Genomic DNA, 57,671 nt, shown 5'->3' on the forward strand with positions numbered 1-57,671 from the left:
TGACCGATCGTTCCGATGTTCACATGCGGCTTCGTTCTTTCAAATTTTTTCTTTGCCATGATAACTCCTCAGCTGAATTTGTTCAAGTATCATTGAGCCCACGACCGGACTTGAACCGGTGACCTCTTCCTTACCAAGGAAGCGCGACTACCGACTGTGCTACGTGGGCAAAAAAAAGCCTGTCACCAGAAAAGACAGTGACAGGCTTCAAAAATTCCCGTATTGTACAATTTCTGGTCCAAGCGGATATGCCTGAAAACATATCCTCCCAAGTCCTCTTTCAATGATCTGGAGCGGGTGATGAGAATCGAACTCACGTAATCAGCTTGGAAGGCTGATGTTCTACCACTGAACTACACCCGCAAAGTGGGCCAGGATGGATTTGAACCACCGTAGGCTTCCGCCGGCAGATTTACAGTCTGCTGCCATTGACCGCTCGGCCACTGACCCCTTTCGTTGTCTGAGCCACCAGCCGGAATCGAACCAGCGACCAACGGTTTACAAAACCGCCGCTCTACCAGCTGAGCTATGGTGGCACAAGGCAATTTTCAAAAAGCTTGGAAATATAAGAAGAAACCTCTGGATCATGCAAATAAAAATTGTGTTTTCCCTAAACCCTGTGTCTCCATTTTTTCATGGATATCCAGACGAAAGGTCGACTCCTGGTAAAAGCCCGGATTTCTGACATATCTTTTACTGAATCACGGGCCCGGGAACAGATCACATGGATAAGATTCAACGTATTATTCATTTGATAAACTGTATAGATATTAGTAGTATAAGAAGATACGCTTTTAAACGGTTATCGTGTGAAACAGCGGGTTATGGGCCGGTTAAAAGGGAATGACATCATCCCTTGCATGAGATTCACATAAGCCATTCTGAACAGTAATATTGGAAACAGCGATGACAAAGAAACGAATTTTGATTGTTGAAGATGAGCGGATCATAGCTGAAGATCTTCGGGTCACCCTTGAGAGTTTTGGATATGAAGTGATCGATATTATATCCAGCGGAGAAAATGCCATCAAAAAAGCGGGAGAAACCCTGCCGGATTTAATCCTCATGGATATGGTTCTTGAGGGAGAAATGCGGGGATCTGAAGCCGCAGAAAACATTCACCGGAAATATGACACCCCTATTATTTTTCTGACAGCTTATGCCGATGAAAACACACTGAATATGGCCAAGGCTTCTGAGCCCTACGGTTATTTAATCAAGCCCTTTGAAGAACGTGAACTTCAGGCAACAATTGAGATGTTTTTCTACAAAATTGACCTGGAGCAAAAGCTGGAAAGCAGTGAACTCCGTTTGCGTTCACTTTTTGAAAAAGCACATGATGGAATCATCATTGTCGATGAGCACAAACACATTCTGGAAATCAATGAAGTGGCTATTCACATCAGTGGATATAGCCGGGATGAACTTCTGAAAAAAGAATATCAGGACATACTGCCGGATTTGGATCTGCACACCATTCAGGATGAGAAGACAAAAAGCCATGTCGTTGAAACTTTTATCCTGAGCCAAAACAAAGATCAGATCCCTGTGGAAATATCCCACTCAAACTACACGCTCCAGAATGAACGATTCATCATGCTGGTTTTTCGGGACATATCCGAACGGATACGGAACCGTGAAATCCTGGAAAGGCGGGATCAAATCCTGGAAGCGGTGGGTGTTGTTGCTGAACGGCTTTTATCCAGTGATCAGATTGACAAGGCCATGAACGAGAGTCTGAAACATATTGGAGAGGCAACCTCAGCCGATCGCTGTTATATTTTTAAAAACGTACTGAATCCTCAAAATGAACTCTGCATGACCCTGAAGTATGAGTGGACCCATGAGACCATTGCTCCTCAGTTAAACAATGATCTTTTACAGAATATGCCCTATGAAGTAAATGCCGATAACATATATGCAGTCCTTTCTCAAAATAAAATATATCACAAAAATGCCAGGGATTTTAACGAAGCAGAAAAAATCATTCTGGGTGGGCAGGATATCCAATCCCTGGTGCTGGTACCTATTTCAGTCGACAATGCCTGGTGGGGCTTTATCGGTCTGGATGATTGCCATGAGGAAAAAGAGTGGGCGCCGGCGGAAATCGAAGCCCTGAAAGTCGTGGCAGGCACCATCGGGGCCGCCATTCAGAATTATAATGCCCGAATCAATATTCAGAAATCCGAGGATAAATACAGACTTCTGGTAGACAGTATCAATGATGGAATTGTCATCAGTCAAAACGGGGAGTTTATCTTTTATAACAAACGTTTTGCAGAAATCCTGGGGTATGAACCTGAAGAACTTCAAAATATCAACTACCGGAAAATATATTCCAGGCGGGGACTGAAAATATTGATGGAACGTTTAGAAAAGCGCCAGCTGGGTGAAAAAGTCCCTGGACGATACGAAACCTATTTTCTGAAAAAAGACGGAAAAGAGATCGATGTTGAAGTCAATGTTTCCATAATTGAATATGAAGGGAATCCGGCATCCTTTGCCATTATCCGGGATATTACGGAACAGAAAGAAGCCATCAACGAAATTCTGAAACTATCCCGGGCTCTGGAACAGAGTTCATCCTCCATCATCATTACAGATATTAAAAGCGGCATAGAATATGTAAATCCCCGCTTTACGGAAGTCACCGGATATTCTAAAGAAGACGTTCTGGGAAAAAAGATGTCTCACCTGAAATCCGGAGTCAATCCCGAGGATACTTATCAGGAATTGTGGGAAACCATCATCCAGGGTGAGAACTGGTACGGAGAATTGCAGAACAAGCGAAAAGATGGAACATTATTCTGGGAAAAGGTCTCGATATCCCCTATCCGGGACAATCATGGTCAGATCACCCATTACGTGGCCATCCGGGATGATATTACCGATCAAAAGCAGCAGGAAGAGGAACTCCGGGAGAGTGAGGAAAAACTCCGGGCCATCACTGATTCGGCCAGTGACGGTATTGTGATGGTTGATCACAAAGCCAGGATTGTCTTCTGGAATCCTTCTGCTGAGAAAATATTTGGATACACAGCCGAAGAGATTCTGGGAAAGAATTTCTTTCATGCCATTGTTCCTCAGAAATATAAAGAAAAATTTGATACAGAATCGTTTGATGGAAAATTTCCGGATGAAATGTTAGGCAGCGGATTTGAAATCAACATCACCCGAAAAGATCATAAGGAAATATCCATTGAAGCCTCATTTTCGTCAGTCCGTCTGCAGGGACACTGGAACACCATTGCCATCATCCGGGATATTTCCGAACGGAAGCAGGCTGAGCAGGAAATCAACATGCTGGCACATGCCATCAAAAGCATCAGTGAGGCTGTATCCGTTACTGATCTGAACGACCGGATCATTTTCGTGAACAATGCATTTATCAAAACCTACGGGTATACACGGGATGAACTTATCGGGAAGCATATCAGTCTGATCCGGACAGACGAAATGATGAATGACAGTGTTTTATTGGAATCCATCCGCAATGGGACCCTGGACGGCGGCTGGCAGGGAGAAGTGTTAAACCGGCGAAAAGATGGCACTGTTTTTCCTGTGATGTTATCCACCTCCCTTCTCCATGATGAAAACGGTGTACCACGGGCGTCCATTGGGGTGGCGCGGGATATTTCTGAACGGAAACAATCCGAAAAAGAGCTATATCAAAGCCGGGAGCGGTTGAATATCATCCTCCACAGCATTGGTAACGGAGTGGTTGTGATCGATTCTAAAGACCGGGTGATCATCTACAATGAAAAAGCGCGGGAACTTCTGAATCTCTCGGATCCTTTGGAGCCCATCCCTCATGTACGGGATATGCTGATTCATTGTGAACAACACGGAAAGGTTTTACTGGATTCATTGGATACCGGTGCTTTTTCCAATCTGGAGATTATCGTTACCGAACCGGATCACCGGATTCTTTATGTCACCGGGACAACCTTTGAGGATGTGGACGGTGAATCTGCAGGTAAGGTGTTTATTTTACGGGATGTCACCAAAGAGCGTGAAATCGACCGGATGAAAACGGATTTTGTCTCCAGTGTATCCCATGAACTCCGGACCCCTCTTACATCCATTATGGGTTTTTCCAATACAATTCTCCGAAAAGAAAAGATGCCTGAGGATATGAAAAAAGAGTTTATTGAGATCATTTACAATGAAAGCAAGCGCCTTGCCCGCCTGATTGAAGACGTCCTCAGCATATCCAAAATCGAGTCCGGCAAAATTACCTTTGAAATGAAGCCTTTGAATCTGGATGAAGTGATCCAGGATGCCGTGACAATTTACAGGACCCAGGCAGAAGACAAGCAAATAGATTTGACGTATGAAAAAGATGAAACGCTGCCTGAGATACTTGGTGACCGGGATGCCATGAGTCAGGTGATTGTGAATCTTATCAGCAATGCCCTGAAATTTACACCCACCAAGGGAAATATTGATGTCCGGTTGAAACATAAGGACGGTCAGATTGTATTAGATGTAGAGGACAATGGCATGGGAATCCCCAAGAATGAGCAGGATAAAATTTTCCAGAAATTTTACCGGATACATCGGCCGGGGACACAGATACAGGGAACAGGTCTGGGTTTATCCATTGTGATGGAGATTATCGAGAAACACAAGGGAAAAATTGAAATCTTTAGCGAAGAAAACATGGGAAGTCTGTTTAGAATATCCCTGCCGGTTTTTGGAAACTAAAAATTAAAGCATAACAACAAAACAATGAGGATCATATGAAAATTCTTGTGGTAGATGATGAAGAAAACATCCGTAAACTGGTAAATTACAATCTTATCCTGGACGGATATGATGTAATCATGGCTGTTGACGGGAAAGAAGGGTTGGAAAAAGCTATTCAGGAAAAGCCGGATCTGATTCTGCTTGATATCATGATGCCGGAAATGGACGGATTGGAAGTATGTTCGCGATTAAAAAAGAATCCGGAAACACGGGATATACCCATATTCATGTTATCGGCGAAGGGACAGATGCAGGATTTGGAAGATGCCTTTGATGTGGGGGCGGATAATTACATCACCAAACCCTTTGATGTAGATAAGTTGAGTGAAATCATTCAGTTCAAGCTGAATAAAATGAAAGATAAAAAGTAGGTCTGTCCTTTTTTACAAATAACAAATAACCTAAGATGCTGGCTTAATATATTGTGTATGAAATATTATCAATTTCCACTATCGATTTCTGAACCCCCGGGGATAAAATACACCCGTTGAGAACTTTTGTCAAGGTTATAATATTGATATAATATATGTCTATTATTAATTGCTATTGGGAAGTAATATTATCGGATTTATTTCTTGTAAAAGCAACATCCGTCCATTAATACATTAATTTATTGGAATATTTTTGGATATTTCCCCCCACCCCGGGGGCTAAGATACGCACCTCCAGAAAAAGTGTCAAGTTTATATTTAATTTATTATATGCTATATACTAAAAACTGTTTTTTTATGAATCCTGAATTCAACACATAGGTTTTAAATTAAGATTGTCATACGGGAAGCACAGCGTATCAGTTAGCCCCACAACAATGTTTATATTTTTTACCGCTTCCGCAGGGACACGGTTCATTCCGGCCTATTTTACGTTCGGTTCGACGAATTGGCTGGGTTTTTCCTGCCTTTGAGGGATCGGCTTTCGGGTGCCCGGCTGCCTTTTGGTATCCCAGGTTGTCTGTTTCTTCATGCTTCATCACCATATTGGCCGGGCGGGGTTGTTCAGGACGGGGTTCCTGTTCCATGCGAACCTCGGTGCGGAAAATAAGACGCAAGGATTCTCTGTCTATGCGGCTTAGCATTTCTTCGAACATTTTAAAAGCTTCTGTTTTATATGCAATCAGGGGATCTTTCTGTCCATAAGCCTGTAAACCAATGCCTTCTTTCAGCTGATCCAGTTCAAAAAGATGCTCTTTCCATACATTATCCACCGTCATCAGATATGCCCAGCGTTCCAGTTTACCCATAATATCCGGGGGAATAATCTCTTGTTTCCGTTCATAGGTTGCCAGGGCTTTTGAATGAATCTGCCGGATCACATCTTCCCGTTCAATTTTTTCCTTCCCCTCCCGGGTCAGTTCATCCGGATGAATATCGGACATGAGAACGTTGATGGTTTCCTGACGGAGTCCTTCCCAGTCCCAATCATGGATATCTTCCTCTCCGGTAAATTTATCCACTGTTTCCCGGATATATTTTTCCAGCATGGCGAGAATCTCTTCCCGGAGATTTCCGCCATGAAGGGCATAATTTCTCCGGTCGTAGATGACCTCCCGTTGCATATTCATCACATCATCATATTCCAGAAGATGTTTACGGATAGCAAAGTTCCGTTCTTCCACTTTCTTTTGAGCTCTTTCAATAGAACGTGAAATCATGGGATGGGAAATCACTTCTCCTTCTTCCACGCCCAGGCGGTCCATGATGGCACTGACCCGGTCTGAACCAAAGAGTCTCATCAGATCATCTTCCAGGGAGAGATAAAAGACCGATTCGCCTGGATCACCCTGACGTCCTGAACGTCCCTTCAGCTGCAGGTCGATACGTCTGGATTCGTGTCGCTCCGTCCCAATAATTTTTAAACCGCCCAGATTTCGGGTCTCTTCGTTGATTTTTATATCCGTCCCCCGGCCGGCCATGTTGGTTGCAATGGTAACAGACCCGAAGTGTCCGGCTCTGGCAACAATTTCCGCTTCCCGTTGATGCTGCTTGGCATTGAGAACATTATGGGGGATTCCCGCCCGCTGAAGCATCTTGCTGAGCATTTCGGAGACTTCCACGCTGATAGTTCCCACCAAAACCGGTTGGCCTTTTTTATGGGACTGAATAATCTCTTCAATGATTGCCCGGTATTTTTCCCGTTTTGTCCGGTAAATAACATCATTCCGGTCTTTCCGAATCACAGGACGGTTGGTGGGAATGCTGACCACTTCGAGTTTATAGATTTCACCAAATTCAGCAGCTTCTGTTTCTGCCGTACCGGTCATTCCGGCGAGCTTATCATACATTCTGAAGTAATTTTGGAGAGTGATCGTTGCCAGGGTCTGATTTTCCCCTTCAATCCGGACCTTTTCCTTGGCTTCGATGGCCTGATGGAGTCCATCACTGTAACGTCGACCCGGGAGAATACGGCCGGTAAACTCATCGACAATGAGGACCTTTCCATCCTTCACCACATAATCCACATCCCGGCTGTACAGGGAATAGGCCCGAAGCAATTGGTGAAGGTTGTGAATGGTTTCACTCCGCCGGCTATGAAGACGCTGGATCCTGTCTTTTTCTTCCTGCTTTTCCGTATCACTCAGATCATCCCGCTGATCAATCTTTGCAAATTCATCTCCGATATCAGGAATGATAAACTGCTCCGGATCATTCGGTGCCAGGAGCTGTCTGCCCTTTTCTGTGATATCGATGACATGACTTTTTTCATCGATGCTATAATAAAGGTCCTCGTCTACTTCATGCAGTTTCTTTTCCTGCATATAATAGGATTCCGTATCATGCATGAGTTTTTTCATGCCCGGTTCTTCCAAAAGCTTCAGAAGACCCGGATGTTTGGGCAGACCATGATGACACTGAAGGAGCAGTGTCCCCCGTTTCATGTCATCCATGGTATCTCCGGCCCGCCGAAGATCACCCAGTAAACCGTTCACATACCTTTCCTGGGCCCGGACAAGGCGTTCGATACTGCCCCGAAGGTTTTTGTAGGACTCATGAGTATTGGACTGAACAGGTCCGGAAATGATGAGAGGTGTTCTGGCTTCGTCGATGAGTACACTATCCACCTCATCCACGATGGCGTAATAGTGTCCCCGCTGAACCACGTTTTCCATGCTGACAGCCATGTTATCCCGGAGATAATCAAAACCAAACTCATTGTTGGTTCCGTATACAATATCTTTGGCATATTCCTCTTTTCTCACATCCGGCGACATGGTATTCAGAATTTTTCCCACGGAAAGACCTAAAAACTGGTAGATGATCCCCATCCATTCCGCATCTCTTTCCGCAAGATAATCATTTACGGTGACCACGTGGACCCCGCGCCCGGTCAGGGCATTCAGAAAGACCGGCATGGTGGCCACCAAAGTTTTTCCTTCCCCGGTTTTCATCTCAGATATGGCACCCTGATGAAGGACAATAGCTCCAAGTAACTGAACATCAAAGGGGACCATGTCCCATACCATGGTTTGCCCTACTACCCGGAACTCTTTTCCCAGAAGTCTTTTACAGGCTTGTTTAACCATGGCAAAGGCTTCTACCATGAGATCATTCAGGGCTGTTTGTTCCGCTTCATAAATGAAATTATCGGTCCGCTCACCGTCAAATCCCTGGGATTCGGCTTTTTCACGGGCTTCCTGCCGCTTTGATTCAATATAATCAATCATCTCCCGGGTCCGGTTCCGGAGATCATCATCACTGGCACTATCCAGTTCCTCAAATGTTGCATTGATCTGACTGATATACGGGGTTATCCGTTTGATATACCGTTCAGAACTTGTACCAAATATCTTCTTTATAAGATCAAAAATCATGGTTACTCCTAGGTCTCAGTCACTTCGGGAAAAATACGCCCTTCTTCAATCAAATCGTGGTAAATCCGGTCCATCAGGCCGTTGATAAAAACATGGCTGTCATCGGTTGAGTATTTTTTTGCCAGTTCGATCGCTTCTGAAATGGTCACCCGGGGAGGAATATCCTCGCTGAAGATCAGTTCTGCAATCGCCTGTCGCAAAATAATTTTATCAATCAGTGCAATGCGGTTGAAATCCCAGTTGCGGGATCTGTTCCGTATCCGCTCATCGATGGATTCTCTGTTGGCAGATGTGTGTCTTACCAGATCCCGTAAAAGAGTTTCGTCACATTCAGGATTCTCGTTTAACAACAAAACATCTGTAATCACCTGATCTACAGGTTCTCCACTCATCTCCATGGCATAGAGTACCTGTAAAGACATCTCCCGTGCCTGTCGGCGAAGTTTCATCATAAATGATATATCCTCTGATTCAGAAAACATGAAGGGAACTGGGCTGGTTTTGAAATATCCGGTTTCACGATCCAATATTACGAACAAAGGGACTTGATTTCAACAGAGGAATAACAGGTTTTTTTTGTGTTATTCAACGTGAAAACATGTATTTTTTTCATGAAAATCACTTAAGCAAAAACAAAGGAGCATTCGACATGAAAAAAGTCGTTTTACTGGTTCTAATCGGGAAACGCAAAGAAGCTGCCGTAAATCTTCAAAAGGTTTTAACCGCCTGGGGTTGCATTATCAAAACCCGGCTGGGAATCCACGATGGCGTATTGGATAATTGCAGCGAAAAGGGTTTATTAATGCTTGAGCTCTGCGGTTCAGATGATCAGAATCATGAACTCGCACGCAAAGTAGAGGTCATACAAGGGGTCCATTCCAAACTGGTGGAACTGGAACTGGATCACGAATAACCATTCATAGGGCGACACATGGGTGGTCACCGTCTGGTCACAACTCCAACTTAACAGGGAGCGACACATGGGTCACCGTCTGTTCACAACTCCAACTTAACAGGGAGCGACACATGGGTCGCTGTCTGGTCACAACTCCAACTTAATAGGGAGCGACACATGGGTCGCTCCCTACTTTCATTTGGGATATCCAACGGTCTGTGTCAGGATTATTCCTTTATGGTCTTTCAGTTTCATGGCTTTTCGGAGCTCGTTTTCATCAAACCAGCCCCTGACCACAGTGGCGAGTTCTGCGGAGGCACAATACAAATAGACATTTTGTGATATAAAACCGGTGTTCATGCCTGAAGTATACCGGTATTTCTCCGGATCCACATTCCCGGCTTTTTTATAATTGGCAACAAAAATCAAATTCACCGGCGCATCGGCTACAAAATTCTGTTTACCTGTCTTCGCCCGGATATCCTCATCCAGGATTTTTTTCAGTGCATTCTTTTCCGGAAGATAGAGAAAAAGTCCATCGGATTTCGCAACATAAATTTCCATTTCCGTTTTCCCCTGGGAGGATGGGGCTGTCCGTTTTCCATTTTCCCGGTTTACACCAAACGCCGCCCAAAGCAAATTGGACAAAATTTGATCTGTAAGGGCCTTATCCTGAAAAGACCGGCCAGAATGGCGCTGATTCAAGGCTTCCATCAAAGGCATTCCCCCTGTTTTTTCCGGTTGCGGCAGGGGAATGATGTTCTCTTCACCGGCAAACAGCCCTGTACTCAGCATTAACATGATAAGTGAAACCACACCACATTTCATGGGTTATCCTCCTTTGAATATTTCTGATTTATCAAATAGTCTTCACGCAAACTGTTTAATCAATGTTTGTTTGTATCATATTGTTGAAAATCTGGAAAGGATCTTATTTTTAAACTAAGAGATTATTTCAGAAAAACCAACCGTTTGACCTCTGAACGGTTACCACTGGAAAGGCGCAAAAGATAAAGCCCTGAGCTCCAGCCGTTTGCTGTAAGCAAATATGTATTCTGTCCGGCAAATCCATAAAGGGTTTGTTTATACACTTCCCTACCGGTGAGATCATACACGACAAGATGTGTTTTTCCCTCCCGGGGTTGATTCCATGAGATAGTCGTTTGGGGATTAAAAGGGTTGGGATAGAGTCCTGTAATCCCAAATTCTCCGGGAACATGGTGTGCTTCCATACCTGTAAACGTATAATCATAGCGGTGTGTTCGCCCGGGTCCACCACCACGAAGGCCTCCCATAGTCAGATAGACAGCATCGGCAGAGGCCGATTTCACATCCCACACCATGAGATGTTTATCCCCGGCAATACATATTTCTGCATCCCCGTCCCCGTCCAGATCGCTGAGAACCGGACCGCCATTCATATTTTCATGTGTAAAAATGGGATAACCGGGAAGCATTTCCCCTTTGATATTCCAGACCGCCACTGCACCATTCGCAGAAACGGCAACGATTTCATCTGTCCCGTTGTTATCCATGTCACCGGCGGCAATCCGGGAGGGTATCTGCTCAAAAACGACAGGCCATCCCGGGAGAATATCCCCCTGCAAATCCACAACAGAAACCTTACGAACATCATAGGGATAAGCCAGTGCCGGACCTGAAGGTGTTCTGACGACAGTTGGTTCGGCAATGACCCTGGACAAGCCATTGATGGTTGCCCGGACAGAGCCGTCTTGTTGAAACAGCATCAGCTTTCCATCCGACAAGCCGGCAGCAATGATCAATTCTCCCTGATAACGTATCAACACAGGGGTTGTGGCCTGCTGATCGGAAAAATGGACCGGCCATCCGGAGAGAGGGGTTCCTTTTTCATTTGTCAGGTAAAGATCTCCATCCCCTGTGGCATAGGCCAGAACCGGTGATTCGTGGAGAGAATCTGATACAGAAACAGCATTTTGAATGATGCCACCGGCATTCAGGGGGAATCCCTGAACCAGTTCTCCGTTTTTCTTCAATGCCAGGATTTGTTCCCCTTTGGTTCCCACAACCACCTCCAGGTCTTCACCGCCGTCCAATTGGCCGATAGATGGTGCCGCCACAATGGAATTTCCTGCAGCATAGGAAAAAAAGGTTTCACCCCATCCGTTAAAAAGGATGATTTTTCCGGTTGTAGTCACCGCTGCCAGTTCCAGGGTATCATCCTGATCCAGATCCCCTGCGGCAATTTCCACAGGAATCAATCCACCGGCAGATATGGGAAAACCTGGTAAGGTATCCCCTATGGAGGTCCAGGCCATGATGTTCCCGGCAAAGGTCCCGGCCATAATTTCTTTTTGCCCGTCATGATTGATATCCCACACCAAAACCGATGAAACAATCATTTCAGACAAAGGGACCGGAAAGCCTTTTTGAAAAAGAGAAACCTGTACAGGTATGGGCAGCCTGTCTTCAAAGCTATCCCCATTGAGGTTTTCCGAATAAATCCAACATTCCAAAACCGATTCGCCGGTCGATGCTTCGGGTACGATGTGAAATTGCAATTTTTCAGAATGAGTACCGGACTCACCAGAGCTCAGATCGGGAAATGTGGCGACTGAATCGGTTATGATAATCCCTGGCGTCGGGGAATGTAAAACAGCTCTGATGTTTTGCCCATCCTGCCAACCCGGCTCATTTAACAGAGTAAGCTGTAAGCGGACTTCTTCTCCGGGGTTAAGGATGCCATCACCGTCATCATTGAGAATAGATAGCTCCTGATCCTGAATTGCAAGCTGAGGTTTCAGCGCCTGGGCAATGGCCTTGTACGGATTCACCCGCCCCCTTCCCAGTCTTCCGGCATATTCGGGATCGTCATTGATGGTATAAATATCATCGGAATTATTAAGGATTTGATCGGTATACCACTGGACCGTTTGACCCGGCATATAACTCTTGAGGAGTGCCACCGATCCGGCCACAATGGGTGTGGCCATGGAAGTTCCCCACCAGGACTGATACCCCTGAAGGTCACCGGTCCCGGATGTGCTGAAAACAGTGGATAAAATGGATTCCCCCGGTGCCGCAATATCCACATCTTCGTGATAATTGGCCCACTTTCCCCATCTGTCATTGGGTCCCAAAGCCGTGACGGAAATGACTTCGGGATAGGAGGCAGGATAAAATTTGCCGTAAAGCTCGTTTCCCTCTTCTGTCCCGTTTCCGGCAGCGGCAACGAGGATTGAGCCGGCATTCTTTGCTGTTTGAATGACTGATCTGGCTGAACTGCTATAGGTATCACTGCCCCAGCTGAGACTGATAATATCGACACCTGATTTATAGGCATATTGGATTCCGGCATATCCATATGTTAGCTGTCCTTCTTCATTATCATCTTTCATCGCTTTAACCGGGACAATCGATATATTAAATGCCGTTCCGGCGATACCCGTGCCATTATCGGTGGAAGCCCCGGCAATACCGGCACAGTGGGTCCCGTGCATCCGGGCGCTTACAGGGGCCGGCCCGTCCAGCACGGCCATGGGATCATTGTCGCCGTTTGAATAGGTTGAACCGGAAGGATCCCAGCCGATGAGGTCATCTGTATATCCGTTGCCATCATCATCCACCCCGTTCAAATCACCGGGATCCAACTGCCAGCGCCCCTCAAGATACACGATGGTTTTTCCGTTACCGTTGGCGTCTTCTCCCATATTTTGCCAGATGTTATCAATCAGGTCCGGATGGGTCCACTCTACCCCCGTATCCACAATGGCCACCCTTACTTCACGGTTTCCGGGGGTGGCTCCTCCCTCAACATCCCAGAGTCCCCAGGCTTCCTGGGCTTCAATCTGCCGGATCCACCACTGCTGGGAATACAGGGGATCATTGGGGATATAACTGCTCTGTTCCTTTTGGAATTGACCGGCATTCCGGATTTTGATCTCCGGTTCTTTTTCTGTATAGAGGATTTTCGGATCCCGGGCCAGATCCCCCATGATATTTTCAACCATTGATTTGGTTTCAGAAAATCCTGTGATTTGGTATATCCGGTTCAGATAGATATCCCCGGCATGTTCATAGGGCTCAGAAGCCGGAAGCCAGGGGCGGATCACAAGTTCCGGATTCCGGGCAATCAATGAATCCATGACGGGAATACCTGTATGTCCGTCTTTTATCTGTTTTTCGGTCAAAGGAGGTGTGTCCGGTGTCAGGCAAAAAAGATAGGGATTCAACACATCCACACCGGCCTTAAGGACATTCCAGGACAGAGTTAGGATGATCAATATTTTGACGGCTTTACTTTTCATTCAACCTCCGCATTAAAATAATGAATATTTTTTCCTAAAAAAGACACAAATTTACATGGAAGGATAATGTTACAAGGGACACATACCCCTGCTAACGTGAAGCAAATCACTTATATAAATCATTTTCTTGAATAAGAACTATTTTGCCTTTATATTCGTGAGAAATGTTAATTAAAATAGAAAACGAGAGTAAATCAGGAGGTCGATTTTATGAAGAAAGGACTTATTCTCATGCTGGTGGCGGTCTTTGCACTGTCCATGTTAAGTGGATGTGGCGGCAGTAAAGGCACATCAACCACCTCACCGTACAACGAGCTGATGAAGATGGCCAAAGCCGTTCGCGAAGCGGGAGGCATTGCTGATGTCGGTCAGGGACAGAGTTCCCGTGAAGACATTGCCCGTCAGAAAGCACAAAACAACGGACGTCAACAACTTGCTCTGGCGCTGGAATCCAAAATCCAGGTTCTGCAAAAAAGCTTCCTGGAAGAAATTGGTTCCAATATGGAAACAGAAGTTAACGAAGCGTTTTCAAGTGTTTCCAAAACCATGGCAAGCACAACACTTCGGGGTGTTTTTCCGGAAGAAGAAAGAATGGTCAGTAAAGATGGACTTATCACCATTTATGTCCTGATGGCCATGGATCCTGCAACCTTCAACCAGTCTTTTCTGGATGAATTGCAATCCAAACCCAAAGTGTATGAACGGTTTCGTGCATCTCAGGCTTATGATGAACTGAAAGGTGAAATGGAAGCCTACGAGGCACAAGAATAGAAACGATTAAAAGTGACAGGGGTGTGGTTGCCACACCCCTTTTTTTCATCTGCAATTCATGAAAAATTCCATCTTCATCATTATTTTTTCTCTTTTCTTAATCCCGGCAGGTATGCAGGGACAGGTTATGTATCCTGAATGGTTTGTTTATCCTGGGAAGTATCCTGAGGTCATTACCGGTTTTGCCCGTCAGGGAAGTTCCACCCTGGCTGATGCTGAAACTACCTTGTGTGCCTATCAAACCTGTATCGCTTTTGGAACGTTGTACCGGTATCAGGATCTGGACCAGGTGGACAGTGATTATTACTATAACTTCTCTCCCGATGCCCTAAAAAAAATTAAGGGCAGGTTAAATCCCGTTAAAGGAACATTGACGGCTATCAATCTGATCACCAAAGATTACATTGAAGCTTTTTCATTAAAAGAAAATGTAAAGATTTCATCTGAATATATTGATTATAAAAGACTACCCCGGCCATCATGGGTTGATAAATATCCAATGTATTCGGATTCGCGGCATTATTATGGGATTGGGGAATACACCTGTCGCTACAATAAAATTGACGCCTGGAAAAAATCGGAAGAAAATGCCATTTTCAATATCATGACAACATTAGCCGTGGATTTTCATACTGTCATGATTGAAGCGAAATCCGAAAGTTATGATACCATGGAAAAGGTCCAGGCGATGAAAGTCAAATACCTTCTCAGAAACATCCAGGTGATGGAACGGTGGATGGATACTGAAAAGAATCTGGTATACGTTCTGGTCCGCATTCCAAGACAAGATGTCATTTCTCCCATGTTAAACAAATAGATTAAATGTAAGGATGGTTGCTCATGAGATTTTTAGGAGCACTTGCATTCATCCTGTCAGCGGTCCTGTGTCTGTCGGCTGACATGGATATCATTGTGGCGTATGATGCTTTTGCCGGCGATGCCACAACGGTCATACAGTACATGAAGGACGGAAAGACGGAATATATCCGTGGTCACCTGAAAAGCCCGTCAAAGGATAATAATATCCGCATTGCCGAACGGTTCTCGGGAGATGGCCAACAGTTCAGCATTGAAAACACATCGGGGATCCAGGCACACATCTGGGTAGCCAATCACTTTGCCGATGAAGATTTATTTGATGAATCTATGTTGAGCGTCCTTCAGGAAGCAGAAGTAACCGTTGTTATTAACGATCACAAGAACAGGGTCTCACACCGGGTTGAAGTCCCGGAAGAGCCCGGTATGATTTTTCTTGCCGGGACAGTCAGCGACGGCGCTTTTCACCCCTCTCCAAAAATGTATCCCAAACTTAAATGTTTTTATTTAAATGTGGTGGATGCTGAAACAGGCAATCCACTACCTGATGTGCAGGCTGAGATCCGCTTCAGGGGGAACCCGATTTCAACCGGGAGCACGGATTCACAGGGTGAATTGGCCATGCAGCTCAGTGATTATGGCGATTACACCGTAAAAATTTTCAAAGAAGGTTACATTCCTGTTGAACACAGCTTTTTTCTGGATCTGAACGAAATTCCCACGTTGCTTCGGGTTCCCTTATCCGAGGAACTCAAGGAATACCGGATTGTCCTTACATGGGGTGCTTTTCCTACGGATTTGGACGCGCACCTGGCAGGTCCAATGCCCGGCAGCGGCACCTTTCACATCTGGTGGCAAAACAAAGTTTTAGTGGGGGGACGCAATTTCCTGGACCGGGATGACACCAATGGATATGGACCTGAAACCATCACGATCTATGTCCCGGCAGATGGCTTGTACCAGTATGCGATTCACAATTTTACCCAGCGTCATGCCTCTGCTTCTACGGGACTTCCGGGAAGTCAGACCCGGGTGGATGTCTATGCCAATGGTAAACTGGAACAGTCTTTCCGGCCGGATCCATCCCAGAAAGGAACGGTTTGGCATGTATTCAATATTACTGAAGATAAAAAGATTATCCCGGTGAACCGTTACTCACATCAATCAGACAGCAAAAACATCTTTAAATAATTGATTATTTTCTGGCTTGAATCAACAGTAAAGATCCAAGAATCATAAAGATCACATTGGGTAGCCATACAGACCAAAAGGGAGAAACCAACCCTGTATATCCAACAGTCTGCCCGAGTTTCAGAACCGTGACATAAATAAAAATCACCATCAGGCTTATACCGATTCCAGGTCCCAGACCCCGGCTTCGGGTTTGATATGAAACCAGGGGAATCCCGAATAAGATCAGAATAAAGGGTGTGAAATTCATGGAGGCTTTAAAATTTAAATTGACAAGCCATTTGGTATCATTAAGTCCCAGGGCCTGAATTTTTCCGATAAAATCGCGAAGTTGGTCCCAGGTCATATTTTCAGGATCCAGATTTTTTTGAGATACTTCCTGGGGAGTAAGTCCAATTCCGGCAACAAGTGTATCCAGGTAAGTGTAGTCCCGAATATATCCATCTTCCAAAACACGCTTTTCAACACCTGTCAGATACCAGGTTTCATGATTCCATATCATTTTTCGGGCATCCAACCGCTCTGTCAGTTCACCCTGATGAAAGGTTTGCAGGCTGACATGCTGCCCGATATCCGTGGATGTATCATAGATCCGGATATTCAGCACCTTTCCGTTTTCAAGCTGGAGGAAAATATGGTTGCGAAGTCTCCTGTCCGTAGATCTCCGTTTGGACATATAATCCCGTTTGATTTCGTAAAGCCGTTGATTGGACGGAACCACTACAGCATCCTCAAAGAGGAAACTGCCGTAACTAAGGAGGAGTCCCACCACCAGAAATGGAAGGGCAATGCGGTATAAACTAATCCCTGATGCCTTTAAGGCCGTGAGTTCATTGAGCTTATTCAGTTTTCCCAGGTTAAAAACAACAGCCAGCAGGGCGGACATGGGAATCGCAATGTGAATAAAAAAGGGGAAAATATTGAGGTAATAGAGCAATATTGCCCTGAGATTCATATTGTTATCAATAAAGCTATCCACATTCTCCACCAGATCAACCACCAAAAAGACACTTAAAAAGATGAGCAACGCGGCAAAAAAGAAGAGAAAAAACCGTTTCAGAAGGTACCGGTCTAAAAGGGGTATGATTTTCATGTCAGGTTAAAGTATGAATTTTCAGGTAATCGATGCTTTTCGCCGATGCCCTGAGGATTGTGAATTCCAGTCTTCCAATGATCATCTTCTCATTTTTTATAGGGAAATGGTCTGTATTTTCCAGTATATATCCGGCGATGGTTTCGTAATCTCCGTCGGGGATTCCAAGATTATATGATTTATTCAATTCTTCTATACTTGCCCGTCCCCCCATCACAAGATCACCATTGGAAAGCATTTTGATCGTATTATGATTTTCATCGTATTCATCTTCAAATTCACCGAAAATTTCTTCCACCAGATCTTCCATCGTCACGATCCCTGAAGTACTGCCGTATTCATTCACCACGGCAGCGATGCTCATATTGTTTTCCTGAAATTCCCGAAGCATTTCAAAAACCAATTTGGATTCTGGATATACTTTGATAGGACGGACAATTTCCTTGATTGTCTTGGGATTCTGGAGCAGGTCATGAATCACAATGAATCCAATAATTTCATCAATGCTATCGGACCAGATGAGCAACTTGGAAAAACCGGATTGGATAAAGAGGGATTTGGCTTCATCAATATTGGCAGTTGCAGGAAGTCCGGCCACATCAGGCCGGGGAGTTTGAATCTCTCCTGCGGTCCGGTGGGAAAAATCAATGACATTATGGATATATTCCTTTTCCCGTTCATCGATAATCCCTGATTTGTGGCTCATTGAAATGCTCCTGCCAAATTCATCCCGGGTTACGACGGCTCTGATTTCTTCCGGCTGACTTTTCGCCAAAAACAGAATACCCTGAATAATTTTTTGAACAGGCCAGGTGACGGGAAACAGGAGAATCCGGATCCATCGGATCGTCAACACAAAAAAGATCACCGCCTGATTGGGCATTTCACGAACGATAGATTTGGGAACCAACTCACCGAAAATCAGGATGACAAGGGAAATGATGAGTATAATCTGAATTTCCGAGAAAAGTCCCAGGGTGAGAAAATAAAGGGTGGCATAAGACGTTGCCAGAATGTTGGCAAGATTATTCCCTACCAATATCATGGTTAAAATATCTTCACGATTTTCCAGATATTGCATGGTCCGTTTGGCGCTTTTTTTTCCGTTATCTGCCCAGATTCGGATTTTTACCGGATTGGCCGCGGTAAAGGAAAGCTCAGCCGAACTGAAATACGCGGAAAAAAGGATTCCGACCAGTGTGAAAATAAGTTCAATATGCATGTGAATATCGTTTTACCATTCGTTTATTTTACCCATGACAAAGTTAAATATCAAGACTTAGCTGATTGCCTGAACTTGATATTCCTGTGGATTTTGTTTAAGATCCTTTATGAAAAAGCGAATATCACATTTTCTGATATGTTTATTGTCTTTTTATGCCCTATCCCTTCAGGGAGGTGTGAGTAATAAAGCATATATTTTTGAAGTCCTGCCGGGAGCTGCCGAACCTTCATTTGTCCTTCCGGCTTTGGCAGGCGGGGCGGTGCTTTCCCTGGCAATCAATCCCCTGGAAAAATCTTACAAAGAGCACCTGTATGCCAAACCCTTTTTACCTGACAGGGTTTCACATTTATGTGATCGATATATTGCCGATTTTTGGTTTTTACCCGTATCTGCAGCCGGCGCACTGGCCGAAGGTTTTGAGCAGGACCGTTATTACGAACCATTACGGCACATGCTTGCGGCACATGCCATGAACCTGGGCTTTACCTATGCTCTAAAATGGGGTATTGGACGAATCCGCCCTGACGGAACCCCGTTATCCTTTCCATCCGGTCATACCTCTATCGCCTTTACCACAGCCACATTGATGTACAACTGGCATGGATCCCTGGCAGGAATTCCCATGTATTCCTTAGCCGTTATCACAGCCCTGTCCCGGATTAATGACAAACGGCACTGGCCTGCGGATGTGCTGTTTGGTGCCATTCTGGGAACGGTAACTACGCGGGCTTTATACCTGTCCGAAGAAAAGAAAAAAGATGAAAACAGTGCAGTCCCTCTTGTGCTTCCCGTCTTTGAGATCCGTTTTTCCACTGCCCGGTGGAGCCGTAAATGACATACAACATGACATCAGACATAGTACATGCTTTAGTTGAGTGGTTCCACCGTGAAAAGCGGATAATGCCCTGGCGGGGAGAAACCGATCCTTACAAGATTTGGGTCAGTGAAGTGATGTTACAACAAACCCAGGTTACTACAGTCATCCCATATTATGAGCGCTGGATAGATACATTTCCAAAACTTTCCCATGTGGCAGAGTCCTCGCTCCAAGATATTCTGAAAATGTGGGAAGGGCTGGGATACTACACCCGGGCCAGAAATCTTTACAGAGGAGCCGTCTATATCGTCAACGTTTTAAAGGGAAATTTCCCGGAAAGCCGTGAGGAATTGTTGAAAATACCGGGGATTGGTCCTTATACATCTGCCGCCATCGCCAGTATTGCCTTTAATCAGCCGTACGGTGTGGTAGATGGAAATGTAAGCCGGGTAATGGCCAGATTGTACCTGATCGGTGAGATCACATCCTCCAGCCGATTTAAAGAGACCGTTACCAACCTGGTGAATCAATCACTACAATGGGGGGCACCCCGCTGGGTGAATCAGGCCTGGATGGAGCTGGGTGCTTTAGTGTGCACCCCCAAACCCGCCTGTTCAGCCTGCCCTTTGCAATCCTTTTGTGAAGCCCGGCAACACCTCTGTGTTGAAAACTTTCCTGTCAAACCAAACCGTAAAAAGAGTCCTGTTCGGGAAGGAGCCATTTTCATCATACAAAATCCCAAAAAAGAAATTTTACTGGTACAGCGACGTGAATCCGGGCTTCTCCCCGGGTTGTGGGAATTGCCAAATACCCTGTATGATGAACAGCCCCTGGCAGATTTTACCATGGCCAATGATCTTTTACTGGATCGATCATATATCATAAAAGCGGAACATACCTATTCTCATTTTAAAGTTATCTTTGAGTTGTTTGATGCCACATTACACAGTGACTGGTGGAATGATTACTGGGATGACTTTCGATGGGTCCATCCCAATGAATTAAAATCCTATCCCCGGCCGAAGGTGCATATTAAAGCTATGAGAATAGCAGGACTTTTATCGTGATGCAAGACCTCTGACAAGGCGATCCAATCCTTCATAAAGTCGATTTCCATCTGCATATGAAATCCGGATAAAACCCTTCAGTCCAAATGCACTACCGGGAGTCACAGCCACACCATATTTTTCCATTAGTTCAGAGCACACTATCACATCGCTTTTTTCAGGGTGGATACTTCGAATATCGGCAAAGACATAAAAAGCCCCGGCAGGAGGAATGATAGAGATATGATCTACCTGACGTAAGGCCTCCAATACATCATTCCGCCTGGATTTAAAAACATGAAGGGATAATGCATATTTTTCCGGATTTTGAAGCGCTTTCAAAGCCGCAAGCTGAGAGGCCGTCTGGGCATTGCCAATGATGTGTCCCTGAACGGTTTTCATAGGTGTTATCAATGATTCCTCAGCCACGGCATAGCCAATACGCCAACCGGTCATGGCAAATTCCTTACTCAGACTGCGTATGAGGATGATGGATCGTTGAAAGGGTTTCAGAATCCGGGCTATTTCTTCTTTGACAGCTTCGTCATAGATAAAGTGACGATACACATCATCCAGGATACATATGATGTGGTTTTTGTCTAAAAATTTCAGTAATTCCTGAAGTTCATCGGGAGAATACACACTACCCGTGGGATTGACCGGAGAATTTAAGATAAAAAAACGGCTGTGGGGTGTAAGATAAGGTTTTAGGTCCTGAGGACTGATTTTGTATCCATTTTGGGGATTACCCGGCACGTAGACAGGTTTTGCACCGGCATATCGGATCATTGGGGCATAGGAGGGATAAAAGGGTACAGGGACAAGTACTTCATTGGTTTTCTTTACCAGAGCTAAAAGGGTTGTGAAGAGAGCCGGTTTTGCTCCGGCAGTTATGATTAGATTTCTGTTTTCGTCTGCCCTCCAACCTTCATCCTGTATCATATGGGCGATGGTTTTCCTCAGTTCGGGAATTCCTTCAGACGGGGTATACCGGATGTGATGTGATTGAATGGCTTGAATTGCAGCCGTTTCAATATCCTGAGACGGTGAAATATCCGGTTCACCTACACATAGATTGATAATATCCTTCCCCATGGCACGTAGTTTTTTCATTCGATCAAAAACAGCCAGCGTCCCCGATTCTTCTATCATTTTTTTCATGATGCAAATTTAGGCACAGATGAAAGACCTGACGAAACATTTTTGTATGGTCAGATCTTTGACATGAAAATGATATTGATGTCTTCTGTGATTTGATTCAACTTTTAATTCAATAGGGAAGCACCTAAATTTTGTTCTATGTGGACATGGATCAAGAAGCTTGCAGCCGGGTTCATTTTTTTTCTTTTCGTACTTAACACTCAATTTGTCTATGGACAAAACCCGCCAAAGATCCTCCTCCCCGGTAGCAACGACATTATTTCGTATCTTCCATACAAATTGGTCTGGACTTATCCTGACAGTTTCAGGATATATCAGCAATATATCCGGATAAGTCAGGATCCTTTCGGGGATATGATTCATTTACAGCGTATCCTACCGGACTATGAGCGGGATTACATGTTACGCAGGGGATTGGCTGATAATAAAGCCTATTATCTTTTTATCGGCTGTTTGGCAAAACCGGATACATCCATCCTGTGGTCAGCACCCGTTTCTTTTACACTGGATCATTTAAATAGTCCGCCTGGAGAATTTTTTATCCGGAAGATTCCGGATACGCTAAAACCTGAGACACCCTTGCGGTGGACAAGCGCGACAGATCCCGATCCTTTGGATACATTATTGCGGTATATCATCTTTGCTGAAGACACCCAGGATTCATCCATTCAGCATGAAATCCTCCATATTCCGGAAAACACCGGTCTTCAGGAACACTCAACAGATATTACACCCTCGTTGATAAACCATAAAACCTACCGTATCCGGATATTTGCCGAGGATTTGGAGGGCGTGCTCCGGGAAGGCACACCTTCTCAAGCATTTGTATACAATACGGGTGATAACAGAGCACCGGTTTCACCCACAGGGTTAAAACCTTTTAAAGTAACTGAATTATCTCCGGGTGATAAGCTCCGATGGGAAAAAGCCTATGATGCAGACGGGGATCCGGTGTTTTATTCTGTTCAGTTGGATACAACCCCGGTTTTTTCCCAGGCCTTTGAATTGACGATACCTACTCCATACTATTCACTACACGATTCATTAAAATCCTATTTTTCAGATGATATCCGCATTTTCTGGCGGGTGCGGGCAATGGATTCATGGGGAGGATTCAGCTCATGGTCAACATTCGGATCCTTTTATATTAATTTTAAAAACACAGCCCCATATTGGACATCTTTGAACCTCCCGGAAGAAACACATCATCTGGTGACCCATGATTCTTACCATCTCCAGTGGCCAGTAGCAAACGAGGATGATTTTTCCGATAAAGATTCTATCATTTATCATATCTGGTACCGATCTGAGGAGGATCCCAAACGGTATCACTATCAGGAAAAAACTGCCTTTCATATTATTCCTGCAGATTCACTAAAAGAAAACAGATCTTACACTTATTTTATCAAAGCAGAAGATGCAGCGGGACATTATTCCAAACAGAGCATTCGGGGAAAAATCACCTTGAATTGTATCGAAGAAGCACCTCACATTCCCCCTCATATTGTTCATCCCTCTGATAAGCAGATACTCTTACCGTCCGGAAGACTTGCATGGCGTATCAGCGAGGATCGTGATCCACTGGATACACTAAAATACATCCTGATGATATCTGAAGATTCCCTGTTTCAGAAAAAAGTCTTGAAGGAAGTCCTTTCCGGATCCCGCCTGCCGGCTCATGCACATCTTTTAACAGGTTTTAACCGCTGGGATCCTTCACAAACTGTTTTCTACACTTCGAATCCTGAAACCCTGATTGTTCAATTGAATTATTTGTCAATCTGGCATCGTTTGCAGGACAACCAAAAATATTTTTTCAGGGTTCAGGCTGTCGATACAAAGCAGTTGAGGTCAGAGATGTCACAAACCAGAACGTTTATCCTAAACAAAAGAAACAATCCTCCTGAACCGGTGACTGAGATTTATTTTCCCCGTCACAGGAGCAACATACACACCACACATCCTGTATTTCGCTGGAAAGCCTCGGATGATCCGGATCCGGATGGAGATACAAGCACGACCCGGTATCAATTGAATATCCGTGATATAGATAAAAACACACTCGAGTATATTCTGACAAAACCGGGAGAAACACACTTAGTTCCCGACTATCCATTCCGTGAAAACGGGCAATATGAATTGAAAATTCGGAGTTTTGATGCGAAATCCGCTTTTAGTGAATGGAGTGATCCTGTGTCTTTCTGGATCAATGAAAAAAAAGAATTGCCGGTACTGAACCCTGATGACTTTTCAATTCATGCAGACAGTATCATCACACAAGCAAAACCGGTCTTTCATTTTGGGTCTGTTCGCTCGCCCGATCCTCCGGAAGAGCGGTCAGAGCTCTTCATGGATATCCGATTTGTTTTCCCGGAGGCTGAAGACACTCTTTTATTCACTTCACTTCCCTTTCAATCACAATTCAGCGATTCCGGACTATCTTTTCCGGAGAATACATGGGGTAAGTATCAGATTAGATTGCGAAGTGAGGATGGTTTGACAGGTCGTTGGACAGAAGAAATTCCATTTGGTGTGGATATGTACGCAGATATACCTCTCCCCTTTTATCTGCTCCGACCCAAAGCCGGCCAGGATACGGTGAAAGTCAATCCAAAATTCAAATGGACAGCCTGTCTGGATCCTGACCTGAATGACGCAATTACCTATACACTATATGTCTCGCCTGATAGTACTTTTTACGAAGGTACATATATCATCAGGGATATCAGAGATACAGAATATAAGTTTGATGATTATGATTTGGAAGATAATACAAAATATTTTTGGAAAGTTTCGGCAGAAGATAAAGACGGACACATTGTATGGGGAAGTAACTCAAATTTCGAAAGCCGGTATTTTATTGTGGGACTTTTAGAGGCGGCGGATCAGGAAGGCAGAGACGGGCACGGGCATGAATTTCATCCGGTTCAACCGAATCCGTTCAAGGATATTGTCCATTTGAAATTCACCCTGGGACAGTCAGAAGAAGTCACCATCAGCATCTATAATATTATTGGTCAGAGGATAGAAATTATACATCACGGTGTATTTGCTGCCGGGACGCACAGTATTAAGTGGGATATCACACAGGCCGGTATTCCTTTACCGGCCGGTGTGTATATTTTTACTTTAAGAATAGGCAACAGGGTGTTGCAGCAAAAAGGGTTATATATCAAATAGCTGTTTCGGCAGCAGCGGGGGCTGTGATCTTAAGAGCTTTTTGTCTTTTAAGAATCCAGTACCAGATACTTCCAAACCCCACAAAAACCCAGATCACGAAAAAGAGGAAGGTCAGCAGAGGTATTTTAATGAGCAGATGAAGCACCAAAAGTCCGGTAGCAGCCGGAAGCATCCCTTTTTGAAAACCCGGGATATTTTTCGTAATTAAATCTCCCAACCACACAGCCAACGGGAATTGCCCCAGGAAAACAGTCACGCCAAAAAAGAGAAGGAACAATATAGAGAAGGGAATTGAAACGATAAAAATCATGGAAAATATTCCCAGTAACGGAATCAGAATCAGGCATAAGAGTCCCCACAGCCCCATTTTCACCGGTTCATGTTTAATAAGTGCCCCGCTTCCTTTAAAGGATGCAGGGAACAGATAATACCAGAGAGCTGCACAAATCAGGCTGAAGAGAAAAAAATTAAAGCCGGCAAAGAAGGGATGAATCCGGATTCGGGGTACATGAATATCACACGGCCCCCAGGGTTTCCAGTGATATCGCTTTTCCCGGGGTTCCTGGTGGCTGATAACTCCCGTTACCAAAGCCATTTCAGACACCTGATACTCTTCCACATACGTCTCCAGGTTGCCATCCACATTTCCGTTTAGGTAAAGCTTATTCCCATGTATTTCCACGTCTCCCTGAATGTGTCCTGAAAGGGTGATATCATCGCCAGCAATGGCCACATCGCCACGTATATAAGATGCAGAATCGAGCACAATTTCACCACCTGCCAGATTTACATCATTGTAATAACGTCCAGTCAAACGGATATTTCCGCCGGCAATATACACATTATCCTCAACGGTACCATTCACAACAACATCACCGCCGGCAATATAGAGATCATTATCAGTACTCCCGTTAAAGTAAACATTTCCTCCCAGGAGATATAGATTTCCGTCAATATCGCTGTTTACTTCCACATCCCCGGCAAAAATGGCATAATCGCCATCTACATCATAGGTATGAATGATTTTCGATCCGGTACGTATTTCCAGGGCATATAAGGAAGTTACACCCAGGGAAACACTGACAAGCATCAACCATTTCATAAGTTTTTTCATCATATCACCTCATTATTCTGGGTATCAGATGTAATGAGTTTAAGAAATGTTGTCTTTAAAAGCATCAGTGTACCTTTATTAGGCAAAAAAAAACCCCGGAGAACCGGGGTTTTTTTATAATCAGGATCGTTTACCTTATTTCATGTAAACCATCTTTTTCGTTGCAGTATGTTCGCCGGCTCTGACAGTGTAGAAATATACACCGGTAGAAACGGTCATGCCGAAGTCATTGGTACCATCCCATACAATGCGATATGTACCGACATTCTGTGTACCTGCATTGAAAGTACGTACAGCCTGTCCAAGCACGTTGTAGATGGTCATGGTGACATCGGAACGTTCTGGAATACTGAACTCGATGGTTGTTGACGGGTTGAAGGGGTTCGGATAGTTCTGGCGAAGTTCAAATACTTCGGGAACACCGGCCACATTCTCGTCAACTTTTGTCCACCAGTCGCAGTCATAGGTATCAAGGGAGTCGACTCCCTGACCCCATGGCAGACGCGGATCAGCATTCTGCATACCGAAACAATCCATTTCCAGTGCAAAGGTGGCATTGGCATCATCCACTACAGCGCTGTGGTTTTGATCAAACCCGGCTTCATTATCGAAACCATTGGCACCGTATTTATAGATGAAATTCTTGGCACTGTAGGCGGGGTACACAACGGAACCACTGAAGATATCATCACCGGCTGTTGCATCTTCGCCCTGACCATCATCGAACAGTTTGTTTTCATCGGGAATATTCGCCCAGGGCCACCCGTTGAAGAAACCGTTTACACCGATGAAAGTCACTTCATCATAGGAGTAAATTGTATCGGCATCACTTTGAACATCCACAACAGGAATACCATTATTCAAGGCAGTTTTCAAAGGATAAGCATCCACCTTGAAAATCACGGTAACATCCTGGCTTGTAATATCATCCCAGCTGACATCGCTGAAGAAGACACGTGGCAGTTCAATGGAAGCAGAACCGTCAAAGGTCAGAACACGGTTGGGAGAAGATTCCCAGTTGTCGGCACCACCGCCATTATGAACGAACTTGTATTCTTCTGTTTGACCTGTACCAACACCGGTAAAGGCTTTATCCAAAAGATAAAGGTCGTCGTCGGAAGGATCTTTTGCCAGGACATCTTCAGCTGTGTGAGCCCATCCGTTGAAGGAACCGCGGACATCCACAACATCCGTTGCCGGATCAAAAGTACCTTTTACGATTTCAACGCCCATATCCACCTGGAAGCGGACTGTGACATCCTGAACAAAATAGTTCGAGAAGACAGCAGCAGCCAGATAATCCGGATACCACCAATCAACAGAGTCTGAAATCGCATCCAGAGCAATCGGATCCACACCATAGAATGCGGATTTTGTTCCGGCAGTCGTTTCATTCAATACACCGACGGTGTAGGCTGTTGTATTGTCTTCAGCATATCCTCTCATGCTGACTGTAGCACCGGTTACTTCTTCGAAACCGTCAAACCAGTTGACACCACCGGTAATATAATCCGGCCAGTAGTACAGCACGGGGACGGGATCTTCGGCGTTCAGTTCATCATAGAGAGGACCTGTGACCACATCACCCTGAATCGGTTCAAGGATAGATGGTGCAGCCTGATCTGCGGCATTGATGTCAGCAATATAGGTGGCAACACCCATGATGTCTTTGAAGAATGTTCCATCTTCGAGGGCCATGGGAGAAGCAGGCCAGCCATAGGGATAGCCAAACAGCTCATCGCCAAAACCAAGATAGTTCTTATTTCCGGCATCAGCCCAGGTTTTCAATGCATCATATGTATCGGTGCTGTGACCCCCAAGATCCACGATATAATCATAGTTGTTCAGAAGATCAACTTCAGCTTCACCGTAAGACCATACGTCATAAGGCAGTCCCACACCCGGCCATACATAGGCGCCAAACCATCCCATACTATAACCGGAGTTGTTCAGAATAAGCACAGAATTTTCAGGCAGGAAGATCATGTACTCATAAACAGGTGTTTCTCCTACATTCCCTTCCACGTCTGTTGCTTTCACTTTGTAAGCAATCACGGATCCCGGTGATTGACCCGGAATCGTTCCTGTATATTCGTCGCCTGTGCCCTTGGTCATTGTAACACTCTGCTCAGCGCCACCATCGACAGAATAAACAACTTCAGCTGTCTGAACGCCGGCATTTCCACCGGAGGGGTTATCGTCCGTGATGGTAGCCACCACTTCACGACCCGCCGTGCTGACCGTTGTGATCAGCGGAGTGTGTTCAATAATCGGAGGACGGTCACCCGTCAGATTCACTTTCACTACCCAGTCCCAGATATACTTACGGATATACCATCCAAACTTGCTGATACCTGCATTGGAAAATTCATCATAGAATTTCATGGCCGGATAATATTCATAGGGTTGAATATCACCGGACATAAAACCCAGACGACCTTCAGGGTCACGGGCATCGGTTCCGACAAATTCGGCAATCACAGCAAAAGGCACACCGGCCTGCATCGTGGGGTAAAGACCCTCACCACTCAGAGCCAGACTTACCGTATCATCGGATTCCAGATCGGAACTAATCGGTACTGACATGGCATTTACATAAGACGGCCAGATTTTCTCCGTCAACGGATCGCCAGGTGCCCAATCAGGCAAAAGATCAACCCAGTTAGTTCCCTGCCATTCATAGTCGCCTTCCGTATCTTCATAGTAACCAACGGCTACATTGTCTCTGTTGGCCTGAGCACCCATATCCCACGTGAGATAGGATGTTCCCCAGATAGAGACATTAAAGGATTCATTCCCGTTCGCCACACCTGTCACATCGGAAAGACGGAAGAAAATTTCCTGCATTTCTCCGTCAGCTGCCGGAACAAAATACTCATAGAAAGTATCTTCCGGCCAGCCACCAAAGTTGACAAGTCCGGTGGCGGGAATGGGGTACCGCATATAATCAATGGTGCCTTTCGCAACCAAAGGGGTACCTTCTGTTACCTGTGCCTTAGCCGGTTGTATTTCCCGGTTCCATTTCTCGCTTTCAAGAGCAGCGAAAGCAGAACCAACAAATGCAACCAAAAGGAAGGTAACGACCAAACCTCGTACCAAACGATTCATGTTTGAACCTCCTCAGTTAACATTGTTTTTGTTGTATTGTTGATCATTATCCACTCAAAATGTAACGACGCTTTTCTGAATATTGCAAGTTTTTATTCAAAAAACTTTTAATTCATGCGTCTTCACGTGTTTTTGATCACAGTCCGCGGAGTTGATTTCCCGCGGACTGTGATCCATTTATTTCCTTTAGAATCCCAGGCTCAGTGTAAAGAGCTGATGGGAATCAAAGAATTTTGTCATCCGGTAAGCATAATCCAGTTTCAGATGGGTGGTTGCATTCAAGGGATAGTTCAACCCAAATCCAAAGCTGGGTCCAAAGATAAAATCTTCAGACAGGCTATAGAAGGTGTCTTCGTCCGGATCCTGCGCCAGCACGTATCCACCTCTCACGGCAAACATCTCGTTCAGGACGAATTCTGTTCCCAGTTTATATTCGTCAAACGAGAAATTATTGTGGAGGAAAGATCCGGAAACCGTCCAGACAATGGATTCGCTGGCGACCACATCGTGAGCCAGTCCCAGTTCAACCTGAGCAGGCAGTTCGAATTCCTGCAAAGGCACCCGGAATGGTCTTTGAGCGGCACCAGGTTCTGTTCCCGGTGGCTGAACTTTGATTTCCAGATCGGGACCGTCGAAACGCATATTGGTCCCCACGTTCCGGACCGCAATACCCAATCTCAATTTTTCATCCATCATGGAATATTGCACACCGGCATCAAAGGCCAGACCCGAGGCGCTCTGGCGCATAATACTTTCAGAAATGAGTTTAATCGTAGCACCAAAATTGATGCGGTCTGTCATTTCCTTGGAATAGGTGACTCCCAGGGTTAAATACTGGGGTGTATAGGTCTCTCCTGTTCCATCAGGAGCATCGGTTGTGGTGACATTGATTTCACCAAAATCCAGGCTGCTCAGATTAAACCCAAGAGATCCGATTCGACCAAGTTGGGCCACAACCCCGGCATACACCGTATTGATATCGCCTATCCATCGTTGGTAGGAGAAGAGGGCTTCAACCCGGTTGTTGATTTGTGAGAGTCCTGCCGGATTCCAATATCCGGCTTCTACACCACTCACACCGGCAATATCCGATCCCCCCATGGCCAGGTTTCTGGAACCAATGGGAATCAGGAGTTCCATAGCGCCGGCTGTCCCCCGGCGTTTGGAACTTCCAGCCTCAGCAACTGTCCAGACAAACAGAAGTGCAAAGACCAGCGTGAGCGTGAATAAGGCTTTATTTTTATTCATTTTTATCTCCTTCTTTCCTAAAAGAGGTCCAATCGCTCTTCAGGCTGGAACACTGCCAGTTTTAATGTTTTGCTGCTCCCATCCGGAAGTTCAACATAGGCGATGTACATACCGCTGGCCACGGGAATTTCCGCATGGTTCAGCAGATCCCATCGCAAAATGGATGAGCCCGGTGTATCGTGTTCAAGTTTCCGGACAAGATCTCCGGAAATTGTAAAAATGTACACCGTCGCCTTTTCCGGCAGGTGGGTAAAAGTGACAAAACGGTTCTGTGCATTCAACTCTTCCACCTGCTGCCCCAGATAGGGATTGGGGAAGACGTTGATCATTTCCAGACGATCGGCAATCAGATCATTATTATCTTCCAGGACCGGAGTTGTAAACTGCCAGTAATCGATATCCGGTATAAGCGGATTCATAATTTCCACGTTGGCAACAGATCCGGGAATGTAGTTCTTAACATCACTCCATTTAAAGGACCATCCCAGACTTGCGTGATCCGTTGTATCGCCGGTAACCTTATACGGTTGATACATTCTTCCTGCATCATATTCATCATAGGCAATCACGAGGAAACGCAGGGATCCGGGAGAATATTTATAGACATCGATCAAAGGCCTTCCCAGACTATCCGGGATGGTTGTCAATGTGTCATCAAAGAAGGACTTGGGCATCATGGCTCCTGTCGGGGAAGTAGGAGATGGTTTGGGAAAAGTAACCATCAGTGCATTGAGCTGTTTATTGTTTTCCACATCCCACACTTCAAAAGGAGCTGTTTTCAACATGATGGAATCGGCCCATTGACCGGATGTGACAGCCTGTACCGGCCAGATAGTGATTTTCTGACCTTCGCCGGGACCTTTGAATCGTATCTCCAGGTTGCTCATCATCTGTTCATCTGACGGCAACGGGGGATTCGGCATCAGCCCTACTGCAGCCCAGGCATTGAACATGGCGGATTTACCACCTGTCAGCTCAGCAGATGCATCACCTGCGAGGCGGGCATCCACCTTGGTCCGCTGCATGGAATCGAGTCCGGCAGGAATGGTCTGTGTCAATTCCCGGAACGGGTTTGTGATTTTCGGAACCAATTCGGTGGCAATATCCCGGACAATGAGTGAAAACCCATCATAGAACTGATTTGTTGAATAAGAGAAGTAATCCGTCTCTTTCGGGATAACTGACCGGATCACATATCCATCCTGACCATAGGATTTGGTGGGATCAATCACATTCAGGGACCAATAGATATCGGATGTGGTTGTATCCTGTTCCCCGTCCTCATTAATGTAGTAAACATTTTCCGTAGCATCCAGCGAATCGAAGCGAATTTCATAGGTTTCGCCTGTCAGGGATGCCGGATTTATCACTTCGGGAACAATCAGGGCATTCGCCTGGCCACCCAGGTTTTCCACTGCAATGGTATCTCCGTAGGCTGCATGATAATCCAGATTCAGTGCCGGATAGGGGCGTGGAATGGCAAGATAGCCTTCCAGGGCCGATTCTACCACTTTCGGCAATGCGTCGCTATCATAAATATAACAGGATACGGCGAAATAGTATTTCCGGTTGTTAATCAGGGCGACATTACCCCGAAGTGCATCCTTGGAAATATATATGTGATTTTCAACACCGGCATCGGTTCCGAATTGCACCGGCTGTTGAAGGACCATTCCATAATTCTGGTCGAATTTATCATCCACAATCATGGTAATACCGTTTTTCACATCATAGGTGGCAATCCGTTTCCAGGGTCCTGTCATGGATTCACCCTGATAAACGTTATACCCTTCAAAGCGATAATCTGCTGATGCTGTTTTATAAGAGTAATGTTGCACTTCATCGGCATTGTTGTCCCAGGTAAGTACAACACCTTTATCCAGTTCTGTCACTTCCACTTCCGGTTGGGGTGGTGTAGCCAGTTCAAAGTTGGAATCAAAGGCATTCTGGGCAAACCGGTCGTAATACTTCATGGCTGTGATGGCACTTAAATTATCACTACCGGAAGCAATGATGATGGAACCCACGATTTCCTGTGTATCGCCGGGAGCCATTTCGAAGGGGCCCGAGCTCATGAGGAAGCGGCGGTCACCCGGAGGATCATCCTGAATATCCAGCCAGCCTTCACCGGTGACCGGATCACCGTTGGCGATAAACTTGGACGTTTCACCGGTCACGGAATTTTCAAAATCCTTACCGGCGGGGGTGAGTCCAATCATCACATTCCAGCACTCTTCCTTTGTCTCAGGATCATAGAGAATCGCGTCGCCGTTGATGTATTTGATAAAGGATGTCACACCCAGTTCTTTCCAGCCGGGTCTGGGAACACCAGACCAGTAGGCTGTATCACCTGGGCTTTGGACGTGGGGCCCCTGAAAGAAGTCATACCCGACTGCCGGTGGTGTCAATCCATAATACTGGTCATTAACCCCACCGTTGAAACAGTAGCCCAGCACCAGGTTTGTATCGACACCTACCAGATCATCATTGGCATCACCCACATCGGGGTCCGACCACATGGCCACATACATATCGGCATAGTGATTATCGGATTTATTGATGACAAGGTTTTTCACAAACAGAATATCTCCCAAAGGATCATTCCGGTTGAATCCAAACATGCTGGTCTGAATTTCCAATCCCATCGGTTTGGAATCGAAGAGCTGTGAATGTAATGTGGGGCTGGCATCATTATACACGCTCCACATCATCTGGTCACCCAGAATCTCGGGTTTCCCATTTTCATCCACAGGTGCCCCCTGATCCGCCGGCCAGTTCAGGTAATCCTGAGCAAGGGTATCATTTTTATTTACCTTGATATACCGGTATTTGGGATCTTCAGGGTTTTGAGCAATCCAGGCACAATTGGCTTTAGGATATTCGCTCATGGGGACTTCAACATTGTTCACGGTATCCATATAGAGAATCTGTCCCGGCTGGAATTCCACGGTATATTCCGCGGCAGCCGTCCGGATCTCTTCCTTAAAAGTTGCTGAACCGGGTTCTTTTACTTTTCCCGAGGCCAGCCACATACCCGATTGAAATACGGCATATTTCCCGGATCCTTTCGGCCACTCGAGTCCCGATTCAGATGTAACACCTGAACTGACCCATTCTCCATTATTATAGGTCCAGGTCCGGATACGGTTACCGTCGAACCGCTTGAATTCCAGGATGGACTGTTTGAAGAATGTGCCCATATAATATTTCCCAGTCGGCTTAGCTCCGAATGCTGTAGCAGCGAAGATCAGGCCGATCAGAGAAATCCATAATAGTCGTTTGTAATACGTATTCATTTATCTCTCCTCTTATCGACCGGCTGTAAAGTTTAACCTCACACCAAGCCGGACCTGGCGTGCATTTTCATAATTGAACGGATTGCTGAGCCGGGCTTTGTAAGCCTTCACTTTCAGATCTGTATCCGCAAGAGCCTGCCCGGCAGGCGTTACCAGGTATCCGTCATCATCGGGGTTCCCGGTTCCGGAATAGACATCCCGGACATTATCCCGGTTAAAGAGATTGATGATGGACAGATAGGTGGTTAACTGTGTTTTTCCACCAAGATAAAAGCTCTTGTCTATGGAAACATCTGTCTGAAATGTCCAGGGCATCGTTCCTGAATTGATGGCGGCAACCGGCGTGTTGGACGTTGGCGGGAACACTTCGGATACCACAACGGTGGGTGTATAGCGCCGACCGCTTCCAAAGGTTAACAGGGCATTGACACCAAAGTTTTTGATGATGTCCTTGTTGCCTGTCCGGTAATCCAGGTTGACTGAACCCGTATGTCTCTGGTCAAAATCCAGAGGAGCCACATAGGTGGGAAAGTTTCCGCCCTGCCAGACAATTTTATATTGTCCGTCCGATGTAGAACCTGTCCCTGCAGCCCACTGGAGGGTATAATTCAGTGACATGCGCATATTCCGGGTTCTGCGGAGATTATATGCAAAGGAAAAACCTTTTACCGTTCCGAAATCGCCATTCACAAAGGTGGCATAGACGGTCGGTGTGGCATAAATATTCCGTTCCTGAACATAGTTGTTGAGTTGCTTATAAAACATAGTCAGGTCGAAAGAGGCATTTCCGCCCAACACCTGTTTGAATCCAATTTCATACGAGGTGACTTCCACCGGTTTCAATTCGGGATTTCCCGATTCGGTGAAATTTCCCTGAGACAGGTTGGATGCAAAACGGGCATAACTGATAAAGACATCCTGCAGGTTCGGTGGCTGGATGAATTTACCATATTGAGCATGGAAGACCGTTCTGTCCGTCACCGGGAAGGCAAAACCCAGGCGTGGACTGAAGTAATTCATGCCATCGGGTTCCTTCAACTGAGGAAGTCCGATAGGATCATATTCAGTCGGGATTGAGGATTTGTAGACCTTATTCCCGTCGTCATCCAGGGACGCGTAGACCCGTTCAGCAATATCACCGCTTTGGTCAATGACAATATTTTCCGGATCATAAAAGGTTTTATGACCGGAGTAGTAGTAATCATAGCGGACACCTGCATTCAGGATCATATCACTTAACTCGATTTTATCCTGCAGATAAGCAGAGGCAATCACCGGTTCACGGGCCCCGTCACGATGATCGTCCGGCAGGTCATTGAAACCGGAGACATCCCAGCCCATATTATCGGCATAGGCTGCCCTGTAATCTGCATCTGTCAGCTGATCCCAACTGTAATTATAGTATCCGTCCTCTCCAAGCTGAGGATCATATTTCATAAGAGAAGATGCCAGACGGGACGGAGCAATAATCGTAAAGCGGCGGATATTATTCATCCTGTACTCAAAACCGGTTTTCAATTCGTGGTTTCCGGTCTGGTGCAGAATGCTTCCAGTCAGCATGTAATAATAGGAATAGGTCCGCAGATAGGCATCATACCAGTGACCTTCAGGGAAGAAAGCCATCAGATTATAATCCGCCGGAGGATTGGTTCCGTTGGATGTCATCTTTTCCGCAGCGGGATGGACCCATGACGTATCAGTCCAAATGATGGTATCATGGTAGATAGTGTTGATAATTTCTGTACTGTCTTCATTATAGACATACAGTGTATCCAAAATCAGCCGTTCACCATCTTTGGGCATATATCGCAGGCCATAATAGCGGTAATCCTCACCGAGAACCGGGTCATACCGTACTACCTTGTCATTAAAATAGCTCAACTGAAAGTTCAGAACCGTTTTCGGTCCCAAAGTTCCGGATAGCCGGGCATGTCCTGTGATGGTTTCCTGCTCTTCCTGAGGCTGATGACTGCTGTTTACAAGAGAATACTGGTGGGCATAAAGCCGGTAAGCAGATTTATAGTAGGAACCACCGACCCTGACCCTGAAGGGTTTGAAGTCAAAAAGAAGATTTCCTACAGCGCTGTACCTGTTTTCTTCGTTATCTTCAATGGGGCCGCGTACCATTTTGATATCCACAATTTTGCCTTCTTCGTCATAAACCGCCTGTCCGTGTTTACCGGCAGCGGCACGGGCAGCACCGACATCCATTTTTTCCGCGTTGAGAAAAAGACGGATCCGGTTTGTCAGGGGACCTCCCATTGAAGCATTCATCTGATTGTACCCATAGGAGTAGGTATTCAGTACGCCGTCACCCTGGTCAAAAATATCACCCCATCCATTGAGAAAACCATCGGTGACATATTCAGCCTGAAAATTCCACTTTTCACCACCGGTCTTTGTGGTTGTATTCACAATACCCGATGATGCAGTACCGAATTCGGCATTAAATCCTCCGGCCTGATATGATACTTCTTCGTAAGCGGTGGCAGACAGGTCACCACCCCGGCTCATATCGTAGGGGTTGTTGACATATACACCATCCACGTAGAAGCCTACCTCTCCGGCACGACCACCACGGACGTGAATATCTTCTCCGACACTCACGACACCGGTCTGATTGGATACAATGCCGGTAAAGGTCCGGACGGGAAGATTCAGAATATCTTCAGACCGCACAACCCGGACTTCGTTGGTTGCAGATTTCTCAATGATCGGACGTTCGGCTACCACCGTCACGGTTTCACCACGAATTGCTTCTTTCTTCATCTGGAAATTTGCTTCCGTGGTTAAACCCGATGTCACCCGAACATTCGTCATGGTCACCTGGGCATATCCAATATAGGATGCCTGCAGTGAATAGATTCCAGGGGGAACATCCAAAATTACATAGGATCCGTCTTCACCGGTTGCTGCACCCAGCGTCGTTCCTTCCACGACGATGTTGACACCGGCTAAAGGCGCCCCTGTTTCAGCGTCTTTGACTGTCCCCGAAATTTTACCCATGGCAGCATAAATCATGCCAGGAATAAGTAAAATAACGGTCAGCCATAGCCATCGTTTTACCATACATAACCTCCCGAGTTATCATATCTTATGTATATCAATTTTCTCTGCTGAATCTCCTGAAAAGTTGACTTTTTACACAATTGACCTTTTATCACATGAATCACAAAGTATGATCTTATCCATCCATACCCATTTCTAGTCTTTTTCCCGTGAGATAGGCAGGGACATACTTTCCAGATCGGTTTTCAATACTATGGTGGTTTCCGTGACACTGACATTTTTGATCTGATTGATCTGATCCAGACGACGCTCCAGATCCAGGGTTCCGGCTGTCCGGATCTTGGCCAGTATAGAGCCCTTGCCCGCAATGTAATGGACTTCCTGAACACCGGGAATTTCAGCGATTTGCTTCCCCGTCGTGTGCATTTTGCTGATTTCATTCAAAGATATCAGCACAAAGGCCAATAGGGGCAGACCGATTCTATCCGGACACAAGCGGACTTCATACCCTTTAATGATTCCCTGTTTTTCAAGTTTTTTTATCCGTTCGAATATAGCCGAGGCTGTCATACCGATGTGCCGGGCTATTTCTGCATTGGGAGTTCGGGCATTTTCCTGCAGAATCGTAAGTATTTGTTCGTCTATTGCATCAATCATGTGTGTTTTCCAAAAGGTATTTCGACGATACATAAAATTCTTAATACAGTCAAGGAATAAATCATGCCCAAATCACCTTTTTTCCCACTTTTTTGTATGTCACGATGTCTCTAAATCTTTGAAATGCAGGTTTATAGAAGAAATTGTATAATTATGCAGTATTTGAATATCATTATGAATATGAGCTCTTTCCAATGATTCAAAAATGCATATTTATGTTTTAATCAGAAGATGTATCAGATTTTCCGCCAAATATATATCGGCAATGCTGAATTATGAGGCTTTTTTGGATTTCCGTACAGTTTTATAGGATTCTTTTTTCAATACCACATCCCGGTCCACCACGACGGTTCCGATTTTTTCTTCACCGGGGATCTCATACATCAAATCCAGCATAATATCTTCCATGATCGAGCGCAGAGCCCGGGCACCGGTTTTCCGCTTAAGTGCTAATTCCACGATTTCGTCGAGGGCATCTTCCCGGAACTCAAGACGAATGCCTTCCAGATCTAAAAGTTTTTCATACTGCCTGACCAGGGCATTCCGGGGTTCGGTTAAAATTCTCCGAAGCGTTTCTTTTGTCAGCTCCTGCAGGGTGGCATGGACCGGCAGGCGGCCGATAAGTTCCGGGATAAAACCAAAGCTGTTCAGATCATGTGGCTCCAGTTTTTCCAGGATCTCATCCCGGGTCATCCGTTTTCCTGTCCGGGCTTTATCTCCAAATCCAATCTCTTTTTTCCCGATTCGCCGGGCAATAATGTCATCGAGCCCTTCAAAGGCGCCACCACAGATAAATAAGATAGAACGGGTGTCAATATGAACCATCTGGGCTTCAGGATGCTTACGTCCACCCTTCGGAGGAACAGCCGATACGGTCCCTTCCAGTATCTTCAGCAGAGCCTGTTGAACCCCTTCTCCGCTCACATCTCTTGTAATGGACGGATTCCCGGACTTCCGTGCGATTTTGTCGATTTCATCAATATAAACAATCCCCTTTTCCGCTGCTGCCACATTGTAATCGGCAGCCTGAAGCAGCCGGACCAATATGTTTTCCACATCATCCCCCACATATCCTGCTTCCGTGAGGGTGGTGGCGTCCGCAATGGCAAATGGGACCTTCAGCATTCTGGCCAGGGATTGGGCGATGAGGGTTTTTCCAGTACCTGTAGGACCTACCAGCAGGATGTTGCTCTTTTCCAGATCTACATCGTCATCTTCCGCCCGAGGATTCTGAATACGCTTATAATGATTATATACTGCCACCGAAACAACTTTTTTGGCATGATCCTGGCCAATTACCGTTTTATTGAGTTCTTCGTGTATTTCCCGGGGTGTGGGCAGGGACTCCAATTCCGGTTCATAGCTTTCTTCCAGCTGCTGCTGAATGATATCCAGGGCTGTAAAGGCACATTCATCACAAATGGACCCGTACAGGCCCTCCACCAAAGCCAATACATCTTTTTCTTCACGGCCGCAAAAACTGCAAATTCGTTCGCGGCGCTTGATACCGTCTGTCATGCGTTCCTTTTCTTCAGGACCGTATCAATCAACCCGTATTTAATACCCTCTTCCGGGCTCATGAAGAAATTCCGGTCAGTATCCTTTTCGATTTTCTTCAGGGTTTGACCTGTCAGGTCCCGTAATATTTCATTTAAGAGTTTTTTTGTCTTTAAAATTTCCCGGGCATGGATTTCAATATCGCTGGCCTGTCCTTCAACACCCCCTAAAGGCTGATGAATCATAAGCCGGGCATGGGGCAAGGCCGACCGCCTCCCTTTGGTCCCCGCTGCCAGTAAAAAGGCCCCCATGGAAGCTGCCTGTCCTACACAAATTGTCGCCACATCACACTGGATATAGTTCATGGTGTCATAAATGGCCAGACCTGCCGAAACAGATCCTCCCGGACTATTAATGTAGAGGGATATTTCCTTTTCCGGATCTTCTGCTTCCAGATACAAAAGCTGGGAAATCACCAGGGTACTTACCTGGTCATCAATCGGTGTCCCAATAAATACAATCCGTTCCTTCAAAAGGCGGGAATAAATATCATAAGCCCGCTCACCCCGTCCGGATTGTTCGATGACCATGGGTACGTAATTCATCACAGCCCCCTACCCTTTTCGGGCAATTTTATTCTCTTTCACTTTCGCAAATGATTTCAGATAATCCATGACCTTGTCCGACATCAGTTCCTGTGAAAGGGTCTTCTTAAAGTTGTCGGACTCATAATAGGTTCTATAGGCATCCCTGAGTTTTTCATCCACTTTTTGGATCAACTCATCCACCTTTTTCTGAATGTCTTCCTCCGAGACCTGTAGATTTTCCTGCTTGATGATTTCTTCACGGACCATCATCCACTTCAATGTATTATGGGCCATGGTATGATACTGTTCACGGAATTGTTCCTCTGATATTCCGGCCTGCTCTTTCTGATCTTTGTATAAATCATCCAGATACCCCTGAATGATGGTTTCAGGAATTTCAAATTCTTTCAGTTCACCCAGAAAATACTCCCGGATGTTGTTATCCAACTGTTTTTCGCTCTCTTGATCCAGATAATTCTGCAGCTCATGTTTGATTTTGTCTTTCAACTGAGTTACCGTTTCAAGCTCGGAATCCACAGTCTGGACAAATTCCTTATTGATTTCCGGCAAATTCAGCTTTTGGATTTTCAGCGCCTTCACACTGAAATACCGGTCTTCATCCTTTTCATGCTCTGCTTTAAATACCAACGGACGGGTTTCTTCCTTTTGGATACCCTTCAGGGATTTTGCCCTGTCTTCAGTGATGGGATTTTCACCCAGGACAAGGGTTGTGGTTTCCGGTTCAGAGCCGTCGACAGGATTCCCTTCAGCGTCTGTCTCCACAACTTCCGCCTCCAGATAATCACCCATATCCGCCGGACCTTCCTTTTCCATCAACTCCGCATTTTTCTTCCGAAGTTCTTCAATCTGTTTTTCCACATCCTCTTTTTTTATGGTATAGACAGGTTTTTCAACCTTAAACCCGTCTTTATATGCAGGGAGTTTTAACTCAGGCAGAATTTCAAGATTCAGGTGAAGATGCAAGGGCTCACCCTTGTGAAAATGGATGTGTTCAACATCAGGCTCACCAATGGGATTGAGCTTGGTTTCCTGCAACCCTTTATAATAAAACATATTGAAATGGTCTTTGACAAATTCCAGTTCGGCATGACTTCCATACTGCCGTTCCACCATTCCCATAGGGACTTTACCTTTCCGGAATCCCGGCATCTGGATCTGGGATCTGAACTTTTTCAAAAAAGCCGTGTACAAAGTCTCCAGTTCTTCCCATGGGACCTCAATCACCAGTTCGCGTTTAGACGGTGATAACTCTTTTACATCTGTCTTCAATGGATCACTCTCCTTGTTCGTTTTGGTTCAGCCTATAAATTTAATATAAATATAACTGTTAACCAAGATTCTTAAACTGAAGCCGGTGAATCCCCCTTTAGGATATGATACAGCCTTTTAAAATCTTCAAAGGTTAAGGCTTCGGCTCTCAGACTAAGATCAACAGAGGGTATGAACCGGTCTTCTGTGATTTTTTTCAGACTGTTACGGAGGGTTTTCCGCCGTTGATTGAAAGCGGTCCGAACCAGCTGATGAAAGTATGCTTTATCGTCTATATCCTGGTTGTTACCGGAATCCAGCCGTATTCTCACCAGAGTGGAATCCACTTTGGGGCGGGGAAAAAACACTGTGGGGGGGATATGAAACAAGATTTCTGCCTTTCCATAGAGCCGTGTCAGAATGGTCATAATACCATAATCTTTTGTGGAAGGTTCTGCAACCAGGCGCCGGGCAAATTCCTTTTGGACCATAAAAACAGCCTCTCCTACATCCGGTGCGTGGCTATACAAGGCAAAAAGGATCTGGGATGATATATTGTAAGGAAGGTTCCCCACGACTTTGTTTGCAGGAAGAAATTCCTTCCAATCGGTTTTTAAAATATCGTCCCGGATTATCCGTACATGCCTGTCCGTTTCATATTCCTTTTGCAGGGTTTCTGCCAGATCCTGATCAAATTCTATGAGGATTAATTCACGGCATTTCCCGGCAAGGTGGGATGTAATCGCCCCACGGCCCGGACCGATTTCCACGATAGTATCATCAGGCCGGGGTTGAACTGCATCCACTATTTTCCGGATGACGTTGGGATCCTGCAAGAAATTCTGTCCCAGGGATTTTTTGGGATAGAACGTTTTATCCTTCATTCAGTGTAAGTTTCGGAAAAAGACGTAATGCGTTTTGGGTTGTGATGGCAGCCACGTCGTCACATGTTACTCCGAAAATCTCCCCATAGGTTTCGGCTACGCGCCGTACATAGGCAGGTTCGTTTGTTTTTCCCCGGTACGGGATGGGGGCCATAAACGGTGAATCCGTTTCAATCATCAGGGCTTCCAGGGGAAGTTGCGATACCGTATCCCTGATTTCCCTTGCAAAGGTCACCAACCCGGTAAATGAAATAAGAAGCCCCTTTTCAAGACACTGCCGGGCAAAATCCACCTTGCCGGTATAGCAATGACACTGGCCTTTAAAATAATCCACCTTTTTCAGAATATTCATGATGGGTGCATCAGCCTGCCGGTTGTGAATAATCAGAGGAAGGTTCAGTGATTTTGCCAATTCTGCCTGCCCTTGAAAGGCACGAATCTGCATCATTTCCGGTGCATACTCCCGGTAAAAATCCATCCCGGTTTCTCCGATAGCTACACATTTTTCATGTTGGCAAAAGGTTTCAAGGATTTTCAGGTGATCCGATACAAATGTACCTGAGTCTTCCGGATGGATACCGGCTGCCGCATAAATCATGGTGTAGCGCTCGGCCAGTTCCAGGGCTTTTTCTGAAGAGGGAATATCCACGCCGGGGACAATAACAGCACCGATCCCTTGTTGCCGTGCCCGTTCCAGGTAGGGCTCCGGATGATCCGCAAAGGGAGAAAAATTCAGATGGGCGTGGGTATCAATCAGAATGGCGGGCATACAACACGGTGAGCAACAAATGAACAAGTTCAAAGCCCAGCTCCACAGCCAGGCCGATGGTGAATCCATACAGGGCATTCACCTTTGCCAGGGCCATAAGGTCCCAGCCGTAGGCAGGATATACAAGGACAATCAGAACAGCAGAGATGAGATACGCCAGGCCAACAACAATACCTCCAAAAACAAATCGGCTGACAGGCCGGCTCAATTTCCACCGCTGCAATCCTGCCGGAGCACACCAGGATAAGGAAAAGAAAACAAGAAAATAGATCAGATCCCGCATAAAAAAGGCTGTAAACGGCGGAGCCAGAAGTCCTTTGTACACAAGAAAAAGTCCCAGTACAAGGCCGCCTTTTACAAGACGGTTCACGGGAATCCACATGAAAGCGATGAGAAATCCGGCCAGGATGAAATGGAAATATTGCGACGATACATCAAAAATCCTGGGCCCGGTAACGGAGAGGCCTGCCAGACTGCTGACAAGGGTAGCCGCCAGGACTTTCAGGCTGTTTTCGAGTGATGGTTTCATTTTATCACAACTCCTGATTCAGGCAAATCCCCGTCAAGGGTCACCAGTCGCAGTGTATCCCTGCTCCGGGCTGCCAGCAACATGCCCTCGGAGCGGATTCCCCGAATCGTTGCCGGCTTGAGATTTGCCACAATCACAATGTTTTTTCCAATAAGTTCTTCCGCTTTATAATATAAGGCGATACCTGCCACCAGAATACGGGTTTCAGACCCTGATTGCACAGTAAGCTTCATCAACTTATCCGTCCCGGGAACGGCTTCTGCTTCAAGGATACGGCCTGTTTGAAGACGGATTTTCTGAAAATCGTCCAGGGAAATCCATCCGGTTTGATCTTCCGGTGTATTTTCAACTGTTTCTCGAGGGGCAGGTTTTTCTTCCGTGGTGTCTTCCTGTAAAAAGGCCAGATCAACCCGGGGAAAAAGTCCTTCGGTTTCCTGAACCTCCACACCCGGTTTCAATCCGCTCCATTCAGGCATACGGCCCGCCTGATGTTTATCATGCAATATATCAAAAAGCAGGGCCGTTTTTTCCGGGAGGACAGGCTCTAAAAGTCCTGCCGCCATCCGAAGGGATGCCAAAGCTGAATACAAGACTGTCCCTGTCTGCTCTAAATCAGTTTTGGCAAGTTTCCATGGTGCTTTTTGTTCCAGGTAGCGGTTGATGGAACGGATGTAGGATAAAATTTCAAATACCAGGCGGTTCAATTCAAAACGATCCAGCAGATCCATCACTCTTTTTTGAAGAGATTCCCCCTCACGTTTCAGGGTATCTTCAGTGTTGGACAGCTTTCCAGGTACCGGGATTTTTGCATCAAAGTATTTATGGATCAATTTCAGAATCCGGTTTACCAGGTTGCCGAAATCGTTGGCCAGATCCGTATTATACGTTTGATAAAAACGATCTTTGGAAAAATCCGAATCTCCGAAAAGAGGGCCTTCCTTCGCCAGAAAATATCGGAAAGCATCTGTCCCCACCCGTGCCACATGGTCCCGGATGGTATTCAAATCGATAAAATTTCCCAGACTTTTACTCATTTTCTGTCCTTCACTCATCCACCACCCGTGGGCAAAAATAGTCTCCGGCAAAGGAACTCCGGCTGCCATCAGCATGGTCGGCCAGTATACACAATGTGTGGTGAGAATATCTTTTCCAATGATATGCACCGCCGGCCACCATTTTTGAAAAAGGGCATCATCCCGGCTGAAACCTACGGCACTGATGTAATTGATCAGCGCATCAAACCATACATAGGTCACAAAATCCGGGTCAAAGGGAAGTTCAATTCCCCAGGACAGCCGGTTTTTCGGGCGGGAAATACAAAGGTCATTCAAAGGTTGCTGCAAAAATCCCAATATCTCATTTTTTCGGTTTTCAGGTTGAATAAACGCAGGATGGGATTCGATATGGGTTATGAGGGCTTTCTGATAGGCACTCATGCGGAAAAAATAGTTTTCTTCGTGGATTTCCCTGACTTCCCGGTAATTTCCCTCTTCATACTCTTTCTGGGTGATAAACCGTTCTTCCGCAACACTATAGAGACCCTCATATTTATCTTTGTAAATGTCCCCTTTCTCATAGAGATCCTGAAGAATTTTCTGAACCACCCGGGTATGGCGTATTTCGGTAGTCCGGATAAAATCATTATACGTAAGCCCCAGCTCATCCCAAAAACCACGGAATCGCCGGGCATACTCGTCACAGTGTTTTTCCGGCGGGATACCGGCTTTTTCGGCAGCCTGCTGGACTTTCTGGCCATGTTCATCAGTGCCGGTTAAAAAATGGGTGTCTTCCCCCCGCATTCGGTGGTACCGGGCCAGGATATCTGCAACAATGGTAGAGTAGGTATGACCAATATGGGGCTGATCATTCACATAATAGAGGGGAGTTGTCACGTAGAAGCGTTTACCCATTCTTCAAATCTCCTGTTACGAGTTATCTTCAATGGCTTTGAGTTCATTTTCATCGACGGAGCCTTCTGTCAGGTAATCGGGATATTCACCGGACAAACCGGCTTCCAGGGCTTGTTTAACCAGTGTTTCCACATTTTCCAGGGGGATTTCCTCCCGGACATCCTGCTCAAAGGCACAGGTCACCATTCGGGAGATAATATCTGATTTAAGCACATACCCCTTTTGATTGTTCATGAAAACCGGTGTGCCGGGTTTGGGATATTTTTTCAATTCTTCAATATAGTAAGGATGTTCATAGCGAAGGCAGCATTTCAGCTTTCCACAGAGTCCCGAAAGTTTCAGGGGATTCATGGGAAGGTTCTGATCTTTGGCATTTTGGGTACTTACCGGTTCAAAATCCTCGATAAAGGTGGCGCAGCAGAGGGGAAAACCACAGGAGCCCAGGCCACCCAGGCGTTTTGTTTCGTCCCTGACTCCGATCTGCCGCATTTCAATCCGGGTCCGGAGGACCGAAGCCAACTGGCGGACCAGTTCGCGAAAATCCACCCGTTCTTCCGCCGTGTAGTAAAACGTGACCTTTTTCCGGTCCAGTTGGTATTCCACATCCATGAGTTTCATGGACAAATGGAGATCTTTGACTTTATCCAGGCCGAGTTTGAATGTTTTTTCCTCACTCTTCTGGTTTTCCCGGTACTGGTTCCAGTCCGAATCGTCTGCTTTTCTCAGGATTTTATACTGGGATACGGGATAACAGCCGGTGCAATCCTCCCGGACGGGAATGAGAGCGGTGACCCGCCCCATATCTTCCCCTTTGTCCGTTTCAACCACCAGGTAATCCTCTTTATGGATGGGATATTCCATATCATTTTTAAAGAAAAGACGTCTGTTTCCCTTAAATTCAACTTTTATAATCATGTATTGATGATCATGTACCGGATCTGGCATGGGCGAGTTCCTCTGTTAGAGACAGACATAAATGTCCAATCAGGGCGGGAAAATAAACATTTTTCCCGGTCAATTCAATAACCCGCTCCGTCTCACGGATCATTTTCAGATAATCGATGGCCGGAAAATAGGCGACAAACCGGGTCAGTTCTTCCACAAAGCCCGAATGAATCAGGTGGACGGGGGATCCTCCTTCCCGGATGAGTTGTGCATCTCTCAGCCAGAAAAGAATCTGGCGGAATGTCCGCCGAACGGCTTCTTTATCTTTTTTAAACTGTTTGTGGGAATCCTCTACCCATTGGGTCAGGGCGGTCATGTTCCCACTCATCAAATAACGCCAGAAATGTTTCAGTTCCTCACTTTCGGCTTTCATATCCGCAGAAAGGAATTCTTTGACACGCCGGATATCGCCATGACTGAAATGGGCATAATAGGCGGCTGTTTCACGGTCTACTCCATGATGATCCATAAGCCACTGGGTGATTTCTTCCACCGGCGGAGGATTGACGGGAATGTTTTGGCAACGGCTTCGGATGGTAGGTAACAGTGTGTTGTATTTATCCGTAAGGATCAGGAAAACCGTTTTTCCCGGAGGCTCTTCCAGAATTTTCAACAGAGCGTTCGATGAGGAATCACTCAGCATTTCACCCCGGTACAGGATAACAACCTGCCATCCCTCTTCACTGGCACTGAGCATCAGATCTTTTCGCAATTTCCGGATCATGCTGATGAGGATGGTTGTTGCCGATTCCACCTCAATCCCCTGATAGGGATCCTCCGATAATCGTACCATGGCATCCTGGACCATACTGTATTCCTGTTCCGACAGGGCGGCAAAGGGATCATCATCTTTCGGATTTTTTCCGGCAGGGCTGGGAAAAATAAAGTGGATATTGGGATGGGAGTTCCGCTTGATTTTCACGCAGGAATCGCAGGTTCCACAGGGACTGTGATCCGGCCCTGGATGTTTGCAGTTGAGGGCGGCAGCAAAATTCAAAGCCAGACTCATTGTTCCGGATCCCAGGGGACCGGAAAGAATGTATGCATTTCCGACCCGTTGATGTTTAATAAGCGTTAAAAGCTGTCTGCTGATTCTTTCCTGGCCGACTTGTTCCACAACCTTCATATCAATTCCTTCGGCTTAGCCATTCTTCGGGATTCAGTTTCTGCCTGGAATCCCAAATCTCAAAATGGAGCATGTGTCCCTGAAGTGATCCGCTGTCACTCACTTCGGCAATCACCTGTCCTGATTCCACATATTCATTTTCCGACACCCGGATTCCGCCTACGTGGGAATATACCGTATAATAATCCTCACCGTGCATGATAATGATGGTATTTCCATACCCCCTAAGCCAGGTGACGGTAGTGACCAACCCATCCTGAATTGCCATCACCGGTGTTTTTTCGGGAGCTTTGATATCAATGCCGTTATTTTCCGTTTCCGTTTTCAGTACAGGGTGAATTTGACGGCCAAAGCGCCCGATAACGGTTCCCTGGACAGGCCACGGAAGGTTTCCCTTGCCGCTGGAAAAAGTAGGATACTCTCTGTGGGACATGGTTGCCGCCCGCAGCCGGCGCTGTCGTTCCAGTTCCCGGAGACGGTCTTCCCGCTGGGTCCGCATACTGGCTATGATTCGCTGGAGTTCCATCCGCGATGCCTCTTTTGCCTCCAGCTCCTGTGTCAGCATCTTCCGGTCCGATTTGATTTTCTCCAGTTTTTGGGCCCTGTCTGCTTTCATTTCCCTGAATGAGGCTGCTTCACTCCGCAATGAAGCCAGTGTCTTTTGAATTTCTGCTTCCTCGGCTTCAATTTCCCGGGTCTCCTGTTCAATCTGCTCAATCAGAGCGATGATTTCATAGTATAATTCTTTATCAGCTTTGGAGATGGCATTGAAATATTTAACCCGATAAAAGAGCTGGCGCATGTTATCCGATGTAAAAATCAAGCTGATCATATCATCGGTATGGGTTGTGTAGAATCGGACAACCCGTTTTTTATAGCGATCAATCAATTTATCCCGCAGGACTTCATTTTGGGCTTTATTTTTTTTCAGAAGGGCTACTTTTTCACGGCGGAGGCTCAGTTGCTGTTCCATGGCCGTAATACGCCGGTCCGTGAGCCCAATCTGATGATCCAGGTATTCCAACTCGTCTGAATAGGTTAGTTCCCGGTGGCTGGCGGACTGTATCCGTTTTTGGAGGGCATCGATCTCCCGGCTGACCTGTTCAAGATTTTTGCTCTGCTGATTGATTTTCCGGTCAAATTCCTCCAAATCCTGTGCCACCAGAAAAATGGAAAATGACATTAGGAAGAAAATCAGAAAAACACTTTTATGTAAAGGTCTCATCCTTGAAAATTATTTCCATTTTCATCGAATCCCAAGTACTTTCCCTTGACTTAAATTCAAGTTTACAGCTATCTTTAACTACGCGTGTAAAAAGGAAGGGAAATTATGACATCGGTATTGTGGCGGAGTATAGGCCGGAAAGAGAAGACCCGGGAAGAGATCATGATGGAAGCACTGCACAATGTAAACATTTTCCGGAATCTTTCCCATAAAGAGCTCAAAGAAGTTCTGGATCTGGTCTATCAACGTGTGTATAAAAAGGGTGATTATATTTTCAAGCAGGGACATCCGGGAAACGGAATGTACATTATTTTAAAGGGCACCATTCAGATTATTCAGGAAAAAGTTGAGGGAGATACCAAGAAAGAAGAAATCCTTGTGACCCTCCACAGTGGAGATTTTCTGGGTGAAATATCCCTGCTGGACGAAGCTCCCCGGTCCGCATCGGCATACTGCACCGAACTGACGGAAGTTTTAGGCTTCTTCAGGGGAGATTTGCTGGATCTTCTGAACCGTAAACCGGAACTGGGCAGTAAAATTGTCCTGAATATCGCCCGTGTCTTAGGTGAACGGCTGAGAGTGACCAATCAACTTCTGGCAGAACTTCAGGAAAAACAACAAAAGGAAGACGAATCATGAGCCTGACTGAAAATCAGCGATTTATCACCCGCCTGATTCTCTTTATTGTTTTGGCTGCAGGATTCATCCTCATCCTCCCCCGCCTTCAGACCATTATCACGGTGATAGTCATATCAATTTTAATGTTCACTCTTCTGGATCCCTTTGTGGATAAGCTTGAACGCTTTAAAATCCCCCGGGCATTATCAGCTTTAATGGTTATTCTTGTGATTTTACTCCTCATAGCCTTTGGGGTCAGCCGGATTGTGCCCCTGGTGGAAAATGCCGCTCAGCAAATATCCCAGAGCTTTAGCGTCGAAAACACATTGAACGACCGGGTCCAGTCCGGCATCGATTTTCTGAACAGTAAACTTCCCGTTAATGCCATCACTACGGATATTCCGGAAAAGATCAATGAACTCACAGAAAATCTGAAACAAAAGTTGCCCGGACTTTTGATGGGTGCGGGAAAAGGGCTGATCAATGCATTTTCCGGCTTTTTCTTTGTCCTTTTTATCACTTTTTTCTTTCTCAAGGATGAACGGGCTATCAAAAAGGGGATTATCCGCCTTGTGCCCAATAAGCATTTTGAAATGTCCCTGAACATTATGGATAAAATTCAAAGACAGCTTTCATCTTACCTTCAGGGATTGTTTCTGGCAGCCACCAGTGTGGGGGTTACTTCCATTATCGGCCTTTTTTTGGTGAATACCATCTTTGATGCCGGAATCAACTACATTGTTCTGATTGGCATCTGGGCCGGATTTGCTAATCTGATCCCTTATGTGGGACCCACAGCCGGTGCCATTCCCGCCATTTTATCGGTCCTTATGTCCCAACCCCCCAATACCCTTTTGATTGTCGTCCTGGTGATCGGCGTTTTCGCCTTTGTCCAGTTTCTTGACAATACTTTTATCAGCCCTTATCTGGTGGGAAAGAGTGTGGAACTGCATCCCCTGATTGTGTTTATTGTGTTGATCATCGGCGGAAACCTTATGGGACTTCTGGGGATGATGTTTGCCGTTCCGGTGGCTGGTATTATTAAAGTGACTTTTGGCGAAATTATTACAAATGCGCCCAAATACCAGACATAGTTAATCCGGTCGGGGAAAGCGTTCAATTTTCATCAGGATATGATTGTGAAAATAGAGATAAAGGTTATCCTTTTGTAGTCGGTAGGTCCAAATCATGTAATCGGTGGGTGAGCCCGGATTCCAGTTTTGGACACCCTGGGGATCCCCCAGCTTTTGACGGATTTCATCACTGGTTTCAGAAACCTGGATATGGATATGCTTCACCGCTGTTTCAGGAATGGCTCCGCCGAAGGCTTCCAGCCATAATTTTTCAAAGGCTTTTTCTTTTTTATCCTGCATCAGTTCATTCTCCATGCGAGCCAGTCTTTCCATAATCCGGTCTGCATACATATCCGCCAGTTCACCGGACCGCCTGTCGATGCGCCCAGATTCCTCCATAAAATATTGGGCTGCCACCATATCCGATTCTTTCATGGCCTTTTTCAGGTCCTGCAGCATGGCTTTGGCCATTTCTCCTCTCAGACGGGTGATACGGTCCTTGTTTGACGGATATTCCTGTTCCGCCAGAAGCAGGTATGATTCCGCCCGCTCATACAATCCGGAGAGGATCAGGCGAAGTGCTTTTTGCAGGTGGATTTCGGAAATTACTTCCCGGATATCTTCCCGGATCAGGGGAGAAATGTTCAATGCTTCCTGAATCAGACCGTCTGCCTGCATATAATCCCCCTGGCCCAGTTTATGTAAGGCTTCCCGGACGAAGAGACCGGCCAGCAGATACTGGCGGAAAAGGATTGCCTGACGAAGTGCGATATTTCCTGAACGAATGGCAATATCAAAGCGCTGCCTGGCCTCCCTTATCCGGCCTTCGTTCAGAAAATCCTCACCCTCATGATAATATTGGAAATATGTCATGGAGTCTGAATAGGCTTTATACCGCCGGGCCAGAGATGACTTCAGAGAACGGGGGTGTGTTCTCAGGTACTGATCAAAGGAACGGGATGCAGACACATAATCCCTGTTTCGGAGTCGGGATATTCCCTCGTCACCCGATGATTTTAGGGCGCCCATTAAAATCCCGAAAGATATTTCAATTCCCATGCCTCCCAGGTTTACAGCCTGGAGGGGTGTTAATAGTTCAGAATCTTTCACATTATAGTGGGCGGAATAACAATGGACACTGATCCCGGCACGAAATCGACTGCCGGTAATCCTGTCCGGAGCAAAAACCCAGTCTGCCCCGCCACTCCAGCTTTTGCCTGTACCCCGGACCTGCACATCAAACGCTTTATTTCCGGCGGCATACAGGTCTCCTTCCCCCTTTCCCCATGTAAATTCACCATGAAGGAGCAGCCAGGTAAAAGGTTGATAATAGACTGTCTGGGATACATATATTTCACGAATTCGTGGACTGAATTGAAAGGATCTGCCATAGGCCACCCGGTTAGGCCAGCCGGGATTCAGATCCGCCGGGATCAGCGCCCGGGTCTCGCGAATGCCCACCCCCGTCAACAAATCCAGGGAATTCTGTTTCAGAAAAAGATAGGGCCAGTTATAGCGGACGATATGTATATCCAGAGTACTCAGAGATCGTTTCCACATATCGGACAAATCATCCAGGCTGGATTCAGTGGAATCAAAGATGAGGGCCTGGGGTTCATATTCAAACTGAAATCCCTGTGACGCAAAAAAAGCTCCCCTGAACCGGACATCGAAAAGAGTTATAAACACCGGCTCTCTGAAAGTTATACCCGGGATGGGATTCCAGCGGTGATAAAATGGTCCCGGCCGGTGCGAATCAACCTCTCCCCGGAGAATGCCGATTCCGGTTATGCACAAAAAAACAAGGATGCTTACACGGTATTTCATCATACTTTCGATTTATTGCATAATATAAAAACACTTATCATATTCCGTTAGCGCTTTTCAATGACTCCACATCCCTTCAGACTTCTTTTCCCCAGACCGGTGAATTCGTAAATTCATCACATGATGATGCATGTCCATTTACATCACCGTCTGCCCCGGGATTTTTACCTGCAGACCACCGAAAGGGTGGCAGAAGTTTTACTTGGATGCCTGCTGGTCCGGGTTTTGGCAGATGGTCGTATTTTGAGCGGCCGTATCAGTGAGACAGAAGCTTACACAGGGGAATGGGATACGGCCTGTCATACATCTTCAGGAAAAACAGCACGGAACCGGGTGATGTATGGGCCGGGAGGATTGGTGTATGTCTATTTTGTGTATGGACTTCACAACATGCTGAATGTGGTAACAGAAGGGGAAGAAAAAGGGTGTGCCGTACTGATCAGGGGGGTGATTCCTGAAGAAGGAACAGAAACAATGATAATGAACCGGGGTGGCAAAATGCCCTTAACCGATGGACCGGCCCGCCTGACACAGGCTTTTCAGATAACCCGTAAACACAATGGCCTGGATCTGGTGACATCTCAGGACATGTTTATCACACCGGGATACCGGGAAGCATCATCTGCCGTGATCCGTACACCCCGTATCGGCATTGATTATGCTGCAGAAAAAGATAAGAAAGCTCTTCTCAGGTTTGTGCTGAGGACCGGGTCAGATTAAGCATCAACAAAATCATCAATTTTTTGGCTTCATCCTTTTTACAATAGATCCACCACAAGCGGGACAGTTGAAAAATTTCCCGGGCTCCGCCCTTATGTTGAAGTAAACGCCCATGCATATAAAACAGGACATCACAGGGCATTCGTTTTGACAGGGGAATTCCGGTTTTTCTAATTGCTTTTTGATCATGAGTAAGCATTTGACGGCAATGATGGGGGGAAATCCCCGCCTGTTGAAGAAGCCACAAGACAAAGGCAGCTTCCGGCAACTCCGGTTCATAGAGAGAAGTCAGATCTTCCGTATACCTACATTCGGTTTTTGCAATCAGTTCCGGTGTAGAACAAAGAAGGGATGCCTTCAGACTCAGCCAGGCCAAGCGGTTCATTTGATATTCCGGGTTGAACAAGAGCTTTTTGTATGCATCCTCAGAGGCGGACTCAATCGATTTTTTTTTACGTTTTTTAAACAGATAGCGGAGTCTTGTATCCCGGTTTGCAAGCAAAGGAAAAATATGAGCCGGATTATTCCGGACAGCCCGGATAAATTCACCGGGTTGATCGGGCAGAACCATTGGATTTATGGGGGTCATGATCCGTTGAATAAGCGAAAAATATCATTCACCAGCACCAGGGCAATGAGGGTAAAGAGGATCGCCATACCTGCCTGCTGGATACGGATTTTCGTCTTCAGACGCAGCTCGCGCCGAAGAATACTCTCTGTCACGGCTACCACGATATGCCCGCCGTCCAGGGCCGGAATAGGCAGAATATTGATCAAGGCCAGATTGACACTGATGATGGCAATAAAACCAAACAGGGCACCTGCTCCGGTTTTTGCAGACTCTCCTGCAAGCTGGGCAATCATGATGGGGCCACCGATATTCTTCAGACTCTCCTTGCCGGTAATCACCATTCCCAGGGATTTAACGGTAAGATTCAGCCAGTATCCTGTATTCCGGAATCCATATTTCACACTTTCAAACACACCGGCCTGCCGGATGCTATAGTCTGCACTTACCCCGATCATACCCACGGTTTTGATGTCCCCATCCACAACGGATTGCTGTGGAACAGGTGTAAGAATCACCTGTAGAATTTCATGATCCCGGCTCAACTCGATTTGGGTTTCTTGATCTGCAAGGGTTTGAATCTCTACCGTCATTTCCTCCCATGTATCTACCGGATGTCCATTGATACTTAAAATCCGGTCACCTTTCTGAAGTCCTGCCGATTCAGCAGGCATTCCGCTCACCACTTCGCCAATCACCGGTTCTTCGGCAGGAACGGCAATTCCATTCTGAAAGGTCAATACGGAGAAAATGATGACGGCCAGGAAAAGATTCATGATTACACCGGCCGAAGAAACCAGGACTTTCACCCAGCCCGGTTTAGCTCTGTATTCCCAGGGTTGAGGCTCCGTCTCGGTCCAGCTTTCATCCAGGCTTTCATCAATCATTCCCGACAGTTTGACATATCCCCCCAGGGGTATCCAGGAAAGGCAATATTCCGTTTCCCCCCATTTTTTACAGACAATTTTAGGGGGAAATCCCAGGGAAAAGGTTTCCACGCGGATACCTGTGGCTTTTGCCGCCAAAAAATGGCCGAATTCATGGACAAAGACGAGAATGCCTAAAACAATGATCGTGGCGATGATATATATCATTGGGGGAGAACTCCTTTTTTCAATGAGAGGGATTTTACAAATTCAGTTACATCTTTTTCAAGGGATATAAGCTTTTCAAGGGTTTCATCCGTTTCCGCCGGGAAATGCTCCAGCGCTTTTTCAATCAGGGGGATGATGCCTGTAAAAGGGATTTCTTCATTCAAGAAGCGGTACACCGCCTGTTCATTGGCCACATTGAGGATAGCCGGAGCCGTACCACCGGTTCTGAGGGCGTCCAATGCAAGGGAAATAGCCGGAAAACGGGTATCATCCGGCTTTTCAAAGGTCAGGGTTCCGATTTCTGCAAGATCCAGGGATTCCCAGTCTGACGGAAGGCGATCCGGCCAGGAAAGGGCAAACTGAATGGGAATCTTCATATCCGGAACCCCCAACTGGGCTTTTACGGAGCCATCTACAAAACGAACCAGGCTGTGAATAATGGATTGGGGATGGATCAGGACCTCGATATGGTCCGGTGGAAGATGAAAAAGATGATAGGCTTCAATAATTTCGAGTCCTTTATTCATCATTGTTGCAGAATCGATGGTAATTTTTGCCCCCATGGACCAATTGGGATGTTTTAAAGCTTCAGGTATGGTTATGGATCCAAATGTATGAGGGTCTCGTTCCCGAAAGGGTCCGCCGGAACCGGTCAGAATCAAATCCTTTACGTTTTTTTCTTTTTCTCCCAGCAGGCATTGCCAGATAGCCGAATGTTCACTATCCACCGGCAATATCCGGGCATGATGGCGTTGAGCCAGTTCATTGATCAAATTCCCGGCCATTACCAGGCTTTCCTTGTTGCTTAAGGCAAGATCCTTTCCGGACCGGACGGTTTCTACAGAGGCTTCCATCCCCCTGCTGCCCACGATGGCATTGAGGATGATATCGCAGTCCGATTCACGGCATACCCGGGCAATGGCATGGCTGCCGGCAAGAATCCGGACCGGTTCTCCTTTGAGGAGAGACCGGAGGTCTTTTTCCCTGGATTCATCGGCGATCACCACCACTTCCGGTTTAAAAATCCGGGCCTGTGCTGCCAGTTTTTCCACCTGTCTGTTTGCTGTTAGAAAAACCACAAGAAAGTCCCGGGAATTTTTTTCGATGACTTTCAGGGCGTTGGTGCCAATACTGCCTGTTGAACCGGTGATTCCAATTTTTTTCATAAGTTAATACTCCGGCTGAAAGCGGTTCCAAAAGAGCGGATACTTCCACGAACCGACAGTTCCCAGCCCTTCCACATCATCGTGAGAGAAGAAGATAGATAAAAATGTTCTGCCTTGAAGTTCCCCATGGCATTCCGGACGGTTCCATTTTCATAATTCAGAGAAACGAAGAGGCCGGTCTGAAGGGATAAAAACCATGTGAGCCCTCCGGCTGTCAGGGTTGTTGTCCTGTTCTTCCAGTCTGGATGATCCCCGTGCATGGCAGCTGCCTGAACGATCCACACGCCATTCCGTTTAGACATTTCCCGCTGTACACACAAGCCATACGATGTGGCATACCAGGGATCGGCATGAGTCAACCCGGCACTTCCACCGATAAAAAACGAGTACTCCTGTGTCAGCCGGGTCCGGACAGACAGGGAAGGAATCAGGTCATAATCCGGGTTGACCCGAAGCATCTGAATGTAAAGAGCGGATACCGAATATCCAGGGACAGGTATAATACCCGATGCTTTCTGTAAAAAGTGACCGGCTTTATCCTTCGTGTCCACCTGATCGGGAGAAAGACCCGAAAAAAGGGGAATGGCCAAAAACAATAAAAGCACAAATACTTTAAAAAAATGCCGTTTCATGGACAATCCCTGTATCAGATGAGTCCCCTTTTGGAAGCTTTGATAAATTCAATGGCATGTTGCATTTCGGGGATCAGTTCAAGCTGTGTTTCAATATATTTCAGGGCATCGGAAATGTTGTAATCGGAACGGTACAGTATCTGGTAAAATTCTTTCAGTTTTTTCAGTACCTCCGCTGAGAAACCTCGGCGAGTGAGTCCCACCTGATTTAAACCGGCATAGCGGGCAGGCATCCCGGCCGCCAGAATATATGGAGGCACATCCTTACTGATCCGCATATAGCCGCCTACAAAAGCATGGGCGCCGATTTGCACAAACTGGTGGACTCCCGTCATGCCGCCGATAATCACAAAATCCTCTACGGTCACATGTCCGGCCAGCTGTGTGGCATTTGAAAAAATGCAGTTGTTTCCGATTTTACAGTCATGGGCTACATGGACATAAGCCATGATCATACAATCATCACCCACCACAGTTCTCATCCGGTCTTCCGTTCCCTTATGGATGGTGGCATATTCCCGGATAATGGTCCTGTCCCCGATGATTGTTTCGGTTCTTTCACCTTTGTACTTCAAGTCCTGTGAAATTTCACTGATGATGGCTCCGGGAAAAATCTGGCACTGCCGTCCGATCCGGGCACCGGGACGGATAATCGCATGTTCGGCAATACAGGTTTCATCGCCAATGACCACATCCTCATCAATAATCGCGTACGGGCCAACCTGTACTTGATTTCCCAATTCGGCTTTTGGACTGACAATTGCTGTTTGATGAATCAGGCTCATACATCTCTCTCAATATTCAACTTAAAAACACCTTCACAAATCACCTCATTTCCTCCGGACATCATCCGGGAGGAAACCGTCCATTCATGCGTTTCCCCATGAATGATCCGGCTCAGGAATGTATACTCTCTTCGGGGAATATCCTTGAAAAATTTCAGATCCCGGACACCTGAAAAAACAATACGGCGGATGGTATGGACCTTATCGTAGAGGAGGAGTGACGCTGCCGAGAGTCCCAGAAGCCGGAAAATGAGTCCTTTGTCAAGGTACCTGCCCTGATATTCAACCGGATCGAAAACAGACCGGACCTGATCTTTTTCCTTCATCACCCGCCATCCCTGGGGAACCGGAGCAAAATCGGGCATCAGGGCTCCCAGGAGACCGGCACCGGGTTCGGGATTTTTCAGGGTATGAATGAATGGTTTATAAACTTCCACCAGTTTTTTCACGAAAACGACGTTATTTCTGTGTCCACTCCGGAAAGCCATCACATGTCCACGAACCGGCATTCCCAGGAGATATAAATCCCCCACCAGATCCAAAATTTTATGCCGGACCGGTTCATTGGGGAAACGGAGTGGTCTTTCATCCAGAATACCGGTATTTCCAAGGCGAATGTCGTGATCCACCTTGAAAAGTGTTTTCAATTCTTTCAGTTCATCCTCAGAAATCTCCCGGTCAATAAAAACAATATTATTGTCGAGGGTTCCTCCTTTACCCAAACCACGTTGCATCACCGATTTCATTTCACTCAGCAGGCTGTAGGTCCGTGCCGGAGCAATTTCTTGATCAAAATCCTCCATGGAATCCAGGGAATAAAAGCGGGTTCCCATGGTCAGATGGTCAGCATAATCCACAAGAAAAGTAACCCGGAACGTCTCAGCAGGAAAGACTTTGATGATTACATTATCGACGGGATCCGTATAGGTTACAGGCGTAGTGATAATCAGTTCAGGACGAGGCACACCCTGTTCCCT

At 46.1% G+C, this 57,671-nt stretch carries 43 protein-coding genes and 4 tRNA genes (2 of these 47 cut by a window edge); 12 read left to right on the top strand and 35 right to left on the bottom strand.

Annotated elements, in window-relative coordinates; genetic code table 11:
- The 5 genes from tuf to strainIA91_RS08215 all read right to left on the bottom strand — a co-directional run.
- Nucleotides 1–59 carry the 5' end (the start) of an elongation factor Tu gene (gene tuf / locus strainIA91_RS08195; protein ID WP_400166285.1) on the bottom strand. 1,135 nt of this gene lie to the left of the window's left edge, so the window shows 59 of its 1,194 coding nt (coding positions 1–59); the start codon lies at nt 57–59; the stop codon falls past the left edge of the window.
- Nucleotides 60–95: 36 nt separating this feature from the next.
- Nucleotides 96–169 (bottom strand) — tRNA-Thr (locus strainIA91_RS08200).
- Between the two features lie 120 nt (nt 170–289).
- A tRNA-Gly gene (locus tag strainIA91_RS08205) sits at nt 290–363 on the bottom strand.
- A gap of 4 nt (nt 364–367) precedes the next feature.
- Nucleotides 368–450, bottom strand: a tRNA-Tyr gene (locus tag strainIA91_RS08210).
- A 13-nt stretch (nt 451–463) separates the two neighbouring features.
- Nucleotides 464–536: transfer RNA gene (locus strainIA91_RS08215), tRNA-Thr, on the bottom strand.
- Between the two features lie 370 nt (nt 537–906).
- On the opposite strand from strainIA91_RS08215, the gene strainIA91_RS08220 reads away from it, so the two are divergent.
- Nucleotides 907–4,707: a PAS domain S-box protein gene (locus strainIA91_RS08220; RefSeq protein ID WP_400166296.1), complete on the top strand. Its 3,801-nt coding sequence runs from the start codon at nt 907–909 to the stop codon at nt 4,705–4,707.
- Nucleotides 4,708–4,742: 35 nt separating this feature from the next.
- Nucleotides 4,743–5,120, top strand: coding sequence for a PleD family two-component system response regulator (locus strainIA91_RS08225; protein WP_400166297.1), 378 nt, complete (start codon nt 4,743–4,745; stop codon nt 5,118–5,120).
- A 419-nt stretch (nt 5,121–5,539) separates the two neighbouring features.
- Here strainIA91_RS08225 and secA read toward each other — a convergent pair whose 3' ends face one another.
- Both secA and nusB read right to left on the bottom strand, forming a co-directional pair.
- On the bottom strand, nt 5,540–8,557 hold the full coding sequence (gene secA, locus strainIA91_RS08230) for a preprotein translocase subunit SecA (protein ID WP_400166298.1): 3,018 nt from the start codon (nt 8,555–8,557) through the stop codon (nt 5,540–5,542).
- Between the two features lie 8 nt (nt 8,558–8,565).
- Complete coding sequence (nusB, locus tag strainIA91_RS08235) at nt 8,566–9,009, bottom strand: transcription antitermination factor NusB (RefSeq protein WP_400166300.1); 444 nt, start codon at nt 9,007–9,009, stop codon at nt 8,566–8,568.
- 197 nt (nt 9,010–9,206) lie between these two features.
- On the opposite strand from nusB, the gene strainIA91_RS08240 reads away from it, so the two are divergent.
- Nucleotides 9,207–9,470, top strand: a complete 264-nt coding sequence (locus tag strainIA91_RS08240) for a hypothetical protein (protein WP_400166301.1) — start codon at nt 9,207–9,209, stop codon at nt 9,468–9,470.
- 177 nt (nt 9,471–9,647) lie between these two features.
- On the opposite strand, the gene strainIA91_RS08245 is transcribed toward strainIA91_RS08240, so the two are convergent.
- Both strainIA91_RS08245 and strainIA91_RS08250 read right to left on the bottom strand, forming a co-directional pair.
- Nucleotides 9,648–10,280, bottom strand: a complete 633-nt coding sequence (locus strainIA91_RS08245; protein ID WP_400166302.1) for a nitroreductase family protein — start codon at nt 10,278–10,280, stop codon at nt 9,648–9,650.
- Nucleotides 10,281–10,402: 122 nt separating this feature from the next.
- Complete coding sequence (locus strainIA91_RS08250; RefSeq protein ID WP_400166303.1) at nt 10,403–13,738, bottom strand: S8 family serine peptidase; 3,336 nt, start codon at nt 13,736–13,738, stop codon at nt 10,403–10,405.
- 210 nt (nt 13,739–13,948) lie between these two features.
- On the opposite strand from strainIA91_RS08250, the gene strainIA91_RS08255 reads away from it, so the two are divergent.
- From strainIA91_RS08255 to strainIA91_RS08265, 3 genes are read left to right on the top strand one after another with little or no spacing between them, the layout of a single operon-like run.
- Nucleotides 13,949–14,509 (top strand): hypothetical protein, encoded by a 561-nt coding sequence (locus tag strainIA91_RS08255; protein ID WP_400166304.1) that lies wholly within the window; start codon nt 13,949–13,951, stop codon nt 14,507–14,509.
- Nucleotides 14,510–14,567: 58 nt separating this feature from the next.
- Nucleotides 14,568–15,326, top strand: a complete 759-nt coding sequence (locus tag strainIA91_RS08260) for an LPP20 family lipoprotein (RefSeq protein WP_400166305.1) — start codon at nt 14,568–14,570, stop codon at nt 15,324–15,326.
- A 23-nt stretch (nt 15,327–15,349) separates the two neighbouring features.
- Nucleotides 15,350–16,516, top strand: a complete 1,167-nt coding sequence (locus strainIA91_RS08265) for a hypothetical protein (RefSeq protein ID WP_400166306.1) — start codon at nt 15,350–15,352, stop codon at nt 16,514–16,516.
- A gap of 4 nt (nt 16,517–16,520) precedes the next feature.
- On the opposite strand, the gene strainIA91_RS08270 is transcribed toward strainIA91_RS08265, so the two are convergent.
- Nucleotides 16,521–17,609, bottom strand: a complete 1,089-nt coding sequence (locus strainIA91_RS08270) for an LptF/LptG family permease (protein ID WP_400166307.1) — start codon at nt 17,607–17,609, stop codon at nt 16,521–16,523.
- A gap of 1 nt (nt 17,610) precedes the next feature.
- Entirely contained in the window at nt 17,611–18,831 is a 1,221-nt protein-coding gene (locus tag strainIA91_RS08275; protein ID WP_400166308.1) for a hemolysin family protein, read from the bottom strand.
- A 178-nt stretch (nt 18,832–19,009) separates the two neighbouring features.
- Between strainIA91_RS08275 and strainIA91_RS08280 the strand changes: the two genes are divergently transcribed.
- On the top strand, nt 19,010–19,669 hold the full coding sequence (locus strainIA91_RS08280) for a phosphatase PAP2 family protein (protein ID WP_400166309.1): 660 nt from the start codon (nt 19,010–19,012) through the stop codon (nt 19,667–19,669).
- A gap of 8 nt (nt 19,670–19,677) precedes the next feature.
- Complete coding sequence (gene mutY / locus strainIA91_RS08285) at nt 19,678–20,718, top strand: A/G-specific adenine glycosylase (RefSeq protein ID WP_400166310.1); 1,041 nt, start codon at nt 19,678–19,680, stop codon at nt 20,716–20,718.
- Here the strand turns inward: mutY and strainIA91_RS08290 are convergent.
- Entirely contained in the window at nt 20,710–21,858 is a 1,149-nt protein-coding gene (locus strainIA91_RS08290) for a pyridoxal phosphate-dependent aminotransferase (RefSeq protein WP_400166311.1), read from the bottom strand. The genes mutY and strainIA91_RS08290 overlap by 9 nt on opposite strands.
- Nucleotides 21,859–21,996: 138 nt before the next feature.
- Here strainIA91_RS08290 and strainIA91_RS08295 point away from each other — a divergent pair, with 138 nt between their 5' ends.
- Nucleotides 21,997–25,038, top strand: a complete 3,042-nt coding sequence (locus strainIA91_RS08295) for a FlgD immunoglobulin-like domain containing protein (RefSeq protein ID WP_400166312.1) — start codon at nt 21,997–21,999, stop codon at nt 25,036–25,038.
- Here strainIA91_RS08295 and strainIA91_RS08300 read toward each other — a convergent pair.
- The 16 genes from strainIA91_RS08300 to strainIA91_RS08375 form a co-directional block, all read right to left on the bottom strand.
- Complete coding sequence (locus strainIA91_RS08300) at nt 25,031–26,155, bottom strand: hypothetical protein (RefSeq protein ID WP_400166313.1); 1,125 nt, start codon at nt 26,153–26,155, stop codon at nt 25,031–25,033. The two genes, strainIA91_RS08295 and strainIA91_RS08300, sit on opposite strands and share 8 nt — an antisense overlap.
- Before the next feature lie 132 nt (nt 26,156–26,287).
- Nucleotides 26,288–29,260 (bottom strand): FlgD immunoglobulin-like domain containing protein, encoded by a 2,973-nt coding sequence (locus strainIA91_RS08305; protein WP_400166314.1) that lies wholly within the window; start codon nt 29,258–29,260, stop codon nt 26,288–26,290.
- A 186-nt stretch (nt 29,261–29,446) separates the two neighbouring features.
- Nucleotides 29,447–30,508 (bottom strand): PorV/PorQ family protein, encoded by a 1,062-nt coding sequence (locus strainIA91_RS08310; protein ID WP_400166315.1) that lies wholly within the window; start codon nt 30,506–30,508, stop codon nt 29,447–29,449.
- Nucleotides 30,509–30,525: 17 nt separating this feature from the next.
- Nucleotides 30,526–33,804 (bottom strand): hypothetical protein, encoded by a 3,279-nt coding sequence (locus strainIA91_RS08315; protein ID WP_400166316.1) that lies wholly within the window; start codon nt 33,802–33,804, stop codon nt 30,526–30,528.
- Nucleotides 33,805–33,816: 12 nt separating this feature from the next.
- Nucleotides 33,817–36,873 carry a TonB-dependent receptor gene (locus tag strainIA91_RS08320; RefSeq protein WP_400166317.1) on the bottom strand — a complete coding sequence of 1,019 codons (3,057 nt, stop codon included), beginning with the start codon at nt 36,871–36,873 and terminating at the stop codon, nt 33,817–33,819.
- A 135-nt stretch (nt 36,874–37,008) separates the two neighbouring features.
- Nucleotides 37,009–37,470 carry an Lrp/AsnC family transcriptional regulator gene (locus tag strainIA91_RS08325; RefSeq protein ID WP_400166318.1) on the bottom strand — a complete coding sequence of 154 codons (462 nt, stop codon included), beginning with the start codon at nt 37,468–37,470 and terminating at the stop codon, nt 37,009–37,011.
- Nucleotides 37,471–37,743: 273 nt separating this feature from the next.
- Complete coding sequence (gene clpX / locus strainIA91_RS08330) at nt 37,744–38,988, bottom strand: ATP-dependent Clp protease ATP-binding subunit ClpX (protein ID WP_400166319.1); 1,245 nt, start codon at nt 38,986–38,988, stop codon at nt 37,744–37,746.
- Entirely contained in the window at nt 38,985–39,572 is a 588-nt protein-coding gene (gene clpP, locus strainIA91_RS08335) for an ATP-dependent Clp endopeptidase proteolytic subunit ClpP (protein WP_400166320.1), read from the bottom strand. Before clpP ends, clpX begins: the two co-directional genes overlap by 4 nt.
- Before the next feature lie 9 nt (nt 39,573–39,581).
- On the bottom strand, nt 39,582–40,844 hold the full coding sequence (tig, locus tag strainIA91_RS08340) for a trigger factor (protein WP_400166321.1): 1,263 nt from the start codon (nt 40,842–40,844) through the stop codon (nt 39,582–39,584).
- A gap of 71 nt (nt 40,845–40,915) precedes the next feature.
- A complete protein-coding gene (gene rsmA / locus strainIA91_RS08345; RefSeq protein ID WP_400166322.1) occupies nt 40,916–41,707 on the bottom strand; it encodes a 16S rRNA (adenine(1518)-N(6)/adenine(1519)-N(6))-dimethyltransferase RsmA in 792 nt (263 codons plus the stop codon).
- Complete coding sequence (locus tag strainIA91_RS08350; RefSeq protein ID WP_400166323.1) at nt 41,697–42,476, bottom strand: TatD family hydrolase; 780 nt, start codon at nt 42,474–42,476, stop codon at nt 41,697–41,699. The genes rsmA and strainIA91_RS08350 overlap by 11 nt, the downstream gene beginning before the upstream one ends.
- Nucleotides 42,457–43,005, bottom strand: coding sequence for a hypothetical protein (locus strainIA91_RS08355; RefSeq protein WP_400166324.1), 549 nt, complete (start codon nt 43,003–43,005; stop codon nt 42,457–42,459). The genes strainIA91_RS08350 and strainIA91_RS08355 overlap by 20 nt, the downstream gene beginning before the upstream one ends.
- Nucleotides 43,002–44,915, bottom strand: a complete 1,914-nt coding sequence (gene metG, locus strainIA91_RS08360) for a methionine--tRNA ligase (RefSeq protein WP_400166325.1) — start codon at nt 44,913–44,915, stop codon at nt 43,002–43,004. Before metG ends, strainIA91_RS08355 begins: the two co-directional genes overlap by 4 nt.
- 15 nt (nt 44,916–44,930) lie before the next feature.
- Nucleotides 44,931–45,860, bottom strand: a complete 930-nt coding sequence (locus strainIA91_RS08365) for a stage 0 sporulation family protein (protein ID WP_400166326.1) — start codon at nt 45,858–45,860, stop codon at nt 44,931–44,933.
- Entirely contained in the window at nt 45,841–46,986 is a 1,146-nt protein-coding gene (locus strainIA91_RS08370) for an ATP-binding protein (RefSeq protein WP_400166327.1), read from the bottom strand. The genes strainIA91_RS08365 and strainIA91_RS08370 overlap by 20 nt, the downstream gene beginning before the upstream one ends.
- 1 nt (nt 46,987) lies before the next feature.
- Nucleotides 46,988–48,169: a murein hydrolase activator EnvC family protein gene (locus tag strainIA91_RS08375; RefSeq protein WP_400166328.1), complete on the bottom strand. Its 1,182-nt coding sequence runs from the start codon at nt 48,167–48,169 to the stop codon at nt 46,988–46,990.
- A gap of 147 nt (nt 48,170–48,316) precedes the next feature.
- Here strainIA91_RS08375 and strainIA91_RS08380 point away from each other — a divergent pair, with 147 nt between their 5' ends.
- Complete coding sequence (locus strainIA91_RS08380) at nt 48,317–48,850, top strand: cyclic nucleotide-binding domain-containing protein (protein WP_400166329.1); 534 nt, start codon at nt 48,317–48,319, stop codon at nt 48,848–48,850.
- Entirely contained in the window at nt 48,847–49,923 is a 1,077-nt protein-coding gene (locus strainIA91_RS08385) for an AI-2E family transporter (protein ID WP_400166330.1), read from the top strand. Before strainIA91_RS08380 ends, strainIA91_RS08385 begins: the two co-directional genes overlap by 4 nt.
- Here the strand turns inward: strainIA91_RS08385 and strainIA91_RS08390 are convergent, their stop codons facing one another.
- Nucleotides 49,924–51,732, bottom strand: coding sequence for a tetratricopeptide repeat protein (locus tag strainIA91_RS08390; protein WP_400166332.1), 1,809 nt, complete (start codon nt 51,730–51,732; stop codon nt 49,924–49,926).
- Nucleotides 51,733–51,849: 117 nt separating this feature from the next.
- Here strainIA91_RS08390 and strainIA91_RS08395 point away from each other — a divergent pair, with 117 nt between their 5' ends.
- A complete protein-coding gene (locus tag strainIA91_RS08395) occupies nt 51,850–52,449 on the top strand; it encodes a DNA-3-methyladenine glycosylase (RefSeq protein ID WP_400166333.1) in 600 nt (199 codons plus the stop codon).
- Here strainIA91_RS08395 and strainIA91_RS08400 read toward each other — a convergent pair.
- The 6 genes in view from strainIA91_RS08400 to strainIA91_RS08425 are tightly spaced (at most 14 nt apart) and all read right to left on the bottom strand, a layout consistent with a single transcriptional unit that may run on beyond the window.
- Nucleotides 52,418–53,038: a hypothetical protein gene (locus strainIA91_RS08400; protein ID WP_400166335.1), complete on the bottom strand. Its 621-nt coding sequence runs from the start codon at nt 53,036–53,038 to the stop codon at nt 52,418–52,420. The genes strainIA91_RS08395 and strainIA91_RS08400 overlap by 32 nt on opposite strands.
- Nucleotides 53,035–54,111 carry an RIP metalloprotease RseP gene (rseP, locus tag strainIA91_RS08405; RefSeq protein ID WP_400166336.1) on the bottom strand — a complete coding sequence of 359 codons (1,077 nt, stop codon included), beginning with the start codon at nt 54,109–54,111 and terminating at the stop codon, nt 53,035–53,037. Before rseP ends, strainIA91_RS08400 begins: the two co-directional genes overlap by 4 nt.
- Complete coding sequence (locus strainIA91_RS08410; RefSeq protein WP_400166337.1) at nt 54,108–55,277, bottom strand: 1-deoxy-D-xylulose-5-phosphate reductoisomerase; 1,170 nt, start codon at nt 55,275–55,277, stop codon at nt 54,108–54,110. Before strainIA91_RS08410 ends, rseP begins: the two co-directional genes overlap by 4 nt.
- Nucleotides 55,274–55,909, bottom strand: coding sequence for a hypothetical protein (locus strainIA91_RS08415; protein ID WP_400166338.1), 636 nt, complete (start codon nt 55,907–55,909; stop codon nt 55,274–55,276). The genes strainIA91_RS08410 and strainIA91_RS08415 overlap by 4 nt, the downstream gene beginning before the upstream one ends.
- Nucleotides 55,910–55,923: 14 nt before the next feature.
- Nucleotides 55,924–56,694: an acyl-ACP--UDP-N-acetylglucosamine O-acyltransferase gene (gene lpxA, locus strainIA91_RS08420; RefSeq protein ID WP_400166339.1), complete on the bottom strand. Its 771-nt coding sequence runs from the start codon at nt 56,692–56,694 to the stop codon at nt 55,924–55,926.
- A protein-coding gene (locus strainIA91_RS08425; RefSeq protein ID WP_400166340.1) for a UDP-3-O-acyl-N-acetylglucosamine deacetylase crosses the window boundary here: on the bottom strand, nt 56,691–57,671 show its 3' portion. It continues 360 nt past the right edge of the window; the window shows 981 of its 1,341 coding nt (coding positions 361–1,341); its start codon lies beyond the right edge, outside the window; its stop codon occupies nt 56,691–56,693. The genes lpxA and strainIA91_RS08425 overlap by 4 nt, the downstream gene beginning before the upstream one ends.

The sequence above is a fragment of the Candidatus Neomarinimicrobiota bacterium genome, assembly GCA_041154365.1.
Lineage (GTDB): Bacteria > Fidelibacterota > Fidelibacteria > Fidelibacterales > Fidelibacteraceae > Fidelibacter > Fidelibacter multiformis.

Excerpts from the sequence above, each read along its gene's own strand:
- strainIA91_RS08220 (WP_400166296.1), top strand. The coding sequence starts at position 907 with ATGACAAAGAAACGAATTTTGATTGTTGAAGATGAGCGGATCATAGCT.
- strainIA91_RS08225 (WP_400166297.1), top strand. The coding sequence starts at position 4,743 with ATGAAAATTCTTGTGGTAGATGATGAAGAAAACATCCGTAAACTGGTA.
- secA (WP_400166298.1), bottom strand. The coding sequence starts at position 8,557 with ATGATTTTTGATCTTATAAAGAAGATATTTGGTACAAGTTCTGAACGG.
- nusB (WP_400166300.1), bottom strand. The coding sequence starts at position 9,009 with ATGATGAAACTTCGCCGACAGGCACGGGAGATGTCTTTACAGGTACTC.
- strainIA91_RS08240 (WP_400166301.1), top strand. The coding sequence starts at position 9,207 with ATGAAAAAAGTCGTTTTACTGGTTCTAATCGGGAAACGCAAAGAAGCT.
- strainIA91_RS08245 (WP_400166302.1), bottom strand. The coding sequence starts at position 10,280 with ATGAAATGTGGTGTGGTTTCACTTATCATGTTAATGCTGAGTACAGGG.
- strainIA91_RS08250 (WP_400166303.1), bottom strand. The coding sequence starts at position 13,738 with ATGAAAAGTAAAGCCGTCAAAATATTGATCATCCTAACTCTGTCCTGG.
- strainIA91_RS08255 (WP_400166304.1), top strand. The coding sequence starts at position 13,949 with ATGAAGAAAGGACTTATTCTCATGCTGGTGGCGGTCTTTGCACTGTCC.
- strainIA91_RS08260 (WP_400166305.1), top strand. The coding sequence starts at position 14,568 with ATGAAAAATTCCATCTTCATCATTATTTTTTCTCTTTTCTTAATCCCG.
- strainIA91_RS08265 (WP_400166306.1), top strand. The coding sequence starts at position 15,350 with ATGAGATTTTTAGGAGCACTTGCATTCATCCTGTCAGCGGTCCTGTGT.
- strainIA91_RS08270 (WP_400166307.1), bottom strand. The coding sequence starts at position 17,609 with ATGAAAATCATACCCCTTTTAGACCGGTACCTTCTGAAACGGTTTTTT.
- strainIA91_RS08275 (WP_400166308.1), bottom strand. The coding sequence starts at position 18,831 with ATGCATATTGAACTTATTTTCACACTGGTCGGAATCCTTTTTTCCGCG.
- mutY (WP_400166310.1), top strand. The coding sequence starts at position 19,678 with ATGACATCAGACATAGTACATGCTTTAGTTGAGTGGTTCCACCGTGAA.
- strainIA91_RS08290 (WP_400166311.1), bottom strand. The coding sequence starts at position 21,858 with ATGAAAAAAATGATAGAAGAATCGGGGACGCTGGCTGTTTTTGATCGA.
- strainIA91_RS08295 (WP_400166312.1), top strand. The coding sequence starts at position 21,997 with ATGTGGACATGGATCAAGAAGCTTGCAGCCGGGTTCATTTTTTTTCTT.
- strainIA91_RS08300 (WP_400166313.1), bottom strand. The coding sequence starts at position 26,155 with ATGATGAAAAAACTTATGAAATGGTTGATGCTTGTCAGTGTTTCCCTG.
- strainIA91_RS08305 (WP_400166314.1), bottom strand. The coding sequence starts at position 29,260 with ATGAATCGTTTGGTACGAGGTTTGGTCGTTACCTTCCTTTTGGTTGCA.
- strainIA91_RS08310 (WP_400166315.1), bottom strand. The coding sequence starts at position 30,508 with ATGAATAAAAATAAAGCCTTATTCACGCTCACGCTGGTCTTTGCACTT.
- strainIA91_RS08315 (WP_400166316.1), bottom strand. The coding sequence starts at position 33,804 with ATGAATACGTATTACAAACGACTATTATGGATTTCTCTGATCGGCCTG.
- strainIA91_RS08320 (WP_400166317.1), bottom strand. The coding sequence starts at position 36,873 with ATGGTAAAACGATGGCTATGGCTGACCGTTATTTTACTTATTCCTGGC.
- strainIA91_RS08325 (WP_400166318.1), bottom strand. The coding sequence starts at position 37,470 with ATGATTGATGCAATAGACGAACAAATACTTACGATTCTGCAGGAAAAT.
- clpX (WP_400166319.1), bottom strand. The coding sequence starts at position 38,988 with ATGACAGACGGTATCAAGCGCCGCGAACGAATTTGCAGTTTTTGCGGC.
- clpP (WP_400166320.1), bottom strand. The coding sequence starts at position 39,572 with ATGAATTACGTACCCATGGTCATCGAACAATCCGGACGGGGTGAGCGG.
- rsmA (WP_400166322.1), bottom strand. The coding sequence starts at position 41,707 with ATGAAGGATAAAACGTTCTATCCCAAAAAATCCCTGGGACAGAATTTC.
- strainIA91_RS08350 (WP_400166323.1), bottom strand. The coding sequence starts at position 42,476 with ATGCCCGCCATTCTGATTGATACCCACGCCCATCTGAATTTTTCTCCC.
- strainIA91_RS08355 (WP_400166324.1), bottom strand. The coding sequence starts at position 43,005 with ATGAAACCATCACTCGAAAACAGCCTGAAAGTCCTGGCGGCTACCCTT.
- metG (WP_400166325.1), bottom strand. The coding sequence starts at position 44,915 with ATGGGTAAACGCTTCTACGTGACAACTCCCCTCTATTATGTGAATGAT.
- strainIA91_RS08365 (WP_400166326.1), bottom strand. The coding sequence starts at position 45,860 with ATGCCAGATCCGGTACATGATCATCAATACATGATTATAAAAGTTGAA.
- strainIA91_RS08370 (WP_400166327.1), bottom strand. The coding sequence starts at position 46,986 with ATGAAGGTTGTGGAACAAGTCGGCCAGGAAAGAATCAGCAGACAGCTT.
- strainIA91_RS08375 (WP_400166328.1), bottom strand. The coding sequence starts at position 48,169 with ATGTCATTTTCCATTTTTCTGGTGGCACAGGATTTGGAGGAATTTGAC.
- strainIA91_RS08380 (WP_400166329.1), top strand. The coding sequence starts at position 48,317 with ATGACATCGGTATTGTGGCGGAGTATAGGCCGGAAAGAGAAGACCCGG.
- strainIA91_RS08385 (WP_400166330.1), top strand. The coding sequence starts at position 48,847 with ATGAGCCTGACTGAAAATCAGCGATTTATCACCCGCCTGATTCTCTTT.
- strainIA91_RS08390 (WP_400166332.1), bottom strand. The coding sequence starts at position 51,732 with ATGATGAAATACCGTGTAAGCATCCTTGTTTTTTTGTGCATAACCGGA.
- strainIA91_RS08395 (WP_400166333.1), top strand. The coding sequence starts at position 51,850 with ATGATGATGCATGTCCATTTACATCACCGTCTGCCCCGGGATTTTTAC.
- strainIA91_RS08400 (WP_400166335.1), bottom strand. The coding sequence starts at position 53,038 with ATGACCCCCATAAATCCAATGGTTCTGCCCGATCAACCCGGTGAATTT.
- rseP (WP_400166336.1), bottom strand. The coding sequence starts at position 54,111 with ATGATATATATCATCGCCACGATCATTGTTTTAGGCATTCTCGTCTTT.
- strainIA91_RS08410 (WP_400166337.1), bottom strand. The coding sequence starts at position 55,277 with ATGAAAAAAATTGGAATCACCGGTTCAACAGGCAGTATTGGCACCAAC.
- strainIA91_RS08415 (WP_400166338.1), bottom strand. The coding sequence starts at position 55,909 with ATGAAACGGCATTTTTTTAAAGTATTTGTGCTTTTATTGTTTTTGGCC.
- lpxA (WP_400166339.1), bottom strand. The coding sequence starts at position 56,694 with ATGAGCCTGATTCATCAAACAGCAATTGTCAGTCCAAAAGCCGAATTG.